Raw genomic sequence first — 55,197 nt, 5'->3', positions numbered from 1 at the left:
CTCAAGTTCCGCCCGCCCGCTCCGCAACCGCCGCCGGCGCCGGTGCTGCGGCCGGTGATCAGCCGGGACACCGAATTCTTCTGGGACGGCCTTCGCGAGGGTGAGCTGCGGATCCAGCGCTGGGGCGAAACGCTGCGGCACCCACCGGGGCCGATGCCGCCCGACGGCTCGCTGGACACCAAGCCGGACTACGTCGTCGCCAGTGGCCGGGGAACCGTGTACTCCTACGTCGTGCACCACCACCCGGCGGTGCCCGGCAAGCAACTGCCGTTCGTGGTGGCCCTGGTGGAACTCGAAGAAGGGGTCCGCGTGATGGCGGAGCTGCTGGATGCGGCGCCGGAGGAGGTCCACATCGGACTACCGGTGGTCGCGGCGTTCGTCAAGGTGGACGACGACCTGACCCTGCCCGCGTGGAAGGTGGCCCGATGACCGTCGCCGAAGGGACCGAGCTGCCGCCGCTGACGATCGAGGCGACGCCGACGTTCGTCGTCAGCACCGCGCTGGCCACCCGCGACTTCCAGGACGTCCACCACGACCGCGACTCGGCCGTCGCCCGCGGTTCGAAGGACATCTTCCTCAACATCCTCACCGACACGGGTCTCGTTCAGCGGTTCGTCTCGGAGTGGGCCGGGCCGCAGGCATTGATCCGGTCGATCAAGATCCGGCTCGGCGTGCCCTGCTACGCCTACGACACGCTGACGTTCACCGGCCGGGTGGTCTCCCGTGACGGGCAGGACGTCGTGGTTTCGGTGTCCGGTGTGGACAGTCTCGGCGAGCACGTCGCCGGGACGGTGGAGGTGACCCTGCCGTGACGCTTTCGGGGACGGCGGCGATCGCCGGGATCGGCGCGACGGAGTTCTCGAAGGACTCCGGGCGCAGCGAACTGCGGCTGGCGGCCGAATGCATCTCCCACGCACTGGCCGACGCCGGTCTGACACCATCCGATGTGGACGGACTGGTGTCGTTCACCATGGACGGCAACGCGGAGATCGCGGTCGCGCGGGAACTCGGGATTCCCGAGCTGAAGTTCTTCAGCCGCATCCACTACGGCGGCGGCGCCGCGGCGGCGACCGTGCAGCAGGCGGCGATGGCGGTGGCGACCGGCGTCGCGGACGTCGTCGTCGCGTACCGGGCGTTCAACGAGCGGTCCGGCCATCGCTTCGGCCAGGTGTCGTCCGAGGCGGCCGGGCAGGTCAACTCCTCGGGCGTGGACAACGCGTTCCACTACCCGATGGGCATCGCCACCCCGGCGGCGACGGTGGCCATGGTCGCGCAGCGGTACCTGCACGACTACGGCGCGACGAGCGAGGACTTCGGGCGCGTGGCCGTCGTCGACCGCAAGCACGCGGCGACGAACCCGAACGCGTGGTTCCACGGGCGGCCCATCACCCTCGAGGAGCACCAGGCGTCACGCTGGGTGGCCGAGCCGCTGCACCTGCTCGACTGCTGCCAGGAGAGCGACGGCGGGGTCGCGCTGGTCGTGACGAGCCTGGCGCGGGCCCGCGATCTCGCGGGCCCGCCGGCGGTGATCGCGGCGGCGGCGCAGGGGAGCGGACCGGACCAGTACGTGATGACCAGCTACTACCGCGACGACCTGGCCGCGCTGCCGGAAATGGGTGTCGTGGGCCGGCAGCTGTGGGGCCAGTCCGGGCTGGCACCGTCCGATGTGGACGTCGCGGTGCTGTACGACCACTTCACGCCGTACGTGCTGATGCAGCTGGAGGAACTGGGTTTCTGCGGCCGCGGCGAGGCGAAGGACTTCATCGCGGACGGCGCGCTGGAGCTCGACGGCGCGTTGCCGCTCAACCCGCACGGCGGCCAGCTGGGCGAGGCGTACATCCACGGCATGAACGGCATCGCGGAGGGCGTCCGGCAGATCCGGGGGACGGCGGCCAACCAGGTCGCGGACGCGGCGCGGGTACTGGTGACGGCGGGCACGGGCGTGCCGACGAGCGGACTCATCCTGACGAGTGACTGAGCGTCACCTCAATGACGGCTGGTGCCCGGCCGTCGTGGGTGTCACGGTGGAAACACCACCCACGACGGAGAGTGAGACCGATGGCGGTCGACTGGGCGCTCACGGCGGTCTTCGCGGGGCTGGTGCTGCCGTGCGTGCTGCGCCTGGTCCGCCTCGACTACGCACGGCTGGGGCACGGCGTCCGCCACGGCGACCTGGCGGAGCTGTTGCTGGTGGTGGCGATGGTGGCGATGTTCTCGCCGGTCGGCGGCCCGATCCCGGCGGCGGGCTGGCAGGCGGTGCTGGTGCTGACGACGGGCTGGTTCGCGCTGGCCTGGTGGCGCGGACGGGCCTGCGCCCACCACGCACTGTCGGCGGCGGCGATGCTGTACATGGTGACGGCGATGCCCCACGGCGGAGGCGACCACGGACCGTGGCTGACGATGTCGGCCATGGACGCCCGGCTGGCGGTCCCGCTGGTCGCGGTGCTGGCGGCGGGCTACTTCGTGGCGGACGCGGCTTGGTCGGGGGTGGCGGTGGTGCGGGGCTCGGCGGTCGTGGGGCAGGCGTCGCGCGCGGCGTGCCGGACCGTGATGGGCGCCGGGATGGGCTATATGCTGCTGGCCTCGGCCCTGTGACTCTCAGCCCGCGACCCGCCGCACCTCACCCAGGGCACTGTCCCCAGGCGAGGGAAGCGAAGCGGCCGGGTGCTCCGACGTCCACTGGGCCGCCGCCGCGATGTCGTTCTTCAGGGCCGTGATCAGGTCTTCCGCCGAGGCGTACTTCTTCTGCTCGCGCAGGTGCGTCCCCAGCCAGACCACCAGCGTTTCGCCGTACAGGTCGCCCGAGAAGTCCAAGACGTGGGCCTCCAACAGGCGGTACCCGTCCGCGCCGTAGTACGTCGGGCGGCGGCCGACCGAGATCGCCGCCGGGAGCCTGGAGCCGTCCGGGCGGCCGATCCAGCCCGCCCACACCCCGTCGCCCAAGGAGCCGTCTTGGTCGCTCAAGGCGATGTTCGCCGTCGGAAAGCCCAGTTCTCGGCCGCGCTGGTCGCCCGGCTCGACCGTTCCGCGCACCACGAAGTAGTCCGAAGTCACCCCTCCACGGTAGCCGCCCCGGGCGCGCCGCTCAGGAAGTGGACACCAGCACCGTGTCCGCCAGCACCGGTGCGTCGTCGCGCTCGGCAGCCGACGTCGTCACCAGCAGGCGGTCGTCCGCGCGCCAGACCCGGATCCGCAGCGTCTCGCCCGGGAACACCACGCCGGCGAACTTCGTCGCGAACGACGCCACCCGGGCCGGGTCGCCGTCCAGGAACTCGTTCACCAGCACCCGCGCCACGATGCCGTACGTGCACAGCCCGTGCAGGATCGGCCGGTCGAACCCCGCCGCCCGGGCGAACGCCGGGTCCGCGTGCAGCGGGTTGCGGTCGCCGCACAGCCGGTACAGCAGCGCCTGCTGCGGCAGCGTCGGGACCTCCAGGACGACGTCCGGCTCCGCCGAAGGCCAGGAAATCCGGTCCGACGGCCCCCGCGAGCCGCCGAACCCGCCCTCACCGCGCGCGAAGATGCTCGACCGGGCCGTCCACAAAGGATCCCCGGACGACGAAGTGACCGAAACCTCCTGGACCACCACCGCCGCCTTGCCCTTGTCGAAGACGTCGGCGATCCGCGACCGCGCCACCGCCTTGCCCGACGTGGGGATCGGCTGGTGCAGCGTGATCTCCTGCTTGCCGTGCAGCACCTTCGCCAGGTCGATCTCCACCCCGGGGAACGACACCGCCGGCGGGTCGAACACGCGCAGGTTGGCCGCCACCGTCGCGAACGTCGGCAGCACCACCAGGTCCTGCTCGTAGGTGAACCGCAGTTCGTCCGGGCCCGCGCCCAGCGCCAGGTGGTACAGCAGCACGTCCGACGACGTCCAGGCGAAGTTCACCTCGCCGATCTCGGCACCGATGGCGATGTCGGGGTTGATGGGCACGGGAACTCCCTATTCGTAGCTGATCGAGACCTCGTCGGTGACCGGCAGCGACTGGCAGGCCAGCACGATGCCGTCCGCCATGTCCTCGGCGTCGAGGACCTCGTTGTGCAGCATCTTCACCTCACCCGAGACGATCCGGCACGCGCACGCGCTGCACTGTCCTTCGCGGCACGAGTAGGGCGCGTCCATGCCGTCTTCCAGGAGCCGGTCCAGCAACTTCCGCTGCCGCGGCCACACCATCGACCGCGTGTCCCCGTCGAGGGTCACCGTCAGCGCCGCCGGTGCTTCATCCGAAGGCTCCTCGACGACCTCGGCGGTCTCTTCGAACGGGTTCCCGGTCAGCGACGTGAACTTCTCGACGTGCACCCGCTCGCGCGGCACCCCGAGCTGCCCGAGCGCCTCGCGCACGGCCGCCATGAACGGCGCCGGCCCGCACAGGAACGCCTCGTGCGTGGTGTACGCCGAAGCCAGCCCGCGCAGCTGCGAGACGTCCGGCAGGCTCTGGACGCTCTCCAGCCAGTGGATGACGACCAGCCGGTCTCCGTACCGCTTCGCCAGCGACGCCAGTTCACCCGCGAAGATCACCGAGCGCTCGTCGCGGTTCGCGTACACCAGCACGACCCGGCCGGAACCGGTCTCCAACGCCGTCTTGAGGATGGCCATCACCGGCGTGATGCCGCTGCCGCCGGCGAACAGCAGGAAGTCCTCGTCGACCGAAGACGGGCAGAACACCCCGGCCGGCGCCAGCACGTCGACCTGCATCCCCGGTTGCAACGACGAGCAGATCCAGCCCGACCCGTACCCGCCGTCGGTCCGCTTGACCGTGACCTGCACCCGGTTCTCGTGCGGCGCGCTGGAGAGCGAATAGCACCGCGCCACCGAACCGGTCCGCTCGCTGGGGATCCGCAGAGTCAAGAACTGCCCCGCCGAGTAGGCAAAAGCGGAAGCGTGCTCGGGCGGGATCTCGAAGACCACCGACCGCGCGTCCGGCGTTTCCACGACGACGTCGGCGACGGTCAGCGTGTAGACCCGCTCAGCCATCGGCCACCACCAGCGTGCCCTCGCGCACGGCGTCGCCGATGCTGTCGGCCAGCTTCGGGCACGTGTCGAGCAGCGCCGACGGCCCGTCCGCGTCCGCGAACACCGGGCAGGTGTCGGCGGGCCGGGACGTCCACTGGATGCTCGTGTGCTGGATGCTGTTCTTCTTCACCAGCACGCACGTCCCGCAGCTGCGGCACTCGTGCGGCCGCAGCCCGCCCGACAGGAACTCGGTCTGCTCGGCGGTGGTCACACTTCCGCCTCGGTCTTCTGCCGCGCCAGGTTCTCCGCGACCTCCGCCGCCCACGCCTCGTTGGCCTTCGTCGTGTCCACTTCGAACTCGAACCGCTGGGTCATGTCCTCGGTGACGTCGGCGACGTCGACGTAGAACTGCTGGTACCACCGGCGGAGCTGGTAGACCGGACCGTCCTCTTCGCACAGCAGCGGGTTGTCGATCTGCGTCTTGTGCTTCCAGATCTCGACGTCCTGCAGGAAGCCGGCGCCGATACCGCGGGCCAGCTTCGCGGCGATCTTGTCCGCGTGCTCGTCGGAGATCCCCGGCAGCTTCTTGACCTTCATGCCGTACTGCAGCACGAACGACGTCGGCGTCACGGGGTAGTGGCAGTTGATCAGCACGCTCTCGATTTCGTAGCCCTGGAACGAGTTCACCAGCTTGTTGATCATGTACGACGGCCCGAAGTACGACGCCTCCGACCGCAGCAGGTTGTCCTCGCCGCCGTAGTTCGACGCCATGCCCATGTCCGGGCGGCCCTTGGTGTTGAGGTACTGCGTGGCGATGTGGCCTTCGAAGACGTTCTTGAAGTACGTCGGGTAGGCGTAGTGGATGTAGAAGAAGTGGGCCATGTCGACGACGTTGTCGATGATCTCGCGGCAGTTGGAGCCGTCGATGAAGATCTCGTCCCAGGTCCAGTTGCTCCACTCGTCGCTGTGGGCCGCTTCGATCCGCGGGATCGCCAGTTCCTCGGGCGGCGGGTTGCCTTCCGGGTCGTGCCAGACGAGCAGCTGCCCGTTGCGCACCTCCGACGTCCACGACCGCGTCCGCGCGCGCAGCGGAACCCGCTTGGCGTAGGGGATCGAGACGCACTTGCCCTTGCCGCTCCAGCGCCAATCGTGGAACGGGCAGGCCACCTCGTCGCCCTTGACCGTGCCCTGGGTGAGGTCGCCGCCCATGTGCCGGCAGTAGCCGTCGAGCACCTGCAGCTCGCCCGCCGAGTCCGCCCACACCACGAGTTTCGTGCCGAACGCGGTGACCGCGTGCGGTTTCCCGTCGCGGAAGTTCTCCGCCAGGCCGAGGCAGTGCCAGCCGCGGGCGAACCGGGTCGGCGGCTCACCGGCGTAGATGGTGCGTACCGAATCCTGCGTCATCGCTGCCCTCCCGTGGTCCCCTGATCTTCGTGCGCCAGCCGCGTCGCCGCAAGGTAGCCGAACACCATGGCGGGGCCGATGGTCGCGCCCGGCCCGGCGTACGTCCGGCCCATCACGGCCGCGCTGGCGTTGCCCGCGGCGAACAGCCCCGGCACGGCCGAGCCGTCCTCGCGCAGCACCTGCGCGTGTTCGTCGGTGCGCAGCCCGCCCTTGGTGCCCAGGTCGCCCGGGACGATCTTCACCGCGTAGAACGGCGCTTTGTCCAAGGGGCCGAGGCTGGGGTTGGGTTTGTTGCGCGGGTCGCCGTAGTAGTGGTCGTACTTGCTGACGCCGCGGTGGAAGTCCTCGTCGACGCCGTTGCGCGCGAAGCCGTTGAAGCGCTCGACGGTCGCCTCCAGGCCGGCCGGGGGGACGTCCATCTTCGCGGCCAGCCCGGCCAAGGTCGACGACTTCACCGCGATCCCCGCCTTGAACCAGCGGCCGGGCAGTGGCTGGCGCGGCCCGACGCCGGTGAACATGTACCGGTCCTTGTAGCGCTGGTCGAACACCAGCCAGGTCGGGATGTGCTGCCCCGGGCCGTCCCCGGGACCGTACATCGCGTGCACGGCCTCGACGTAGGGCGCCGACTCGTTGACGAACCGCTCGCCGTGCGCGTCGACCATGATGCTGCGCGGCCGCGACCGCTCGGCGAGGGCGAACCACGGTCCGCCGGTCAGTGGCAGCGACGGCCCCCACCAGGCGTCGTCCATCAGGTCGAGGGCCGCGCCGAGCTTGAGGCCGGCGGTGATGCCGTCGCCGGTGTTGGCGGCCGCGCCGACGGTCCAGTCGACGCCGATCGGTGCGCGCTGGTACTTCTCGCGCATCTCGAGGTTCCGCTCGAAGCCACCGCTGGCGAGGATCACGCCGCGCCGCGCCGCGATGACGCCGGTCTCGGTGACGACGCCGGTGACGCGGTCGTCGTCGACCTGGAGGTCGACCAGGGGGGTGTTCAGCCGGACCTCGACGCCGGCCCGGGCCAGGCCCACCCGCAGCCCGGCCGCAAGCGCTTGCCCCATGCTCAGCAGCTGCTGCCCGCGGAGTTTGCCGACGAGCCACTGCCGGCCCAGCGACAGCATCCGGAGGGCGCCGCGCGGGTGCCGGGCGAGCAGGCTCAGCCAGCGGTAGTCGGCCTGGGTGATCGGGACGCCGAGCGGGGGAGCGCTGTAGGGCGGTTCGAGGTGGGCCAGCTCGGCGCCCAGAAGCTTGCCGTCGAGGGCGACCGGCTCCACCGACCGCCCGCCGGGGCGTCCGCCGGGAGCTTCCGGGTGGTAGTCGCTGTAGTCGCGGACCCAGCGGAACTTCAGCGGGGTGTGGTCGCAGACGAACTTCAGCACCGCGGGGCCGTGGGCGAGGAACGTGTCGCGCCGGACGGCCGGGACGGCGTCCCCGACGATGGCGGCCAGGTACTCGCGCGCCTGCTCGGGTGGTTCTTCGATCCCCGCGGCGCGCAGAGCGTGGTTGCCGGGCAGCCAGACCCCGCCGCCGGAGCGTGCGGTCGAGCCGCCGAAGCAGCCGGCTTTCTCCAGGACCACTACGCTCAGGCCCTGGTGGGCCGCAGCCAGCGCGGCGGTCATCCCGGCGGCACCACTGCCGACGACGACGACGTCGAACTGCTCCGTCATGCCACCTCACCTATAACGTGTTCCACGTGATGAGTATCCAGTTGAGAGCCCCTTTCGGCCACCATAGACGAGAACGTGTTTCAGTTCTAGGGTAGCCACCATGGACGCACTCGTCGCGGACGTGGTCATCGTGGGGTTCGGGGCGGCCGGCGCCTGTGCCGCCCTCGAAGCGGCCGACGCGGGCGCCGACGTCGTCATCGTCGAGCGCTTCGCCGGCGGAGGAGCCAGCGCGGTCAGCGGTGGCGTCGTCTACGCCGGTGGCGGCACCGGTCAGCAGCTCGACGCGGGGGTCGACGACTCGGTCGACGACATGTACGCCTACCTACGCATGGAGACCGGGGACGTCGTCTCCGAGGGGACGCTGCGGCGGTTCTGCGAGGGCAGCCGCGAGATGATCACCTGGCTGGAGGGCAACGGCGTGCCGTTCGAAGGCAGCCTCTGCCCGTACAAGACGTCGTACCCGAGCGACGACCACTACCTCTACTACTCCGGCAGCGAGGCGGCCGGCGGGTTCCGCGACGCGGCGAAGCCGGCTCCGCGCGGGCACCGCGTCAAGGGGCCCGGGACGTCGGGGAAGATGCTGATGGCGCGGCTCAAGGCGGCCGTGCGCGCCCGCGGCATCCGGGTGCTGACCCAGACGACCGTCCGGAAGCTGCTCCGCGACGGCGCGGGCCGCGTCACCGGGGTCGTCGCCGAGACCCTGGGCGAGGCGCCCGCGTCGGTGCGGGCGCGCCACCAGCGTTTCGCGCAATACGCGGCCAAGCCCGGGATCTACGTCCCGTCGCTGCGCAAGTCACTGCACCGCCGGGTCGAACGCTTCGAACGAGCGCACGGCCGTGAGCTGCGGATTTCGGCCCGGCGCGGGGTCGTGCTCGCCGCCGGTGGCTTCATCGCCGACCGCGAGATGGTGCGCGAGCACGCGCCGGCCTACCGCGGCGGGCTGCCGCTGGGCACGTCCGCCGACGACGGCTCGGGCATCCGGCTCGGCGTCGAGGCCGGGGCCGCGACCGGCGAGCTCGGCCGGATCTCCGCCTGGCGGTTCATCACGCCGCCGAGCGCGTTCCTCGGCGGGATCATCGTCGACGCCGCGGGCCGGCGGGTGATCGACGAGTCCCGCTACGGCGCCGCGGTCGGCGAGAAGCTCATCGAGGACCACGGGAGCAAGGGCTGGCTGCTCGTCGACGCGCCGATCGTCGCCGAGGCGCGGCGGGACACGAAGGCGCAGAGCCAGTGGTTCCAGGCGCTGCAGCTGCGGTACCTGCTGCGGCGCGGCCGGGTCACCGGGACGACGGTCGAGGAGGTGGCGCGCCGGGCCGGCGTCGACCCGCAGGGGCTGCGCGCGAGCGTCGAGGGCTACCACGGCGACCGCGATCCGGTGGGCAAGCCGACCGAGTTCGTGCGGCGCCTGGACAACCCGCCGTACTCGCTGATCGACATCTCGGTGCGGCCCAACCTCGGGTACCCGACGCCGATGCTCACCCTCGGCGGGCTCGTCGTCGACGAGGACACCGGCGCGGTGCGGAACACGGCGGGGGCGCCGATCCCCGGCCTGTACGCCGCCGGGCGCACCGCCGTGGGAATCTGTTCCAGGTCCTACGTGAGCGGCCTGTCCCTGGCCGACTGCGTGTTTTCCGGCCGTAGAGCGGGGATCAACAGTGCCCTGGCGCAGGGTGTTCTCGACAAAAACGAGAACGTGTTCTAGTCTTGGGACAGTGAAGACCAGAGAGGAACTGCGCATGAGCGAGCAGGTGATCGCCGGGGTCCGGGACCTCCTGCCGGTCCTGCGGGAACGGGCCCAGGACGCCGAGGACGCGCGCTGCGTCCCCGAGGAGTCCGTCAAGGCCCTGCAGGAGACCGGGTTCTTCAAGCTGCTGCAGCCGAAGCTCCACGGGGGCTTCGAAGCCGACCCGGTGAGCTTCTACACCGCGGTCAAGCTGATCGCGAGCGCGTGCGGGTCCACCGGCTGGGTCGCCTCCATCCTCGGCGTCCACCCGTGGCACGTGGCGCTGTTCGACGCCCAGGCGCAGCAGGAGGTCTGGGGCGAGGACCAGGACGTGCGGATCTCCTCGTCGTACGCGCCGATGGGCAAGGCCGAGGTCGTCGAGGGCGGCTACCGGCTCACGGGCCGGTGGAGCTTCTCCTCCGGGTCCGACCACTGCACGTGGGTGCTGCTCGGGGGACCCGCGTTCAAGGATGGCAAGCCGGTCGACTTCTGCACCTACCTGCTGCCCATCGCCGACTACTCCATTGTGGACGTCTGGGACACGATCGGCCTGCGCGGCACCGGCTCGAACGACATCGTCGTCGAGGACGTCTTCGTCCCGCAGCACCGGGCGCTGAGCTTCATCGCGACGTCGAAGTGCAAAGTGCCGGGCCAGGCCGTCAACCCCGGCCCGCTCTACCGGCTCCCGTACGGTTCGGTGCACCCGACCACGATCACCGCACCGATCATCGGCATGGCCCAGGGTGCCTACGACGCGCACGTCGAGCACCAGCGCAAGCGCGTCCGGGCCGCCTACGCCGGCGAGCAGTCCAAAGAGGACCCGTTCGCCAAGGTGCGGATCGCCGAAGCGGCCAGCGAGATCGACGCCGCCTGGCTGCAACTGACCCGCAACATCGAAGAGCTGTACGAACTCGCCAAGCGCGAGGAGCGGATGCCCGTGGACCTGCGGCTGCGCGTCCGGCGCGACCAGGTCCGCGGCACCGAACGCGCGATCGCCGCGATCGACCGGCTCTTCGAGAACTCCGGCGGCCGCGCGATCCAGCGGGGAACGCCGATCCAGCGCTTCTGGCGCGACGCGCACGCCGGCCGCGTCCACGCGGCGAACGACGCCGAGCGCGCGTACGTCATGTACGGCACCGGCGCCTTCGGGCTCCCCGTCGAGAACGCGATGTACTGATGGCCGCACCCGAAGGCAAGTACGTCCAGGCCGGCTCGCTCAAGCTGCACTACCACGAAGCCGGCGCCGAGCACGCCGAGACGGTGATCCTGCTGCACGGCGGCGGCCCCGGCGCGTCGGCGTGGAGCAACTTCGGGCGCAACCTGCCGGAGTTCGCCAAGCACTACCGGACGATCGCAGTCGACCAGCCCGGCTTCGGACGCTCGGACAAGCCGACCGAGCACCCGCAGTACTTCCGGCACAGCGCGAACGCCGTCCTCGGCCTGATGGACGCGCTCGGCATCGAACGCGCCCACTTCGTCGGCAACTCCCTCGGCGGGGGAGCGGCGGTCCGCTTCGCGCTGAACCACGGCAAGCGCGCCGGGCGGCTGGTGCTGATGGGGCCCGGCGGGCTGAGCGTCAACCTGTTCGCGCCCGACCCGACGGAGGGGGTCAAGAACCTCGGGCGGTTCGCGGCCAAGCCGTCGCGCGAACGCATGGAAGCCTTCCTGCGCATCATGGTCCACGACCAGGCGCTCGTCACCGACGAGCTGATCGACGAACGCTTCGCCGCCGCGAACACCCCGGAATCCCTGGCCGCGATGCGCGCGATGGGGATGTCGTTCGCGCAACCCGACACCTACGAAGAGGGCCTGCTCTGGCGCGAAGCCCACCGCCTGCGCCAGCGCGTCCTCCTGATCTGGGGACGCGAGGACCGCGTCAACCCGCTCGACGGCGCCTTGGTCGCGTTGAAAACCATCCCGCGCGCGCAGCTGCACGTGTTCGGCGGCTGCGGGCACTGGGCCCAGCTGGAGAAGTTCGACGAGTTCAACCGGCTGGCCCTCGACTTCCTCGGGAGTTCCTGATGGGCATCCGGTCACTGGGCTACCTCCGCATCGAGGCCACCGACATGGCGGCCTGGCGCGAGTACGGCCTCAAGGTGCTCGGCATGGTCGAAGGCAGCGGCACGAATCCGGACGCGCTCTACCTGCGCATGGACGACTTCCCCGCGCGGCTGGTGATTTCGCCGGGTTCCGCCGATCGCCTGGCCGTCACCGGCTGGGAGGTCGCGCACGCGGGAGAGCTCGACGAGCTCCGGTCGCGGTTGGACAGTGCGTCGGTGCCGTACAAGGAGGGCGCGCCCGACGAGCTGGCCGACCGCCGCGTCGACGAGCTGATCAGCTTCGACGACCCGTCCGGCAACACCCAGGAGGTGTTCCACGGCGTCGCGCTGCAGCACCGGCGCGTGGTGAGCCCGTACGGCCACAAGTTCGTCACCGGCGAGCAGGGCCTCGGGCACGTCGTTCTGTCCACAAAGGACGACGAGGCGTCGCTGCGGTTCTACCGGGACGTCCTCGGCTTCCGGCTGCGCGACTCGATGCGCCTGCCGCCGCAGCTGGTCGGCCGGCCCGCCGACGGGCCGCCCGCGTGGCTGCGGTTCTTCGGCTGCAACCCGCGTCACCACAGCCTGGCGTTCCTGCCGATGCCGACGCCGAGCGGGATCGTGCACCTGATGGTCGAGGTGGAGAACACCGACGACGTCGGCCTGTGCCTCGACCGCGCGATCCGGCGCAAGGTGCCGATGTCGGCCACCCTCGGCCGGCACGTCAACGACCTGATGCTGTCGTTCTACATGAAGACGCCGGGCGGTTTCGACGTCGAGTTCGGCTGCGAAGGCCGTCAGGTCGACGACGACAACTGGATCGCCCGCGAGAGCACCGCGGTGTCGCTGTGGGGCCACGACTTCTCGGTCGGCGCGCGGCCCCCGGGCGCATGACGTCCGTGGCGGTCGACCAGACCGAGTTCCGGAGCGTGCTCGGGCACTTCTGCACGGGCGTCACGGTCGTCACCGGCCGTGACGGCGACACCCTGGCCGGGTTCGCCTGCCAGTCGTTCGCGGCGCTGTCGCTGGACCCGCCGCTGGTGCTGTTCTGCCCGGCCCGGACGTCGCGGACGTGGCCGGTGCTCGCGGCGGCGGGCCGGTTCGCGGTCAACGTGCTGGCCGAGGACCAGCAGGAGATCAGCGCGGTGTTCGGCGCCCGCGGCGAGGACAAGTTCGCCCGGTTCCCGTGGACACCGGCGCCGTCGGGGGCCCCGCTGCTCGACGGCGCGCTGACCTGGATCGACTGCGCCCTGGAGGCCGTGCACGAGGCCGGTGACCACTACGTCGTGATCGGCCGGGTGACGGCACTGGGCGCGGCGTCGGAGGCCCGCCCGCTGCTGTTCCACCGCGGCCGGTACGCGGTCACCGAACCGGCCCGGGACGCGCTCGCGGCCATGCTGCCCTGGCCCCGCCCCGACGACTGGCTGTGACCGGCGGGCGCGACCGGGTGGTTGTGCACGGTTTCACAGGTGGGCCGCATCCCATTCGCAAGAGAAAGCCGAGCCTCGGCGCGCACACTGTTACCGAGAAGACACCTTCCCGGGAGGAGTGAGTCGCGCATGCGTGGGCCCAGCGGACGGATCGCCCGGTTCGGGCGCCGGGTACGCCCCGGTCGCAACCCCCTGGCCCGGGCGGGCGACCGCGTCGAAGCCCTCCTGCTGCTCCTGGCCGTGGCCGGCGCGCTGCTCGCGATCCCGATCGCGGCGGCGTTCGGGTCCGAGACGTACGCGGCGCAGAACGCGCGCGCCGCGGAGGAACGCACCACGCGCCACCCCGCAACGGCGGTCTCCCTCGCGGCGGCGTCCAACCAGCCGTACAGCACCGACGGCGCCGGCGCCCCGGCCGCGCAGACGTCGGTCCCGGCGGCCTGGTTCGACGCCCGCGGCACCCGCCACACCGGCGACGTCCTGGCCGACCCGGGCAGCCCGGCGGGCACCCGCGTCGCGATCTGGCTGGACCAGCGCGGCGAGCTGGCGGCCGAACCCCTGTCGGCGTCCACCTCGGCGGCCGCCGGCGTGTTCGCGGCGATCCTGCTGTGGACGGCGATCACCGGAGCCCTGGTGGGTTTGTACGCGACCGCCCGGTTCGTCCTGATCCGCTTCCACGCGGCGGCGTGGGACCGGGCATGGTCGCAAGCCCGCCACGACAGCCGGTTCTGACTCACTTCCAGCGGAAGTGCACGAACACCCTGCCGAAGTTGTCCTTGTCCTTCTCGACCCGGTGGTAGAGCGCCTTGACGTCCTTGCGCTCGAGGAACCGCAGGACGTGCTTCTTCAGCTGCCCCGAGCCCTTCCCGGGGATGATCTCGACGAGCGGCGCCTTCTTGGCCACGGCCTCGTCGATGATCGCCTTGAGCGCCCGGTCGATCTCACCGCCGCGGTTGTAGATGTCGTGCAGATCCAGCTTGAGCTTCACACGCCCTCCCGGCCCCACCGACGTGCGCCAACGGCCGGCACACGTGATCCCCGCGCCGGCACGCGTGATTGACGGGTCGACACGGCAGGTCCGGGCCGTGTCGACCCTCTGATCACGCGTGTCGGCTGCCGGGTCACAGCGCTTGCCACCAGCCGTCGACCGCCGGGGGTGCCGCCGTGTCGATGCGCTCGCCCGGGCGGGGGATGGCCAGCGGGAGCTCGGCCTCCTTGGCCTCGCTCCACACGCGGTCGGCCGGCTCGCCCCACGGGTGCATCGCCAGCTGGAACGTCGCCCAGTGCACCGGGACCAGCAGCTTCGCCCGGACGTCGAGGCCCGCCGCCACGCCTTCCTCCGGGGTCATGTGGATGTCCGGCCACTGCGGGGCGTACGCGCCGATCTGGATCAGGGCCGCGTCGAACGGGCCGTGCTCGGCGCCGATCGCCGCGAACCCGTCGAAGTAGCCCGTGTCGCCGCTGTAGAACACCCGGTGCGCCGGGCCGAGCAGCGCCCACGACGTCCACAGCGTGTCGTCGTTCGTGATGCCGCGGCCGGAGAAGTGCTGGGCCGGCGTGGCGATGAAGCGGACACCCGCCACCGTCGCCTCTTCGTTCCAGTCGAGCTCGATGATGCGGGCAGCCGGCACGTGCCAGCGCTCGAGGTGCGCGCCCACGCCGAGCGGGACGAGGAACGGCGCTTCGGACGACGTCACCAGTGCGCGGACCGTCGCCAGGTCGAGGTGGTCGTAGTGGTCGTGCGAGATCACGACGGCGTCGATCCGGCCGAGCCCGGACAGCGGGACCGGCGGCTCGTGCAGCCGCCGCGGGCCGGCGAACGCGGCGGGGGAGACGCGGTCGCTCCACACCGGGTCGAGCAGCACGCGGGCGCCGTCGAGCTCGACCAGCGTCGAGGCGTGGCCGTACCAGGTCAGGTGCAGCCCGCTCGCCGACTCCACCGGCCCGGCCGTCACCAGCGGGACCGCGCCGGCCGGTTTGCGCAGCTCACGGTGCTCGCCGAAGAACATCTCGCGGAAGATGGTCCGCATCGACGCCGCGGTCATCGGGTGCCGCGGCGCCGCGTTGCGGAACACCTTGCCGTCGAACTGCGGCGAGGAGCGGACCCGCTCGGCCCGCGCACCGGTGGCCTTCGCGCCGAACGCCGCGGGTAAGTCGCGCAGCGCAGCGATCGTCTTCCTCATGCGGTCGAGTCTACGAACGGTTCCTGAGAGGGGCCCCAGCTTCATACAGGTGGGTGAGGGCCTGCCGGTAGGACTCGGCCAGGCTCGTCTGCAGGTAGGGAACGCCCAGCTCGGCGCAGTAGGCCTGGACGATCGGCTGCGCCCGCCGCAGGTGCGGCGACGGCATGCTCGGGAACAGGTGGTGCTCGATCTGGTAGTTGAGCCCGCCGAGGGCGACGTCGGTGACGAGCCCGCCGCGGACGTTGCGCGAGGTCAGCACCTGCTTGCGGAGGAAGTCCAGCTCGGTGCGCCCGGTCAGCGTCGGCATGCCCTTGTGGTTCGGCGCGAAGATCGATCCCATGTAGACACCCCACAGTCCCTGGTGGACGGCGAAGAACAGCAGCGCCATGCCGGGGCTGAGCACGGTGAACAGCGCGCTGAAGTAGAGGACGAAGTGCGCGGCGAGCAAGACGGCTTCGACCTTGCGGTGGCGCAGTCCCGGCTTGCGGACCGCGCGGATGCCGGACCAGTGCAGGTTGAGGCATTCGAGGGTGAGCAGCGGGAAGAACAGGAACGCCTGGTACCGCCCGATGAACCGGGGGACACCGCGGCTGGCGCGCGCCTGGTCCTTCGACCACACGAGGATGTCCGGATCGACGTCGGGGTCGAGCTCCTCGTGGTTCGGGTTGGCGTGGTGGCGGGTGTGCTTGTCCATCCACCAGCCGTAGCTCATCCCGATCCCGAGGTTCCCGGCGAGCATCCCGGCGACTTCGGTGGGCCGCCGCCGCCGGAAGACCTGCTTGTGCGCGAGATCGTGCGAGAGCAGGGCTACCTGCCCGAACATGACGGCCAGGAAGGCCGCGACGCCGAGCTGCCACCAGGAGTTCCCGAGCAGCGCGAAGGCCACCCACCCGCCGGCGAACAACCCGGCGACGAGCGCGATCCGGGCGGTGTAGTAGCCAGGCCGCCGGGCCATCAGCCCGGCGGCGGAGATGCGGTGGCTCAGCCGGGCGAAGTCGCTGCCGACGCTGTTCTCGGTGGTGGTCACCCACCCGAGTCTTCGCGTCCGCGGGCGGTGCCGGAATGCGGTGCGCTCGAAGGACTTTCCGGGGGCCAGCCCTACCGCCCACGCTGGTATACAAGCGCCCCAATGTGGCGTTGGTTGCGTCAGATGCGCCCAATGTGGCGTTCGGTGCGTCTGACGCACCGAACGCCACATTGGGGCGCTTGGGTCAGGACCCGACGTACTCCGCGAGGTGCTTCCCCGTCAGCGTCTTCTTCCGCGCCTTCACCAGCTGCGCCGGCGTTCCCTCGAACACGACCTTCCCGCCGTCGTGACCCGCTCCGGGGCCGAGGTCGATCAGCCAGTCCGCGTGGGCCATCACCGCCTGGTGGTGCTCGATGACGATCACCGACTTGCCCGCGTCCACCAGCCGGTCCAGCAGGCCCAGCAGCTGCTCGACGTCCGCCAGGTGCAGGCCCGCCGTCGGCTCGTCGAGGATGTACACCCCGCCCTGCTCCGCCATGTGCGTCGCCAGCTTGATGCGCTGGCGCTCGCCGCCGGACAGCGTCGTCAGGGGCTGGCCCAACGTCAGATAGCCGAGGCCGACGTCGGACAGGTGCGTCAGGATCTTGTGCGCCGCCGGCAGGGCGGCGTCGCCGGACGCGAAGAACTCGTGAGCCGACGCCACCGACATGCCGAGGACCTCGCTGATGTCGCGGCCGCCGAAGGTGTACTCCAGCACATCGCCGTTGAACCGCTTGCCCTCGCACACCTCGCAGGGCGTCGCCGTGCTCGCCATGATCCCCAGGTCCGTGTAGACCACGCCCGCGCCGTTGCAGTTCGGGCACGCGCCTTCGGAATTCGCGCTGAACAACGCCGGCTTGACGCCGTTGGCCTTGGCGAACGCCTTGCGGATCGGCTCCAGCAGGCCCGTGTACGTCGCCGGGTTGCTCCGGCGCGAGCCGCGGATGCCCGTCTGGTCGACCGTCACCACGCCCTCGCCGCCGGACACCGAGCCGTGGATCAGCGAGCTCTTGCCCGAGCCCGCCACCCCGGTCACCACCACCAGCACGCCGAGCGGGATGTCGACGTCGACGTCCTGAAGGTTGTGCGTCGACGCCCCGCGCACCTCCAGGACACCCGACGGCGAACGCACCGACGACTTCAGCGACGCGCGGTCGTCCAGGTGCCGCCCGGTCAGCGTGCCGCTCTTGCGCAGACCGTCCACAGTGCCTTCGAAGACGATCTCGCCGCCGTCGGTGCCGGCGCGCGGGCCGAGGTCGACGACGTGGTCGGCGATGGCGATCGCCTCCGGCTTGTGCTCGACGACCAGCACCGTGTTGCCCTTGTCGCGCAGCTGCAGCAGCAGGTCGTTCATGCGCCGGATGTCGTGCGGGTGCAGGCCGATCGTCGGCTCGTCGAAGACGTAGGTGACGTCGGTCAGCGACGACCCGAGGTGGCGGATCATCTTGGTGCGCTGGGCTTCCCCGCCCGACAGCGTCCCGGATGGACGGTCCAGCGAGAGGTAGCCGAGGCCGATCTCGACGAACGAGTCGAGCGTGTGCTTCAGCGCGTCCAGCAGCGGCGCCACCGACGGCTCGGACAGCTTCGCGACCCACGCGGCGAGATCGCTGATCTGCATCGCGCACACGTCGGCGATGCTGAGCCCGTCGATCTTCGACGAGCGCGCCTCGGCCGAAAGCCGGGTGCCGTCGCAGTCCGGGCAGGTCTGGAACGTCACGGCTCGCTCGACGAACGCGCGGATGTGCGGCTGCATCGCGTCGACGTCCTTGGACAGGAAGGACTTCTGGATCGCCGGCACCAGCCCCGAGTAGGTCAGGTTGATGCCCTCGACCTTGATCTTCGTCGGTTCCTTGTACACCAGGTCGTTGAACTGCTTCTTGGTGTACTTCTTGATCGGCTTGTCCGGGTCGAAGAAGCCGGAGCCGCGGAAGATGCGGCCGTACCAGCCTTCCATGCTGTAGCCCGGGATGGTGATCGCGCCCTCGTTGAGCGACTTGTTCTCGTCGAACAGCGCGGTCAGGTCGATGTCGTTGACCTTGCCGCGGCCCTCGCAGCGCGGGCACATGCCGCCGGTGATGCTGAAGCTGCGCCGCTCCTTGATCTGCCGGCCGCCCTTTTCGATGGTGACCGCGCCGGCGCCGCTGATCGAAGCGACGTTGAACGAAAACGCCTGCGGCGAACCGATGTGCGGCGTCCCGAGCCGGCTGAAGAGGATGCGCAGCATCGCGTTCGCGTCGGTGGCGGTGCCGACGGTGGAGTGCGGGTTGGCGCCCATCCGCTCCTGGTCGACGATGATCGCGGTGGTGATCCCGTCGAGCACGTCGACGTCGGGTCTGGCCAGCGTCGGCATGAACCCCTGCACGAAGGTGCTGTAGGTCTCGTTGATCAGCCGCTGCGACTCGGCGGCGATCGTGCTGAACACCAGGGAGCTCTTGCCGGAGCCGGAGACCCCGGTGAACACCGTCAGCCGCCGCTTGGGCAGCTCGACGCTGACGTCCTTGAGGTTGTTCACGCGCGCGCCGTGGACGCGGATCAGGTCGTGGCTGTCGGCCACGTGCGGTGCGTTCCTCGTGGGCTTGCTCATCGGGCTCTCCAGCGTTCGGGTCGGTCAGCGTGCTTGTTGGATGCGGACGAGGTTTCCGGCGGGGTCGCGGAAGGAGCAGTCGCGGATGCCCCAGGGCTGGTCGGTCGGCTCCTGGACGACCTCGGCGTCACCGGCCTGCACCCGCTCGAAGGTGCCGTCCAGGTCGTCGGTGGCCAGGTTGACCGCGGCGAAGCTGCCCTTGGCCATCAGGTCCGTGATGGTCCGGCGTTCGTCGTCGGTCAGGTCCGCGTAGGCGGCGCCCGCCGGCTGCAGCACGAGCGAGGTGTCGGGCTGACCGGGCGGGCCGATCGTGAGCCAGTGCTGGCCGCCGTAGCCGACGTCGTTGCGCACTTCGAACCCGAGGGTGTCGCGGTAAAAGGCCAGCGAAGCTTCGTGGTCGTGGTGGGGGAGGAAGGTCTGGTGAATGGTGAGGTTCATGGGAATCACGCTACTTTCGGGCGTGCTGCCCGGGCTTCTCGATTCCTGATCGCTTCGGCGGCCCGCCGGTAATCGTGCGGGGAAAGGCCGTAGGCGTCCTGGAAACGGCGGACGAACAATGCCACGGGCAGGCCCGCGATGTGCGCGAGGGCATCGAGGTCGAGTGGCCGCGCGAATTCGGTGTCGATGCGGTCGCGGACGCGGCGCAACAGCGTCAGTTCACGCAGGTGGTTTTCGGCGGCGGCTTTCAGGCCGAGGCACATGTCGGGTTCCCTTCGTGGACGCGCCCGAGCACCGCCCGGGCCGCGATCGGGAGCAGCAGGAGGGTCAGCACGCCGGAGAGCACGAGCCCGCCCGTGCTGCCGGTCAGTTCGATCAGGGGCCCGCCCAGGGCGAGCCCGAGCGGGGCGGCCACCGTCGCGCCGGTCGTCCAGAGCGTGACGACCTGCTGCTGTTCTGCGGGGGCGAGCCCGGACTGCAGGAAGCTGTAGGCGACCGGCGTGAACGGCGCGTACACCAGGCCGCCGAGGGCGAAGATCAGCAGGGCCACGGTGAGGTCACCGGTGCCGGCGAGCGCGATCGGGCACAGCGCCCACAGCCCGATGATCGCGACCAGCAGCGGCCGCTGCGGCAGGTTCCGCAGCCGGCTGACGAGCGCGGCGCCGGCGAACGCGCCGGCCCCGAGCGCACCCCACAGCGTCCCCAGACCGGACGCGCCGGCGTGCAGCGTCCCGCTCACGTACAGCGGGAGCGCCACTTCGACCGGCATGTACAGGAAGTTGAAGAAGAACTCGACCACCAGCAGCCGCGCGGCGACCGGGCGGCGGCGCAGGATCCGCCAGCCCGACTCGTGGGTGCCTTCGTCGCGCAGCGCGTCCCGGTCCCCGGCCTCGCGGGGGACGCAGGCCAGCAGGATCAACGCACCGGCGGCGTCGACGAAGAGCGCGTATCCGGCACCGGTGGTGGCCACGAGGACCCCGCCGAGCACCGGCCCGGCGATGTAGAGCGCGAACGTCGTGTTCAGGCCGAGCAGGCCGTTAACCGAGAACCGGCCGGCCTCGCCCGCGGCCGACGTCGCCAGCAGGCGGCGGCTGCTCGACCCGGCCAGCCGGAAGGTGGCGCCGAAGAGCAGGCCGGCGGCCAGCACCGGCAGGGTGAGCCGGCCGGTGACGGCCAGCACGCCGAGGACGGCGAAGGTGGCCGACCGCAGCACGCAGTCGGCGACGAGCAGCGTGCGCGGCCGGAGGCGGACCCGGCCGAGGCCGATGGCCAGGGCCAGCACGGTGGACAGGACGAACGGCGCGGCCTCCACGACCCCGATGGCGATCGCTTTCGGGACGTCGCCGTGCAGCGAGAGCGTCTGCACGGGCATGGCCACCAGAAGCATGCCGGTGCCGATGTTGGCGAGCAGGTCGCCCAGCAGGAGCCCGGCGATCCGCCAGTCGCGCAGTACCTCGCGGTAGCCGGGCGCCGTCGTGGTCAGCGCAGTTCCTGGATGCGCAGGAGGTTGCCGGCCGGGTCGCGGAAGGAGCAGTCGCGGATGCCGTAGGGCTGGTCGACCGGCTCCTGGACGACCTCGGCGCCGCCGGCCTCGAGCTTGGCGAACAGCGCGTCGAGGTCCTTGGTGGCGAGGTTGGCACCGGCGTAGGTGCCCTTGGCCATCATCTCGTTGATCATGCGGCGTTCGTCGTCGGTCAGGCCGGGCGTCGCGGCCACCGGCGTCAGGACGATCGCGGTGTCGGGCTGGTTCGGCGGGCCGACGGTGATCCACTGCTGGTCGCCGTACTTGACGTTCTGGCGGACCTCGAAGCCGAGGAGGTCGCGGTAGAAGGCGAGCGAGGCTTCCGGGTCGGTGTGCGGGAGGAAGCTCGAGTGAATGGTGACGTCCATGGTCGTCACCCTAGGTGGCCGCCGACGGCCGCGCTTCTCGATTCCTGATCGGTCTGGTGACCTGTTTGGCGACGCACGGCGGCATCCCGACGGTGGCCTCGGCCTGCTCCTCGCGGTAGACGCTCGGAGGCATCCCGACCAGCTCGGCGAACCGGGTGCTGAAGGTCCCGAGCGACGAGAAGCCGACGGTGAAGCACACCTCCGTGACGCTCAGCTCGCCCTTCCGCAGCAGGGCCATCGCCCGTTCGATGCGGCGCGTCATGAGGTACGAATACGGTGACTCACCGTAGGCGCGCCGGAACTGCCGGCTGAGGTGCCCGGCCGACATGTTCACGCCCCGCGCCAGCGCCTCGACGTCGAGCGGCTGCGCGTACTCCCGGTCGATCCGGTCCCGGACGCGCCGCAGCAGCGCAAGGTCCCGCAGGTACTGGGCCGAGGAGCTGGTCACCCTTGGATCCTGCCATATGAGACGAGCCGGGCGGACCGGTTTCAGGTCGTCCATCCAAGTACGCGTGTGGTCCGTTCGCGCGCGGCATCCGGCGTGCTCGAAGGCGGAACTTGCGTGATTGGAGGCGGATCTCGCGTGATTGGAGGCGGAACTTGCGTGATTGGAGGCGGATCTCGCGTGATTGGGCGCGGATCTCGCGTGATCGAGGGGACGACATGCGTATCCCGATGGACGACCGGGTGGAGCCGTCCCGGGGGTTCCCGTGCCCCCGGGACGGCCGTGCACCGGTGCTGCACGACCGTGGCGTTGGTTCCGGCGGCATACCCGTCCGCCGGACCGGATCGTCACGGCCCGTGCGCCCCGGCGGAGTGACCCGCCGCGGCGCTCGACCCCGGGCCCCGCCCGGTGCGCCGGAAGAAGGCCACCCCGGGGGCGTCGGGTTCCCTCGGGATGGCCCTCTCCTGGCCCGCCGGGCGCTCGTGTCCTTCACCAACGCGAGGCGGGCAGGGGGACGTCTGGGGCCGGCCACCACACCACCCAGCCGCGGAGGGAGTGTGGTGGCCGGCAAGGGACGGTGGCCGCCGCGCGCAGCCCCGCCCCGGCTTCTCTACCTCCCCATCGGGATGGCCATGGTCGGCAACGCGGCGCCGGGCTGGGCGGCGAACGCCGTGGTCGGCGGGGCCGGCAGGGCCTGCGCGGGGAACGCCGTCGTCGGGATGTCGTTGGCGAACTCGCTCTCGAACTCGCGCTCGAAGGCCTGGTGGTCGAAGCCGCTGTCGAACTCCGGCGGCACGTCGGCGGCCAGCGCGGCGAGCGCCGGCTCGACCGTCGGGACCTCCGCCACCGGAGCAGCGGGCGCGGGCTCCGGCTCGGGCACGTAGTCGGGCGCGGGCAGCCGGCGGTCGAGCTCGGCCATCCAATCCAGCATCGCCCGCGGCTTGTCCCAGCAGGAGATGCCGACGAGCTGCCCGTCGCGGACGAAGCCGGTGATGCCGTCCGCCAGCGACACCGTGTCCTCGGCCAGCGACGGCATCCCGCACATCTGCAGCCGCGTGTCGTACAGCGTCGACCAGGCGCGGGGGAGCGGGGTGAACGGGATGGCGCTGGAGTGGCCCATCAGCAGGTTGTCCGCCGCGTGCCGGGCCGACTCGACGGCGTTGATCCAGTGCTCGACCCGCCGCGGGGTCTCGTCGAAGCGCAGGTTCGGCCAGCGCGCGATGTCCCCGGCGATGACGACGTCGGACGCGCCCTCGGCGAACAGCTTCGAGTCGCAGAGGACGCCGTCGCTGATGTCCAGGCCCGAGCCGCGCATCCAGTCCACCGACGGGACGCTGCCGATGGCCAGCACGACGACGCTGGCGACCAGCAGCTGGTTGTTCGTCAGGTGCAGCCCGACGGTGTCCTTCGTGCTGATCCAGTGCCGGACCTCGCTGCGCATCGCCAGGTTCGCGCGGTGTTCGTGGTGCGCCTCGACGATGCCGCTGGAGACGCGGTCGCCGAAGCGGTGCAGCGGCGCCTTCGCGTGCCCGATCAGGGTGACGTCCCGGCCGATGTGCCGCATGCTCGCGGCGAACTCGTTGCCGATCAGGCCGGCGCCGATCACGACGGCCGGCTTCTTGCTGGCGTTGAGGCAGCGCCGCACCGCCATCGAATCCTCGACCGTGCGCAGGATCCGCACCCGCGGGTCGTGCCGCGGCGCTCCGGGCAGGTGCCGCGGGTAGACGCCGGTCGCGGCGATCAGGCCGTCGTACCAGAGGGATTCGCCGCCGGGCAGGTGCACGACCCGCTCGGTGGTGTCCAGGTGCGTGACCCGCGCGCCGAGGCGCCAGTGGACGTCGAGGTCCGGCAGGTAGTGCGAAAGGCCCACGTCGCTGGGCCGTTCGGTCCCCATCACCAGCGCCTTGGACACCATCGGGCGGTGGTAGGGCCGCCGGGCCTCGTCGCCGATCAGGACGATCTCGCCGTCGAACTTCTGTTCCCGCAGGCGTTCCGCGGCACGCAGCCCGGCGACGCCCGCACCGACGATGACGATCCGGTCGCCGTCAGCCATCGAGGTCCCCTCTCATCACGACCGCCTGCATCGGGCAGCAGCGGGCGGCCATCTTCGCCTGTTCCATGGTGGTTTCGTCCAGCAGCCGCGTGTGGAAGCGCAGGCGGCCGTCCTGGCCGAGGTCGAACACGTCCGGCGCCTCCATGGCGCAGATGCCGTAGAGCTCGCACCGGTCGTTGTCGACGCTGATCCGGGGCCCGTTGCCGGGCAGACGGAAGGGCATGTCAGGCCACCTGCTCTTCCACGAGGCCGATCCGCTCGAGCGTCCGGGCCGGCATGAACCGCAGCATCGACACCGTCACGGCCGGCACGAGCAGCGTGATGCCGCCCAGCCAGGTCACCGAGAGGTGGCCGTTGGCGATGGCGCCGAACCAGGAGTGGATCGCGATGAGCCCGACCGCCGGGTAGGCGCAGCGGTGCAGCCACAGCCAGCGCCGGTAGGACGTGAAGCGCTGCAGGCCCGCCGTCAGGAAGATGGCGAACATGACCTCGAAGCCGACGATGCCCGCGATGTGGCGTGCTTCCTGGCCGGAACCGAACGGGATGAACATGTAGCCGAAGCTGTACGGCTGGACCGTCAGGTAGGTGAAGCCCAGTGCGTGCACCGCGCCGAAGATGATCGTCGCGGTGGCCAGCACCATGTGCGTGCTGCGCAGGCCCTTCCGGCCGGTGACCGAGCGGATCCAGCCCGTCGCGGTGAGCACGCCCCAGGTCAGCGTCAGCATCGCGGCCCCGTAGGACGTCCGGGCGGCGAACGCGGCCAGGCCGCGGGCGGCCGGGTCGGTCTTCGGCTGGAACTGCTGGGTGAGGAAGATCGTCGCGTCGTGCCAGGTCTCAACCATGGCTACCCCCGGTTCTCGCGGTGGCGGGCCGGGACGACGCCCGGCCGCGGCCACGGTTGCTCTTGACCTGCCGCAGCACGTAGAACAGGCCACCGCCGAGCAGCAGGAACAGGGCTCCCACCACGGCGATCTGAGACGGGTCGAGGCCGAGCTGGATGCCGGTGGGCGCCGCCGTGGTGGAGACCGAGGGGGCGGGCAGCGCGGTGTAGTCGACCATCCCGGTGCTCTCGAGCATCGTCATGTGCCGCATCACGGCCTGGTTGCCGACGGTCGCGAAGGCCCGCACGTCGTCGTTGCGGGTACCGGCCCGCAGCTGCGCCAGGACGTTGAACACCGCGCCGTGCGCCGCGCGCAGCCGGTTGGCGAAGACGCGGTCGAACTCCGGGCCGGGGGAGGCGGCCATCTCTTCGGCGAGCCAGCCGCGCTGTTCGTCCGAAGGCTGGTCGGGGACCGGCGAGTTCAGCTTCTGCGAGAGGGCGCGGGTCGCCACGTCGAGGCGGCCGTGGTCCATCATGATCGCGAAGCCGACCTTCTGGACGATCGGGCTGCCCTTCTCCATCGCCATCATGCCCGACGGCATCTCCCACAGACCGGCCTGGCGGACCTTGGTCAGCAGCACCGCGTCGGTGTCGGAGATCGCGGTGCTCTGGGCGAGGGAGGTCGAGCCCGGGGCCAGCAGCGCCAGCACCAGGGCCACGACGAAGAGGATCCGGACCAGCGGCCGGGAGCGCTCGAAGACCGACGAGGGTTCGTGGTCGAACCCGGCGAGCTCAGACGCCGAACGCATTTTGCCTCCACTCGTCCTGGGTGAGGGTGATCTTCTTGCCGTCCGGCGCGATTGGGTACCACGCCTGGTCGGCGCCCTGGCCGGAGGTGTCGGCCGGCTCCTGGTCGCCGGTGAAGTGGTACAGCGGCCAGCCGGCGAGGGTGAGCTGCTGGCTGCCGTCGTCGCGGGTGATCTGCCCGATCAGCGACTGGTCGACGTCGATGGGCGGCAGGTTGCCACCGGCCTTGACCGGGATCCACTTGGCCGCGCACGCGTCGGTGCAGTTCGACCGCGAGGGGTTGGGGGTGTCCCGGTCGTACCGGTAGATGGTGTACCCGGTCCCGTCGACGAGCAGGAGCCCGAGGTCGAACGTCTTCGCCGCCCTGATCTGGCTCTTCGCGGGGTTGTTCGGGTCGGCGGTGATGCCCTGCGGCATCGGCAGGACGACCTGCCCCTGCTGCATGCCGGGCATCTGCATCCCGGCGGCGCCGCCGGCCGCGTAACCGCCACCCGAGGTGGTGGCCGCGCCGGCGGTACAGGCGGTGAGCAAGGCGAGTGCGGTGAGGCACACGGCGGCGGGGACCACCGGGCGGGGAATGCGGATCACTGCTCCTCCGTGGGGCATGACTACGCGCTGTTGCCGGTAGTGCAACGGAAAAGGGCGCGAAAGATCCACAGTGGACATTCGGTCCGGAGTGGATGCGGAGCGTTGCGGGGGACAACGCCTGGTCGGGGTCTTCGGTAGGGGATACGGACACGGTCCGGAAACGGTTCAAAAAAGTTTTGCCCCCGGTTTGCGGGCCCGAAGTACTGGACGTAGGCCGTCCGGCCCACCAGGATGTCCCGCGTGGGACGGCACACCCGAGCGCTCAGATCCATCGGAGATCAGGAGGCCGTCGTCGAGTCCGGCGACGGTTCCGACGATCTGGCGAAGGCGCTCTACCAGGAGTTCGGCGGGTCCCTCATGGCGTTCGCACTGCGGCTGACCGGCCACGACCGGCAGTGGGCCGAGGACGTCGTGCAGGAGACCCTGATCAAGGCGTGGCGGAACGCCGACAAGCTCGACCGCCAGCCCGAGATGCTGCGTGCCTGGTTGTTCACGGTGGCCCGGCGGATCGTCATCGACGGCTGGCGCAGCCGCAGTGTCCGGCCCCAGGAGCTCGAGGAGATCGAATCCGACGCGATCGCGGTCTCCGACGAATCGGACCGGACGCTCGCCGCGATGATCGTCTACGAGGCGCTGCAGGGTCTTTCGCCCGAGCAGCGGGAGGCCATCCAGCAGACCTACCTGCGCGATCGGACCGTGAACGAGGTCGCGGCCACCCTCGGCGTGCCCCCGGGCACCGTGAAGTCCCGCATCCACCACGCCGTCCGCGCGCTGCGCCGGGCCTTGCGCGAGCGGGGGTGAACTGAGCGTGGCCGGATCACCGCACACCGACGTCGCCGCCTACGTGCTCGGCGTCCTCAGCGAGGCCGAGAACACCCAGTTCGAAGCCCACCTGATGAACTGCCCGCACTGCCAGCTCGACCTGATCGAGCTCTACCAGCTGCCGGACGTCCTCGACCTGGTGAAGCGCAGCTGGCCGGAGCCCCCGATGCCCGCGCCGAGCCCACGCACCCTGTCGCCGGGCCCCCGCGTGCTGCGCGGCCTGATGGAAGAGGCCGCCGTCAAGCGCCGCCGCCGTCGCCGGATCGGCATCCTGGCCGGTGCCGCGGCCGCGGCCGCCGTGATCGCCGGTCCGCTGGTGACCCTCGCGGTCCGGCCGGCCGACGCCGTCCCGCCCGCTTCCCTCGCCGCTCCGAGCAACAAGCAGCCCCCGCCGGCGACGAGCGTCCCGGCGACGTCCACCGCCCCGCCCGGGGGCGCCGAGGGCCAGCCCGGCGGCGGCCAGACCTACGGCCGCGGCAGCGGCGGGTCCGCGGTCAGCGCCCTGGTCACCGTTTCGCCGGTGGAGTGGGGCAGTCGCGTCGAGCTCGAGCTGCGCGGCATCGTCGGGCCGGTGAAGTGCCAGCTGGTCGCCGTCCCGGCCACCGGGACCGAGCGCGTCGTCTCGAGCTGGTCGGTGCCGCCCAAGGGGTTCGGCATCCCCGGCTCGCCCGAACCGCTGCGGTTGCAGGGTTCGGTCTCCCTGGCGATGGACCAGATCAGCCGGTTCGAGGTGCGCGGCGAAGACGGCACCGTCCTCGTCGTCGTCCAGCGCTGAATCTCTTTCTTTTCGGTGAAACCCCATGACCTGGGTGAATGCTGCCCGGTTGCGTTCTCGTAGATAACGAACAGATAACGGACCGGTCGCTTTTGAACCTCGCGGCGCCGAGGTCCGTATCCCCCAATGCATCCCCCGATGCATCCCGACAGCCGGAACCGCAAGCATCCCCACCCGGGTTCCGTGCGATCTCGAGCTCAATCAACGGTAGTTCTTGCCCGGGCTGCCGCGCTCACCGGCGCGCGCCCGGAAAAACGAACGAGGTGAACTAGTCTATGGCCCGGAATTCTCGGTCCCCCGTGACGGGCAAGCACCGCGTTGCCCGCCGAACCAAGATCGCGATGGGTGCGATCGGCTTGGCGATCGCCGTCGGCGCACTCGCCGTCGCGGTCAGCACGGGCCGCACGGGCGAAGCCAGCGCGGACCCGGCGGACCCGTCGTTCTTCATCGACATCAACAAGGTTCCCGCCGGCAGCAACGTGAACGCGGCCTTGAAGCAGAAGGGTGCCAAGGGTTCCTTCACCGTCGACTGTGGAACGAACGCGGACGGGTCGCACCACAACCCGGACAACTTCATCGCGCAGCCCGGGATCAAGAACGGCGCCCAGCACCTGCACGACTACGTCGGCAATGTGACGACGGACGCCGATTCGAGCCTCAAGAGCCTGCTCGCCGGCGACACCACCTGCAAGAACGGTGACCAGTCGGCGTACTTCTGGCCGGTCATCCGCGTCGACCGCGAAGACGAGGCGACCAACAAGGGCAAGAACGAGAAGGCCAAGCAACAGCAGCAGGGCAAGACGGGCGACGTCCAGCAGGACAAGAGCGGGCAGGACGCCAAGGACGCGCAGGACCAGAACCAGCGCGAGCGCCGCGGTCAGGGCGGCGGGCGGACCGGGCTGAGCGCCCAGCAGCAGGGTGACCAGAACGACGGTCAGCAGCAGGACCGGCAGCAGCGTCGTCAGCAGAACGACCAGCAGCAGAACGACCAGCAGCAGGACCAGAACAACGACCAGCAGGACCGGAACGGCCAGCAGCAGAACAAGAACCAGCAGAACCAGAACCAGAACCAGAACCAGAACCAGCAGGACCAGAACAAGGACCAGGGGCAGCAGCAGGAGGAGCTCGGCGGTCCGCAGGGCGCGAACGAAGAGGTCGGCGACAACGACGGCGAGATCATCGAGCCGGAGTCCGCGACGCTGAAGTTCATCGGCGGGGGCGCGCAGAACGTCGTCGCGATGCCGCTCGGCCTGAAGATCCTCTACGGTGACGCCAAGCAGAGCACCAACGGCCCGAAGAACGCCCGGCCCAGCTGGACGTGCACCGGGTTCGAGGACCGGCTGACCGACAAGTACCCGATCTGCCCGCAGGGCAGCAAGGTCGAGCGGATCCACGCCTTCCCGAACTGCTGGGACGGCAAGAACACCGACAGCGCGGACCACCGCAGCCACATCGTGTTCGCCGACCAGCAGGGCAAGTGCCCGCAGGGCTTCAAGAACGTGCCCCAGCTGCAGGTGACCCTGGTGTACGACGTGCCGCAGGACGTCCAGCAGAACAAGCAGTACAAAGTGGACGCTTTCGCGCAGGAAGAGCACAACCCGCGGTCCGACCACGACGACTTCTCGAACGTGATGAGCAAGCAGATCATGGGCCGCCTGGTCAACTGCATCAACTCCGGCAAGGTCTGCGCCGAATAACACCCTTCTGGAGAGGGAAGGAGAACTTCCGATGAACCGTGCTCGCCCGGCTGTTGCCGCACCGATCGCCGTCGCCGGACTCGCGCTGGTCGCGGCCTGCGGGACCAACCCGTACGCCACGTCCGGAGCCGTCCAGCCGGTGGTGCTCGGGGCCCAGCAGCAGCCGGCGAGCGCGGTCCCGGCCGGCGCCGCGGCCCAGCTGATATCGTCCACTGTGGATGGTCTGGGCACGGTGCTGGCCGACGCCGAAGGGCACACGCTCTACCGGTACGCGAAGGACTCGGCCGGCCCGTCCCGGGCGACCTGCGCGGGGCAGTGCGCGACGACGTGGCCGCCGCTGATCTCCGAAACCCCGGCGGTGGCCGCCGGGCTCGACGCCAAGCTGGTCGGTCAGGTCACCCGGCCGGACGGCCGCAAGCAGGTGACGGTCGACGGCTGGCCGGTCTACCGGTTCGCGAAGGACACCGGCCCGGGCATCGCGCTCGGCCGTCAGGTCAGCGCGGACTGGGCCCCGATCACCCCGGCGGGCCGCAAGGCCGACCCGGCGACCCTCGAGACGGGTGAGGTCGACGGCCTCGGCCGGGTCCTCACGGACGCGGACGGCCGGACGTTGTACCTGTTCACCAATGACGGTAAGGATTCCGGAAAGTCCACTTGCGACGCGGCCTGCGTCGCGAAGTGGCCGCCGGTCGTGGTGGACGGCCCCATCACGGTCGCGGGCGGCATCGACTCCGGCCTGGTCGGCCGAATCCGCCGAGAGGACGGCACCACACAGCTGACGGTAGGAGGCTGGCCGGCGTACACCCACGCATCGGACGACGGGCCGGGAGCAGCAACCGGCCACGGCGCGGGCGGCACGTGGTACGCATTGGAGCCCAACGGCTGCCGCGCCGACCCGGCCCGGAGGCCGGCGGTGCAGCAGGCGGTCGCAACCTCACCCAGCGGGTACTGACCCGCTCCCCGATCCCCGGCCCGGTGGACACTTCCCTCCACCTCACCCCCCCCGGTTCGCCGGGCCGGTTGTTCCACCCCGAAAACCGCGGGAGGTCCCTCCCGCACCCGAGCCCCGGCCCGGTGGACACTTCCCTCCACCTCACCCCCCAATGTCCGCCGGGCCGGTTGTTCCACCCCGAGAAACCGCGGGAGGTCCCTCCCGCACCCGAGCCCCGGCCCGGTGGACGCTTCCCTCCACCTCACCCCCCAATGTCCGCCGGGCCGGGATACCTCACCACCGATCCGGTCAGCCGGATCAGCGAAGGAGGAAAAGGCGGGAGTCGCTCCCGCCCGCGAGTTCCGGCCCGGTGGACGCTTCCCTCCACCTCACCCCCCGTCCACCGCGCCGGAACCCTTCACGCCACCCCGACCACGCGAGATCCCCCTCCAGTCACGCGAGATCCGCCTCTAATCACGCGAGACCCGGCTTCGATCACGCCAGACTCGTCCCTGAACACGCGACTCCCGTGGCCGAGCACGCGGCTTCCGTCGCAAGCCACGCGAAACCCGCCCCGAAGCTCCGGCCGGTGGCCGCCCCTCGGTCACCGAGCCGGCCCAGCCAGGCCGCCGGGGGCCGACCGGCCCGCGGAGCCTTGGCCCAACTCGTGGAGTTCGACCCAGCCCGGCCAGGCTGGCCCCGGCCGCGAACCGCGGCCCCACGAACCGCGGCCCCATGAACCGCGGGCCCCGCGAACCCCGGCCCCACGAACCGCGGCCCCACGAACCGCGGCCCCACGAACCGCGGCCCCACGAATCGCGGCCCCACGAACCCCGGCCCCGGGGGATGCTTCCCTCCACCTCACCCCCCTCATCCCCCGGACCGGTTAACGCTGCGGTCCCCGTGCTCCGGCACGGGGACCGCGGCCCAGAAGTCCAGCGGCACCCGCCCCACCCCGCGCCCCGCCGGGTCGAGCAAGCGCCCCATCAGTTTCACGCTTCGCAGCGTCACCGCCCGGTCCGCGATCTCCAGCCACGGCAGCTTCGCCGCCAGGCGAGCCTCAACCGCTACGACGTCGTGTGACGATGGCAGCCACAGCACCAGCATCAGGTTCGCCGCCCCCGTCAACGCCGCGCACATGCGGACCTCCGGCACCATCGCCAGCGAACGGGCCGTCGTCTCCAGCTTGTCCGGCGGCACCCTCAGCCACAGCGTCACCGTGACCGGCGCCGGTGACACCGAGCGCGCGATCTCGCACCTCACCCGGATCGCGCCGCGGCCGAGCAAACCGTCCAGACGTCGGCGCACCGTCGTCGCCCCGACGCCCAGCACGCCCGCCAGCGCCGCCGCCGAGGCTCGGGGGTCCGCTCCCAGCGCCAAGATCAGCGCCCGGTCCGCCGCGTCGAAACGCAGCGGGGCGCGCTGGCGAGCCGGCTTCGGCGACAGCGCCTCGCGCTGACCCGGCGAGATCGCCCGGACGCGCCAGCGGCTGCCCTCGGTGAACATGCGCGGGGACAACGTCGTCCGCAGCCGCGTCACGCCGGGGACTGCCAACGTCGCCACGTGCGCCCCCAGCTCCCGCAACGACGGCGTCACCACGTGGACGAGCAGGTCGCACGGCCCCGCCACGTGTTCCACCGTGGCCACGTGGACGTCCGAGGCCAGTGCTTCGGCGACGTCCAGCGCCGCTCCGGGCTCGCAGTCGATCGCCACGAAAGCCAGCACCAGCTGCGAAATCAGCTCCCCGCCGGCGTACGCGGTGAGCCAGGCGTCGCCGCGCTCCACCAGCGCGTCCCAGCGGCGGGCCACGGTCACCGCGCCGAGTCCCAGCGCGTCGCCGAGGGTCGACCACGACGCCCGCGGCGCCGCCTGGAGCGCGTCGGCCAGTTTGAGGTCCTGCTCGGCCAGCATGGCGGATTCTTCGCTCATCAGCCCTCGGAACGGTGGTTTCGGCCATTTTCCCCGGCCATTGTGCTCGACTCTCGCATGATCGGCGGATGACCCTGCGCTCCGATGCCGCCGCCATGCTCGACGACCTGCAGGTCCTGCGCCGCGAGCTGCACCGCGTCCCCGAGATCGGCCTCCACCTCCCGCGCACCCAGGAACGGGTCCTCGCTGCCCTCGACGGCCTGCCGCTCGAAATCACGCTCGGCAAGAACCTGTCGTCGATCACCGCGGTCCTGCGCGGCGGCAGCCCGGGCGGCACCGTCCTCCTGCGCGGCGACATGGACGCGCTCCCGGTCACCGAAGCCAGCGGCGAGGAGTTCAGCTCGACCCTCGACGGCGCCATGCACGCCTGCGGCCACGACCTCCACACCGCCGGCCTGGTCGGCGCGGCCCGCCTGCTCGCCGCCCGCAAGGACGACCTCCCCGGCGACGTCGTCTTCATGTTCCAGCCCGGCGAAGAGGGCTGGGACGGCGCCGGTCACATGATCGACGAAGGCGTCCTGACGGCGTCCGGCAAGCACGTCGACGCCGCGTACGGCCTGCACGTCTCGGCCGCAAGCTACGCCAAGGGCCACTTCGTCGCCCGCCCCGGCACGCTGATGGCGGCGTCGGGCGCGCTCGAAGTCCGGGTGAAGGGCGACGGCGGCCACGGCTCGTCGCCGCACGACGCCCGCGACCCGATCCCGGCCGCCTGCGAGATGGTGACCGCCCTGCAGACGATGGTCACCCGCACCTTCGACGTCTTCGACCCGGTCGTCATCACCGTCGGCTCGTTCCACGCCGGCACCCGGCGCAACATCATCCCGGACGACGCCGTGTTCGAAGCGACACTCCGGTCGTTCTCCCCGGTGGTCGCCGCGAAGGTGGGGGAGCGCGCGGTGCAGGTCTGCCGCGGCATCGCCCAGGCGCACGGCCTCGACATCGACGTCACCTACGAACCGGAGTACCCCGCGACGGTCAACGACGCCGCCGCCTACGCCTTCGTCGCCGACACGATCCGCGACGTCTTCGGCGAGGAGCGCTTCACCGAGATGGCCGATCCGATCACCGGTTCGGAGGACTTCTCCCGGGTCCTGGAACGGGTTCCGGGCGCGTACCTCTTCCTCGGCGCCTGCCCCACGGACCCCGCGACCGCCCCGGACAACCATTCGCCGCGCGCCCGGTTCGACGATCAGGTGCTCGGCGACGGCGCCGCGCTGCTGGCCGAACTCGCCGTCCGTCGCCTCGGGCTCCTGGCGGGGTGACGCGCGTGCGCAGCTGCCATCGGCCCCGCGCGGGTGTCCACAGTGGAGCGAAAGACCGCGGCCGCCGTCAGTTCCGGGGCAACCACGGCACGGTTGTGGTCGCGAGTACTCTTGCCCTCGTGGAGGCGGCGTGACGCGGACGGTGTTCACCGGCGGCTCGGTCTTCGACGGCACCGGCGCGGATCCGGCTCCGGCCGACGTCGTCGTCGAGCACGGCCGGATCGTCGACGTCGGGACCGACCTCGACGGCGACGAGGGCGTCGACTGCACCGGTACGGTGCTGCTGCCGGGGCTCTTCGACTGCCACGTGCACGTCACGATCTCCGACATCGGGCTGCTGTCGCGGGTGCAGAAGCCGTTCTCCTACCAGTTCTACGAAGCCGCGCGGAACCTGTGGGCCACGCTGGGCCTGGGCATCACGACGGTCCGCGACGCGGCGGGCGCGGACCTCGGCATCAAGCAGGCGGTGGACGACGGCCTGATCCCGGGCCCGCGGCTGCAGATCTCCATCGGCCTGATCAGCCCGACCGGCGGCCACGGCGACGCGTGGCACCCGTCGGGGCTGTGCGTCCCGCTGATGGTCCCGCACCCGGGCCGCCCGGACACGACGGTCGACGGGCCCGACGAGATGCGCCGGGTGGCCCGGACGCTGCTGCGCGCGGGCGCCGACGTGCTCAAGGTGTGCACGACCGGCGGCGTGCTGTCCCCGCGCGACGACCCGCGGCACGCCCAGTTCACCCCGGAGGAACTGGACGTCCTGGTCACGGAGGCGGCGATGCAGGGCCGTCCGGTGATGGCCCACGCCCAGGGCGCGGCGGGTATCAAGAACGCGGTCCGCGCGGGCGCGCGCTCGATCGAGCACGGCATCTACCTGGACGACGAAGCGATCGAGCTGATGCTGGGCCACGGAACCTGGCTGGTCCCGACGCTGATCGCCCCGGTCAACGTGGTCCGCGCGGCCGACGCGGGCGTCGACCTCCCGCCGGCGGTGGTGGCGAAGGCGCGCGAAGTGGTGGAGGCACACCGGGATTCGGTCCGCCGCGCGTATGCGGCGGGCGTCCGGATCGCGATGGGCACGGACAGCGGAGTCGGCCCGCACGGGACGAACCTCGAGGAACTGGCCCTGATGGCGGCGTGCGGCATGACGCCGGGGGACGTCCTGGAGGCAACGACGTCCTCGGCGGCGCGGCTGATGGGCCTGGACGGGGAACTGGGCCGGCTGGAGCCGGGCCTGCGGGCGGACGTCGTGGTGGTGGGGGAAAACCCGTACGACTTCCCGGCGCTGGCGTCGAACATCCGGGAGGTCTGGAAGGACGGCATCCGAGTCGTCTGACGCCGTGTCGTCCGTCCGGGTACGCGTGCCGCCCGTCAGGACTCCGGGTTCAGCAGGTCCTTCAACGCGGCCGCGAACTTCACCGGGTTTCGCTGCGGGGCCAGGTGGGAGCCCGGGGTCTCGACGAACGGCAACCCGAGCTCCAGAGCCAGGATCTTCGCCGGCTGGTAGTGGTACCGGCCCCGGCTGCCCTCTCCTGCCACCGGGAAGATCTCCGTGGTCGCCTTCCGCAGGGCCCTCAGGTCCGGCAGGTAGTCGAAGAACTCCGTCAGTTCGCGGTCGAACAACCGGATCCAGTCGGCTTCGTGCGGCAGGCGGAGGTTCGGCAGGTTGGGCAGCGCCGCGCCCGCGATGGCGTCCGCGAACCGGGTCACCGCCGCCATCAGTTCGCCCGAGCGGGCCAGGCGGACCTGCTCGGCCGCCGCTTCGAGCCAGCCGCCGGCGTCCGGCATCAGGTGGACCGCCGGGGGTTCGTGCGCCACCAGCGTTGTCACGCGGTCCGGGTGGCGGGCGACCAGGTCGAGGCCGATCAGGGCGCCCGCGCTCGAACCGAACACCTGGGCCGGGCCGTCGGCCGCGTGGTCGAGGACCGCCAAGGCGTCGTCCGCCTGCAGGGAAACCGGGACCGGGCCCGTGGTCGTGTCCGTGCTGCCGAAGTGGCCTCGGCGGTCGTAGGTGATCACGGTGTAGTCCGCGTACAGCTGCTTCGCCAGCGCGCGGTAGGCGTCGCCCGATCCGGTGCCGCCCGCGATCAGCAGCAGTGCCGGGCCCTCGCCGCCGCGGCGGACGAGGAGCTCGCCGTCCTCCACCGGGCAACGGCTTTCCGAGATCATGCCTCGAAGTGAAGCACAAGCCGTTCACCCGACGGCGTGGTGGTCGGGGCCCTAGAGCCGTTCGATGATCGACGCCGTCGCCAGTGCGCCGCCCGCGCACATCGTCACCAGCGCCGTCGCGGCGTCCCGGCGCTCCAGCTCGTGCAACGCCGTCGTCAGCAGCCGGGCGCCCGTACTGCCCACGGGGTGGCCCAAGGCGATCGCGCCGCCGTTGACGTTGACCCGGGACGGGTCCGGCGAAACCACCTGCTGCCACGACAACGCGACCGACGCGAACGCTTCGTTGACCTCGAACAGGTCCACGTCACCCACCGTCATCCCGGCCCGGGCGAGCACGCGTTCCGTCGCGCGGATCGGGCCGTCCAGGTGGTAGTACGGCTCGGCGCCGACCAACGCCTGCGCGACGATCCGGGCCCGCGGACGCAGGCCCAGTGCCGCCGCGCGGTCCGCGTCCAGCAGGAGCAGGGCCGCCGCGCCGTCGGAGATCTGGGAGGACGTTCCCGCCGTGTGGACGCCGTCCTCGACCACCGGCTTGAGCCGGGCCAGGCCTTCGACCGTCGTCTCGCGCAGGCCCTGGTCTCGCGTGACGAGGTGGGTCTCGCCGGTCGGTGCGCCGTCGGCCGAGAGGACCGGGGCCTTCACCGGCACCACCTCGCGGTCGAAGTGGCCCGCCGCCCACGCGGCCGCCGCCTTCTGCTGGGACGCCGCCCCGAACCGGTCGACGTCCTCGCGCGTCAGCCCGCGGCGGACCGCGATCCGCTCGGCCGCGCCGTACTGGTTGGGCAGGTCGATCGACCACGACGACGGCCGTGGTGAGGCGCCGGCGCGGTTCGTGCCCAGCGGCACGCGGCTCATCGCCTCGACCCCGCACGCGACACCGGCGTCGATGGCGTCCGCGGCGATCAGGCCCGCGATCAGATGGGTCGCCTGCTGCGCCGAGCCGCACTGGGCGTCGATCGTCGTCGCGCCCGCCGTCTCGGGCAGGCCCGCGTGCAGCCACGCGGTGCGCGTGACGTTGTTCGACTGCTCACCGGCCTGCGTGACGCAGCCGCCGATGAGCTGCTCGACGAGTGCCGGGTCGATCCCGGCGCGGTCCAGCAGGGCGAGCTGCGCGGCACCCAGCAGCTCGGCCGCGTGCAGGCCGGCCAGCAGCCCGTTCCGCTTGCCGATCGGGGTCCGCACGGCTTCGACGATGACCGGCACGCCCATGTCGTCCCTTTCGTCGGGAAACACTGTTCACTGACCCAAAAACTAGAACAAGTTATCGTTTTCTGCAAGTCTGCGCAGGCGCGGCCGCTTCTTGATCTTGCCGGAGTGAGCGCACGCTCACCTGGCATCCCCGGTTGAGTAAACGGGTTTCACTTGCGGTCTTCCGTTGGTTAACGCCGTATGCTTCAATCCAACCTAGAACGTGTTCCAAGCCGAACCGTGGGAGGCAACGTGGCCGCTCCGCTCATCCCCGCCGGGTTCGACTTCACCGATCCGGATCTCTTGGCGGAGCGACTCCCCGTCGCCGAGTTCGCCGAGCTCCGGCGCACCGCCCCGGTGTGGTGGAACCCCCAGAAGCACAACACCGCCGGCTACCGCGACGACGGCTACTGGGTCGTCTCGCGCCACGCGGACGTCAAGGAGGTCTCGCGCGACAGCACGCTGTACTCGTCGCGGGAGAAAACCGCCATCATCCGCTTCGACGAGAACATGACCGAGGACAACCTCGAGGCGAACCGCCTGGTGCTGCTCAACCAGGACGCCCCGCAGCACACGAAGCTGCGGCGGATCGTCTCGAAGGGCTTCACCCCGCGATCCATCTCGAAGCTCGAGGACACCTTGCGCGAGCGCGCCGAGCGAATCGTGCACGAGGCGCGGAAGAAGGGGTCGGGCGACTTCGTCACCGACGTCGCGTGCGAGCTGCCGCTGCAGGCGATCGCCGAGCTGATCGGCATCCCGCAGGAAGACCGGCTCAAGATCTTCGACTGGTCGAACCAGATGGTCGCCTACGACGACCCCGAGTACGAGGTCGCGCCGCTGGAGGCGTCCGCCCAGCTCGTCGGGTACGCCTGGAACATGGCCGAGGAGCGGCGCAAGTGCCCGATGGACGACATCGCCACCAAGCTCATCCAGGCCGACGTCGACGGTGAATCGCTCGGCTCCGACGAGTTCGGGTTCTTCGTCATCCTGCTCGCCGTCGCCGGCAACGAGACGACGCGCAACGCCATCACCCACGGCATGAAGGCGTTCCTGGACCACCGGGACCAGTGGGAGCTGTTCAAGGAAGAGCGGCCCAAGACCGCGCCCGACGAGATCGTCCGCTGGGCCACCCCGATCGTCGCCTTCCAGCGCACCGCCACCCGCGACACCGAGCTCGGCGGTGCGCAGATCCGCAAGGGCGACCGGGTCGGGATGTTCTACAGCTCGGCCAACTTCGACCACGAGGTCTTCGACGACCCGGAGAAGTTCGACATCCTCCGCGAGGACAACCCGCACGTCGGCTTCGGCGGCACGGGATCGCACTACTGCATCGGCGCGAACCTGGCCCGGCTGGAGATCGACCTGATCTTCAACGCCATCGCCGACGTGATGCCGGAGATCGCCGAGGCGGCACCCCCGGTGCGGCTGCGGTCGAGCTGGATCAACGGCATCAAGCACTACCCGGTGAAGTACGCCTGAGGAACCCGTCGACGCGGTCCCAGGTGAGCTCCGCCGCGGCCGCGTCGTACTCGGGGCCGCCGGCGTCGGTGTAGAAGTGGCCGATGCCCGGGTAGGTGTACACCCGGGCATCGGCACCCGACCGGGCCGCGGCTTCGCGCCAGGCGGCGACCTGCGCCGGCGGCGCGATCGGGTCGGGGTCGGCGACGTGGACCTGCACCGGCAGGCCCACGCGCACCCCGCCCGGCAGCGCACCCAACGCGTGCAGCAGCAGGACCGCTGCCGCACCGGGCCGGTGCGGCAGCACGGTCTGGACCACGCCCGCTCCCATCGACACGCCCACGAGCACGGTCTCCGGCGGCAGTTCCCGCACGGCATCGCGGGCACGCCCGGCGATCGTCTCCCAGCCGACCTCGTCCTTCACCGCGAAGCCCTCTTCGAGGGTCGAGGCCGTCCGCCCGGCGTAGAGGTCGGGAGTGGTGACCTGGTGGCCCGCCGCCCGCAACCGGTCGGCGAAGCCGAGCTCGACCGGCCGCAGTCCCAACACTGAGTGGAACACCACGATGTCGCTCACCCGGCGATTCTGCCAGGGGATGCCATGATGGGCGGATGGCCCCGCGAGCGACTGTGGACGTCGAGTTCGCCATCCGCGTCACCGAACCCGGGCCCGCGGCGATCTCGGTCTCCGCGGCGCACGCCGACACCGAAGAGCTCACCGTGTCCTGGCACGGGGAGAGCCGGCCCGTCGAGTTCGAGCACGGCGCCCGGGCCGAGGTCTTCGACCTGCCCGCCGGCGAGCACCGCATCACCTACCACGCCGAACGCGTGCTGAGCGACCCCGAACCCGAGCCCGTCACGCTCGCCGACGTCGCCGTGTTCACCCGGCCGAGCCGGTACTGCCCGTCCGACCGCGTCGCCGGGCTCGTGCCGCCGGAACTCGGCAAGCTCGAGAACCCGCGCCGGCAGGTCGAAGCCGTCGTCCGGCACGTCCACGACCGACTGTCCTATGTGGTCGGTGCCAGCCGGCCCACCGACGACGCCGTCGACACCCTGCTGGCCGGCGAGGGTGTCTGCCGCGACTTCGCGCACGTCTGCATCACCCTGTGCCGGTTCCTCGACATCCCCGCGCGGTACGTCGGCGTCTACGCGCCCGGGCTCGCGCCGATGGACTTCCACGCCGTCTTCGAAGCCGCCGTCGACGGGCACTGGTACGTCTTCGACGCCACCCGGCTCGCGCCGCGGCAGACCATGCTGCGGATCTCCACCGGCCGCGACGCCGCCGACACGGCGTTCCTCGCCACGCTCGGCGGCGAACTCGACTTCCTCGGCAGCACGGTCTTCGCCACGACCGACGCCGCGCTGCCGGTCGACGACGGGTCCGGGCTGGTCGTTCTCGGCTGACCCGCGTGTTGCCTGCGCAAAGACGGCCCCGGCTGGGTAGACAGTCTTCGTGAAGAGTTCCCCGAAGGCGCCGAGCCCCTGGGCCCGGGCGCGCGTCCGGTACCGGTGGCTGGACCACATCGCCCGCGCGACCAACCGCTACATCGACGCCGGCGGCTACCACTACGTCGCCTCGATCACCTACTTCAGCCTGCTGTCGCTGGTGCCGCTGCTGATGGTCGCCTCGTCGGTCGCCGGGTTCGTGCTGGCCACCCAGCCGCACCTGCTCGACACGCTGGTGCACGCGATCGTGTCCACGCTGCCCGGCGGGCTCGGCGACAAGGCCACCGAACTGCTCACCGGCTTCGTCGAGCAGCGGACCAGCGTCGGCGTGGTCGGTCTCGCCATCGGCCTCTACTCCGGCTGGAACTGGATGAACGCGCTGCGGGACTCGCTGACGGCGCTGTGGGGGCAGAACCGGTCGGACCAGTCGCTGCTGCGGCTGATCCTCGTCGACCTGCTCGCGCTGCTCGGCCTGAGCGCGGCGCTGCTCGTGTCGTTCCTGCTGACCATCTCCGGCACCGCGCTCGGCAGCTACCTGCTCCGGCTGGCCGGCCTCGACGACACGAGCTGGGGGCACCAGCTCGTCTCGGCGTCCTCGGTGCCGCTGTCGCTGGCCGCCGACTGGCTGGTGTTCCTCTGGGTGCTCACCCGGCTGCCGCGGCAGAAGGTCGGCGTGCGCAGCGCGGTCCGCGGCGCGGTCGCGCTGGCCCTCGGGTTCGAGGCGCTGAAGCTGGCCGGCGGGTTCTACCTCCGGCTCATCGGCGACTCGCCGACCGGCATCGCGTTCGGCTCGATCATCGGTCTGATCTTCTTCATCTCGCTGGTGGCCCGCCTGCTGGTGTACGTCACGGCGTGGACGGCGACCGGCTCGGACGCGCCCCCGAAGCCGGTCCAGCCGCCGGCGCCGGTGGTGCTGAAGCCGGTGGTCGTGGTGGACCCGCCGATGGCCGTGCCCGCCACGATCGGCGTGGTGACCGGCGTCCTCGGCACCCTGCTCGCCCTCCGCCTCCGCCGCTCCCGCCGCTAGCGCCCCAATGTGGCGTTCGGTGCGTTGGACGCACCCAATGTGGCGTTCGGTGCGTTGAGCGCAACCAACGCCACATTGGGGCGCTGTCAGGCGGGCTTTTCGGAACCGACCAGCCACATCGAGAAGTACTGGGAGCCGCCGCCGTAGGCGTGGCCGAGCGCGCGGCGGGCGCCGTCCACCTGGTAGTCCCCGGCCCGGCCCATGACCTGCTTCGCCGCTTCGGAGAACCGGAGCATGCCGGACGCGCCGATCGGGTTGGACGACAGCACGCCGCCCGACGGGTTGCACGGCAGGCGGCCGCCGATCGCCGTTTCGCCCTTCTCGGTGACCTTCCAGCCCTCGCCTTCGGGCGCGAAACCCAGGTTCTCCAGCCACATCGGCTCGAACCACGAGAACGGTACGTAGATCTCGGCGACGTCCACTTCGGACATCGGGTCGGTGATCCCCGCCTCGGCCCACAGCGCGGCCGCGGCCTCGCGCCCGGCCCGGGGGTTCACCTGGTCGCGGCCGGCGAACGTGGTCGGCTCGGTGCGCATCGCCGTCGCGTGCACCCAGGCGGCACCGCCGGGAACGGCGTCCCCGGCGGCCTCGTCGCCGAGCACCATCGCGCACGCGCCGTCGGACGAGGGGCACGTCTCGTCGTAGCGGATCGGGTCCCACAGCATCTGCGACGCCCGCACCGACTCGACGGTGATGTCCGGCTGCCGCAGGTGCGCGTACGGGTTGAGGGCGCCGTTGCGCCGGTCCTTCGCCGCGACGATCGCCCCGACGTGCTCGGGAGCCCCCGACCGGCGGATGTAGGACCGCACGTGCGGCGCGAAGTAGCCGCCCGCCCCGGCCCCGACCGGCATCTGGAACGGCGGCAGGATCGACAGGCCCCACATCGCGTTCGACTCGGACTGCTTCTCGTACGCCACTGTGAGCACGCGCCGGTGCACGCCCGACTGGATGAGCGACGCGGCCACCAGCGCCGTCGAGCCGCCCACCGACCCGGCGGTGTGCACGCGCAGCAACGGCTTCCCGGTCGCGCCCAGGGAATCGGCGAGGAACAGCTCGGGCATCATGACGCCCTCGAACAGGTCCGGCGCCTTGCCGAGCACGACGGCGTCGATGTCGGCCCACTCCACCTGGGCGTCGGTCATCGCGCGGTCGATCGCCTCGCGCAGCAGGCCCGGCATCGAGACGTCCTGCCGCTTGGCGCGGTGGTGCGTCTGGCCGGTGCCGAGCACGGCGGTGAGCTGCTTGGTCATCGGGCCTCCAGCACGGTCACCAGGTTCTGTTGCAGGGCCGGCCCGCTCGTCGCGTGCGCCACGGCCTTGCGGGATTCGCCGCGGTGGATCCGGACCGCCGCTTCGCCGATCCGGGCGAGCCCGGCGGAGAACATCGGGTTCGCGGCCAGCGCCCCGCCGGAGGGGTTGAGCTTCACGCCGTCGCCGAGCCCGAGCGCGGACCGCAGGATGAGCTCCTGGTGCGTGAAGGGCGCGTGCAGCTCGGCGAGGTCGACGCCGTCGAGGTCCAGCGCCCGCGCCGCCGCCTCGGTGGACGGTGAACGCGTCAGGTCGCGGGCACCGAGCACGGGGGAGTCGACGCGGTGCTCGATGCCGGCGATCACGGCCGGACGTTCGACGATGTCCCGGGCCCGTTCCACAGTGGACAGCACGATCACGGCGGCGCCGTCGGTGATCGGGGCGATGTCGTGCCTGCGCAACGGATCGGCGTAGTACGGCGTGTCGAGCAGTTCCGCCACGTCCTTGCCGGTCCCGCGCGCGGCGACCTCGGCCAGGTCCTTTTCGGACCAGAGCCCGGCCTCCAAGCCCAGCCGCGCCTGGATCCCGGCGATCGACACCGAATCCGGCCACAGCGGCGTGACGACGTACGGGTCGAGCTGCAGGGCGAGCACCCGGCGCAGCTGCCCGGCGCTGGACTTGCCGAAGCCGTAGACGAGCGCGGTCTCGACCTCGCCCATCTTGATCTTCAGCCAGGCCTCGTACAGCGCCCAGGCGGCGTCCATTTCGACGTGCGACTCGTGGATCGGCGGGAACGCGCCGATCGCGTCGACGGCGGCGATGAACGAGAACGCGCGGCCGGCCAGGTAGTCCGACGAGCCGGAGCACCAGAACCCGATGTCCTGTTTGGACAGACCGGTCTGCGCGAAGACCTCGGCGAAGATCGGGACGAGCATCTCGACACCGTTGGTGGTACCGGGCGTTTCGCGGACGTTCGGGGCCTTCGCGAAGCCCGCGATCGCGACGTCTGGCATCAGGACCTCACAGGTGGTGGGCGAAGGTTTCGTAAGCCGCGTCCGGCTCACCGGTCGGCTCGAAGTGGCTGATGTTCTCCAGCGACGTCCACCACTCGTCGCGCGGCTTCCACGCCGCGCGCACGCGCATGCCCATGCGGACGTCTTCGGCGGCGCAGCCGAGCACGAGGTGCAGGAAGGCGATGTCGGCCCCGTCGAGCAAGATGTACGCGGCGACGTACGGCGGCTTGAGCCGCTGGCCGAGGAACGGGACGTTGACGATGCAGAACGTGGTGACGATGCCGGTGTCGGGGAGTTCGACCTCTTCGGTGGTCGGCACGCCGTCGGTCGGGCAGGCCCCGCGCGGCGGGATGTAGACCTTGCCGCAGGCGGGGCAGCGCTGGCCGATCATCTTCCCCTCGGCGAGCCCGCGCAGGTAGGTGCTCTCCTCGGGGGAGGCCGAGTGCATGTACTTGAGGTGCACCGGCGTGATGACGACGCTGATCGGCGCGCCTTCTTCGCGCTCGGCCACCGGGGGAGCGGGCTCGGTGGGCGTGGTGTCCTCGGCGTCGGCCGGCAGGAAGTAGGCGATGTCCCGGATGTGCCCGACGGTCTCCTCGGCCCAGCGCACGCGCACCCGCTGTCCACTGTGGATCTTGTCGGGCGAACCGGCGTCGACGGCGTGCAGCATCGGGGTGTCGGCGCCGTCGAGCTTGACGAGCGCCCAGGCGAACGGCCGGCTCAGCGGCTGCCCGTCGAGCGGCTCGGGGCACCACGACCAGGAGACGACGGTGGCCTCTTCGCCGACGGGGACGAACTCGCCGAGCTGTTCGGCGGTCACGGGGTCGTACTCGAGGGGCGGGACGTGCACCCGCCCGTCACTGCCCCGGATGCCTTCGATGCGGCGGTCGCGCAGCGCGGTGACGAACCGGCCGAGCACGGGCCCGGTGGAGCGCGTGTAGTCGAAGCCGACGTTCAGCGGTGCCGCAAGCGGTGTCTCGGTCACGTCCTTGAGTGAAACACGTTCTCGTTCTGCCGACAAGGTTCCTCCGCGGGCCGGTTCAATACAAGTGGAACGCGTTCTATGTCAGCGGCCGGTGAAGTCCGGCTTCCGCTTCTCCGAGAACGCCCGCGGCCCCTCCTTGGCGTCCTCGGAAGCGAACACCTCGATGCCGTACTGCGAGTCCAGCTTGAAGGCCTCTTCCTCGTGCAGCCCCTCGGTGTCGCGGATCGTCCGGAGGATGGCCCGCACGGCCAGCGGCCCGTTGGCGTTGACCAGCGCCGCCAGCTCCAGGGCCTTGGTCAGCGCGGAGCCGTCCGCCACCACGTGACCGATCAAGCCGATCGCCAGCGCCTCGGAAGCGGACAGATGACGTCCGGTCAGCAGGATGTCCGCCGCCACCGTGTACGGGATCTGCCGCGGCAGCCGCACCGCCGACCCGCCCATCGGGAACAGCCCCCAGCGTGCCTCCGACACCCCGAAGCGCGCCGACTCGCCCGCCACGCGGATGTCGGTGCCCTGGAGGATCTCGGTCCCGCCCGCGATTGCCGGCCCCTCGACCGCCGCGATCAGGGGTTTCGTCAGCCGCCGCCCCTTCAGGAGCCCGGGGATGCGCGCAGGGTCGAACTTGCCCGAAGCGAACGACTCCGACGGCGAGTTGCGGGACATCGACTTCAGGTCCGCGCCCGCGCAGAACGCGCCGCCCGCGCCGGTGAGGATGCAGCTGCGGATCGAGTCGTCCGCATCGACCCGGTCCCAGGCCTCGACCATGATCGCCATCATTTCGCCGGTGATCGCGTTGCGCGCTTCGGGCCGGTTCATCGTGACGACGAGGGTCTGGCCCTCCTGCGACACCAGCGCGTGCGGTTCACCCACGGAAGACCTCCTGAAGGAGCAGTGCCATTGCCCGGAACGATAACATGTTCTACTTTGAGGGCGTGGCACTCAACATCGCGGATCTTCTGGAGCACGCCGTCGACGCCGTGCCGGAGCGCGTCGCGGTCGTGTGCGGCGACCGGCAAGTCACCTTCGCCGAACTGGAGGCGCGGGCCAACCGGCTCGCCCACCACCTCGCTGCGCACGGCGTGGGACACGGGTCCCACATCGGGGTCTATTCCCGCAACTCGATCGAGGCCTTGGAGGCGATGATCGCGGCGTACAAGCTGCGCGCGATCGCCGTCAACGTCAACTACCGCTACGTGCACGGCGAACTCGTCTACCTCTTCAACGACGCCGAGATCGTGGCCCTGGTGCACGAACGCAGCTACGCCGACAAGGTCGCCGCGGTGCTGCCGGAGGCGCCGAAACTGAAACACGTTGTCGTGATCGACGACGGCAGCGGCGGCGACTACGAGAGCTACGGCGGTGTCGACTACGAAGCCGCCCTCGCCGCGCAGAGCCCCGAACGCGACTTCGGCGAGCGCAGCAACGACGACCTCTACATCCTCTACACCGGCGGCACCACGGGCTACCCGAAGGGCGTCCTCTGGCGGCAGGAGGACGTCTGGCGCGCGCTCGGCGGCGGGATCAACTTCGTCACCGGCGAGTACATCCCCGACGAGTGGACGCTCGCCGAGCAGGGCAAGGCCGGGAGCCTGACCCGGCTGCCCGCCGCGCCGCTGATCCACGGCGCCGCGCAGTGGGCCGCGTTCGGCGCGCTGTTCACCGGCAGCCCGGTGGTCTTCGTGCCGCGCTTCGACGCCCACGAGATCTGGACGGCCGTGCAGGAGCACAAGGTCCAGGTCCTCACGATCGTCGGCGACGCGATGGCGCGCCCGCTCATCGAGGCCTTCCGCGAGGGCGACTACGACGCTTCCTCGATCGTCGCCGTGTCGAGCCACGCCGCGCTGTTCTCGCAGTCGGTGAAGCAGGAGTTCGTCGAACTGGTGCCGAACGCCGTGATCACCGACGCCATCGGCTCGTCGGAGAGCGGCTTCACCGGGATCGGCATGGTGGCCAAGGGGTCCGACCACAGCGCCGGCCCGCGGGTGACCTTCGGCCAGGACGCCATCCTGCTCGACGACGACGGCCACGTCGTCGAGAAGAAGCCCGGCGCGGTCGGGCTGATCGGCCGCCGCGGGCACGTCCCGCTCGGCTACTACGGCGACCCCGAGAAGAGCAAGAAGATCTTCGTCGAGGTCGACGGCGTCCGGTACGTCGTCCCGGGCGACTACGCCCGCTACGAGGAGGACGGCACCGTCACGCTGCTCGGCCGCGGCTCCCAGTGCGTCAACACCGGCGGCGAAAAGGTCTACCCCGAAGAGGTCGAAGGGGCGCTCAAGTCCCACCCGGACGTCTTCGACGCGCTCGTCATCGGCGTCCCGGACGAGCGGCTCGGCCAGCGCGTCGCCGCCGTCATCCAGCTCCGGGACGGCGCCGAAGGCGACCTCGCCGCGATCGAAGAGCACGCCCGCGGGCAGATCGCCGGCTACAAGGTGCCGCGCACGGTGTGGCTCACCGACGAGATCGGCCGCTCGCCCAGCGGCAAGCCGGACTACCCGTGGGCCCAGCGCTACGCCGCCGAGCACGAACCGGCCGCGGCCCAGCCCGTCTGAGGAGGACACCAGAAGTGCGGACACCCCTGTGCGACCGGCTCGGCATCGACCTGCCGATCATCGGGTTCACCCCGTCGGAGCACGTCGCCGCGGCGCTCAGCCGCGCCGGCGGGCTCGGCGTGCTCGGCTGCGTGCGGTTCAACGACGCCGCCGAGCTCGACCGGGTGCTCACCTGGATGGACGAGAACACCGGCGGGAAACCGTACGGCGTCGACATCGTCATGCCGGCGAAGGTGCCCGCCGAGGGCACGCAGGTCGATCTGGCGAAGCTCATCCCGGACGGCCACCGCGCGTTCGTCGACCGCGTCCTGAAGGAGCTTTCGGTGCCGCCCCTGCCGGACGACACCGACGAGCGCGCCGGGGTGCTCGGCTGGCTGCACTCGGTCGCCCGGTCGCACGTCGAGGTCGCGCTGAACCACCCGATCAAGCTGATCGCCAACGCGCTCGGCTCGCCGCCGGTGGACGTGATCGCCCAGTGCCACGACAAGGGCGTCCCGGTCGCGGCGCTCGCCGGGAAGGCCGAGCACGCGGTGCGGCACGTCGAAAACGGCGTCGACTTCGTGGTGGCGCAGGGTTACGAAGCCGGCGGGCACACCGGCGAAATCGCGTCCATGGTGCTGGTGCCGGAGATCGTCGACGCGGTCGACGTGCCGGTGCTCGCCGCGGGCGGGATCGGTTCCGGCCGCCAGATGGCCGCGGCGCTCGCGCTCGGCGCCTCCGGCGTCTGGATGGGCTCGATGTGGCTGGCCACCGAGGAGTACCTGCAGACGATGGCCGAGTCGGTGGCGATGCAGCAGGCGCTCGTCGCGGCGACGTCGTCGGACACCGTGCGGACGCGGATCTACACGGGCAAGCCGGCCCGGCTGCTCAAGACCCGCTGGACCGAGGCGTGGGCGGCGCCGGACGCGCCCGAGCCGTTGCCGATGCCGCTGCAGAACCTGCTGGTTTCCCCGGCCCACAACCGGATCCACGCGGCGAACGACCCGAGCGTGGTGTCCATGCCGGTCGGGCAGATCGTCGGCCGGATGAACCGGGTGCGGCCGGTCGCCGACGTCGTCGCGGAGCTGGTGAACGGTTACGAGGAAGCGTTGTCCCGCTTGGACAAGACGCGCTGAACCACGAAGGAAGGGCCTCCGCCGCGGCAGGGGCCCTTCCTTTCGTGCGGAAGCGGTTACAGCGTGGCGGCGGCCGCGGCGATCTTCGACGCGAACGTGCTCACCTCGGTGTAGACGCCGGGGGCGTGCGCCCGGGCGCAGCCGTCACCCCAGGAGACGATGCCGACCTGGATCCAGGCGCCGGCGTTGTCGCGGCGGAACATCGGGCCGCCGGAGTCGCCCTGGCAGGTGTCGACACCGCCGGAGGCGAGGTTGCCCGCGCAGATCTCGGCGCTCGGGATGAGGTCGGGGTAGCTGCCGCCCTGGGCGCGGCAGGTGGCGTCGTCGACGAACGGGACGGTCGCCTTGAGCAGGTACCGCTGCTGCGCGCCGCCTTCGCGGGCCGCGCCCCAGCCGGCCACGGTGAACGTGCCGGTGTTGTACGCAGTGGTGGTCGCGATCGGCATGGTGGACAGGCCGCTCACCGGGCTGGCCAGCTTGATCAGTGCCCAGTCACCGCCGGTCGAGGTGCCGTAGGTGGGGGACTGGTAGACGTAGGTCGAGCGGATCTTCTGCGCGCTGGTGCTCTGCAGGTCCACGACGCCGACGGTCGCCGTGATCGAGGTGTTGGCGCCGGTCCGGCTGACGCAGTGCGCCGCGGTCAGGACGATCTGCTTGGTGTAGAGCGCTCCGCCGCAGCCCATGGAAAGGCGGACCATGAACGGGAATTCGCCCTGGGTGGCCCGCGTCCCGCCGACGACGTTCGTGGACGGCGGCTGGGCGGCGGTGGCGATCGCCGGGGTGGCGAACGACGCGGCGGCGGCGACCGCGGCGAGGGCGGTGGTGGCGTTTCTGAGCAGGGTGAACCAGCGCTTGGGGGCCAAGGGGATCAGTCCTTCCAGTGTCCACAGTGGAAGCCATTGCCGAAAGCGGCCTCCCGACTACACCAGGTGCGCGCAGATCGGGACAACCGACTTTCTTCGGATCTTTCGGGCGGTTGGGTGATTTCTCACCGGCGGATCCGACGAACGCCGTAGGCCAGACCGCCCAGCAACAACGCGGCGCACCCGGCCAGCACCGACGGCAGGGGGAGGCTGAAGGCGAGCACCACGCACCCGGCCAGCCCGAGGACGGCTCGCGCCTTGCCCGGCAGCGTGAGCGCGGCCGCGTTGGCGATCGCGTAGTACGTCAGCACGGCGAAGGACGAGAAGCCGATCGCGGCGCGCAGGTCGATCGACGCGGCGAGGACGGCGACGACGAGCCCGACGGCGAGCTCCGCGCGGTGCGGCACCCGGTAGCGCGGGTGGACGGCGGCGAGGAACCGGGGGAGGTGGCCGTCGCGGCTCATCGCCAGCGTCGTGCGCGAGACGCCGAGGATGAGCGCGAGCAGCGAACCGAGGGCCGCGACGGCCGCGCCGGCCCGGACGACCGGGGCGAGCCACCCCGGGACGGCCGCGGCGACCGGGTCCGGGCTCGCGGCGAGCGCGGCCGGGCCGAGCCGGACGAGCAGCAGCACCGCCAGCGCGGCGTAGACGACGAGGGTGATGCCGAGGGCGAGCGGGATGGCCCGGGGGATGGTGCGGGCCGGGTCGCGGACCTCCTCGCCGAGCGTGGCGAGGCGCGCGTACCCGGCGAAGGCGAAGAAGAGCAGCCCGGCCGCTTCGAGCACGCCCCCGCCACCCGGCCAGGCGACGAGCGGGCCGCCGCTCGACGGCCCGGCGGCCATCGCCACGGCCGCGGCGGTGAGCACGAGCAGGGTGCACGAGACGATCACCCGGGTGGCGAGGGCCGACCGGTGCACGCCGAAGTAGTTCACGGCGGTGAGCGCGGCGACCACCGCGACGGCCAGGAGGCTCCGCCACGGCTGCCCGAGCCCCGGTGCGGCGTAGGCGACGACGGTCAGCGTCATCGCGGCACAGCTGGCCGTCTTCCCGGTGACGAATCCCCAGCCGGCCAGGTAGCCCCAGAATTCACCGAGCCTTTCCCGGCCGTAAACGTAGGTGCCGCCGGATTCCGGGTGAATCGCGGCCAATCGCGCCGAAGACGTCGCATTGCAGTAAGCGACGACGGCCGCGAGGACCAATGCGATGAGCAATCCGGCCCCGGCCGCGCGCGCAGCCGGGGCGAACGCGGCGAACACGCCGGCCCCGATCATCGAGCCCAGGCCCAGGAAAACGGCGTCGGCCAGGCCGAGCCGCCGGTCGAGCGAAGTCGGGGGCATCCGGGTGATCCTCCAGCGGTCGGCCGTGTTGCGTGCCACAGCGAACCACGGCGCACCGGAAACCGAATAGGGTCGATTCCGTGCCCGCCCCTTCGCGCCATTCCCGCCTGTCCGCCGACGGCCCCGTCCTCGACGGGATTCCCGAACACGGCCGTGTCCCGCGCTACTACGCGGTGAAGGTCGAACTGCTGGCGGTGATCGCGGAACTCGGCGAAGGCGCGGTGCTGCCCACGGAACGGGAATTGTGCGAACGGTTCGAAGTGTCGAGGGCGACCGTACGGCAAGCGGTCGCGGAGCTGGTGCTCGAGGGCAGGCTCAGCCGCCGCCAGGGCAGCGGCACCTACATCGCCGGCCCGAAGCTCGTCCAGCCGCTGGCCCTGGTGAGCTACACGGAGGGGCTGCGGCGCCAGGGCATCCGGCCGGGCCGCACGGTGATCACCCTGGAGCGGCGCCCGGCGGGCAGCGCGCTGGCCGCCGACCTGCAGGTGACATCGGACGCCGAAGTGTTCCACCTCGAGCGCGTCCTGCTGGCCGACGAGGAGCGCGTCGGGCTGGAGTCGACATATCTCCTCGCGGCGCGGTTCCCGGACCTGCTCGACGTGTTCGACCCGGAGCAGTCGCTGTACGCGTGCCTGACCGGCAAGCTCGGCGTCGTGTTCGACGGTGCGGAGGAGCGGGTCGAGACGGTGCTGGCCACCCCGCGCGAGGCGTTGCTGATCGGGACGAACCCGGCGCTGCCGATGCTGCTGACCCACCGTGTCTCGTGGGGCCCGGACGGCGTCCCGTTCGAGCGGGTCCGGTCCCTCTACCGCGGCGACCGGCTGAGCTTCACCACCCGGCTGGGCCGGGCGGCTCATCGGTGAGCCGATGCAACCTCGCGGGGGTCCGCTCCGTCTGGCGGGTATGCGTACCACGGTGAAACTGCTGGGTGCGGGCCTGCTGCTGCTCACGGCGACGGCCTGTGCCGCGAATTCCGGCGCCGGCGCCCCGGCGGGCACCGGCGCGGCGCCCGAGACGCCCTCGACGTCGGTGAGCGTGCCCGGGACGGTGACACCCACGCTCGGCCCGCCGCCGTCCCAGACGGTCGGGCGGCCGACGCAGGGCATCGCCCCGGGTGACGACGTCGTCGGCGAGACGCAGGTCGACGCCCGCTCGCTGCCCGAGGGCTACCCGCGCAGCCTCACCCGCAGCCTCGACGGCCGGACCCTGATCCTGCAGGCCGAGGAGGGCGGCTGCCGCCGCATCTCGGCGCGCGTCGGCGAGCAGACCGCGCAGCAGGTGGTCGTGCTGGTCGCCGTGACGTCGGCGCCCAAGGGCCAGCTGTGCCCGGACTACATCAAGGAGATCAAGGTCCCCCTCGCCCTCGCGGAGCCGCTGGGGACGCGCACGGTCGTCCTCCGCCAGGGCTGACCACCACGAACGCTGGGAGGGCCGCCCCGGGATGCCCGGGAGGCCCTCCCAGACCATTTCCGGTGCAACCCCGCGGCACCCCCGTTCCGTCTTGGGGGCATGAGGTACTCAGCGAAGGTGGCCGGGACAGGCGCGCTCCTGCTGATGGTGACGGCCTGCGCCGGCCAGAACATCCCCGCCAGCCCGCCCGCGGCACCCACCGGCAGCGTGTCGACGCCGGCGTCGCCGTCTGCGTCGCCGAGTGAATCGGCGCTGCCGGCCCCGCCCGAGCCCAACCCGCCCGGCAAGCCCCGGCTGACCGTGCCCGAGGGCAGCACCCCGGTGCCGGCCGGTCAGATCGACGCGACCGCGCTGCCGGCCGGGTTCCCGCGCGAGGTGTGGACGGCCAACGGCGGCACCGTGCTCAACATCCGCGCCCAGGAGGGCGGCTGCGGGCACGCGCTCGGCGAGGCGGGCGAACAGGCGGGCGACCACGTCGTCGTCACCCTGAGCGAGACGAAGGCGCAGACCAATCAGATGTGCACGATGGACATCCGGTACCCGGTCATTTCGGTCACCCTGGCCGCGCCGCTGGACCAGCGCAAGGTCGTGCTGAAGAGCACGTCGCCGAAGTAGCGGCTCCCACCCCGGCCCCCGGAGACCGTCTCCGGGGGCCGCGTGCTGTCCGCAGTGGACGATCGCCGCCCGGTGGTCCGGACCACGACCTGCGCGTGGTCCGCTCACCGTCGAAGTTGTCGAAAATTGTCGGGGCTTCCGCTGAACCGCCGCCGGGACCGGGCCGTGTCCGGATTGAGGTGGCGATCAGAGAGGAGGGGCCCATGCCCCGGTTGAGCAGTGGCCGGCACCGCAAGAAGGCGACCATCGGATTGGCCGCTTTGCTGGGTGTTTCCGGTATCACCGCGACCGCCATCGCGCTGAGCAGTCCCGCGGGCAACGCGGCCGAAGCGCCCAAGGAGAACTGCGGGGGACTCGACACCGCCCTGCAGAACAACCTGAACTTCATCGCGGGCCAGCAGGCGAACCCGGACGCGCAGTCGGCCGCGCGGATCGCCAACCGCCAGGCGGTGGTGGACCTGATCCAGCAGCGGCGGCAAGTTGCGGGCTGCACGGCGAACGTGGCGGCGAACAACGGCCAGGCCGGAGCGGGCAACGGCCAGGCGGCGCCGGGCAACTCCGGCAACGCGCCGGGCAAGGCCCAGGCGCCCGGGCAGCGGCAGAAGCCGGCGCAACCGGCCGCGGGCGACGGTGGCGCGGTCGGCCAGGTCGTGTGCCCCGGTTCGACCGTGACGCTCTCGGGCGAGGGCGGCGCACCGGCCGCGTCGAGCAACCAGTTCCCGGCCGGGACGAAGCTCAAGGTGACCAATTTGGACAATTCGAAGTCCACGACGGTCGAGGTGACGTCGGTGTCGGGCAGCTGCACGCTGCTCAACAACGCGGCCTTCGAAGAAGTCCGGGAACCGGGGAAGTTCCTCATCCGGCGCGCGCGGATCGAGCGCGTCGGCTGAGCGCACGGAAAAGGGGACACCGGCGGCGGGCCGGTGTCCCCTTTCCCGCGTCCTAGCGGAAGCTGATCTGCAGCACCGGATCGCCGGTGCTGGCGAAGAAGTCGTTGCCCTTGTCGTCGATGACGATGAAGGCGGGGAAGTCCTCGACCTCGATCTTCCACACGGCTTCCATGCCGAGCTCGGCGTACTCGAGGACGTCGACCTTCTTGATGCAGTCCTGCGCGAGCCGCGCGGCCGGGCCGCCGATGGAGCCGAGGTAGAACCCGCCGTGCGTCCGGCAGGCGTTCGTCACCTGCTTCGAGCGGTTGCCCTTGGCCAGCATGACGAGCGAGCCGCCGGCGGCCTGGAACTGCTCGACGTAGGAGTCCATCCGCCCGGCCGTGGTGGGCCCGAACGACCCGGAGGCGTACCCCTCGGGCGTCTTCGCCGGGCCGGCGTAGTAGACGGGGTGGTTCTTGAGGTAGTCCGGCATCTCCTCGCCGGCGTCGAGGCGCTCGGCGATCTTGGCGTGCGCGATGTCCCGCGCGACGACCAGCGGCCCGGTGAGCGAAAGCCGCGTCTTGACCGGCAGCTGCGAGAGCTGCGCCCGGATCTCGGCCATCGGCCGGTTCAGGTCGACGGCCACGACGTCGTCGGAGAGGTCTTCCTCGGTGATGTCGGGCAGGAACTGTGCCGGGTCGCGCTCGAGCTGCTCGATGAACACGCCGTCGGCGGTGATCTTGGCCTTGGCCTGCCGGTCGGCGGAGCAGGAGACGGCGATGCCGACCGGGCAGCTCGCGCCGTGCCGGGGCAGCCGGATGACGCGGACGTCGTGGCAGAAGTACTTCCCGCCGAACTGCGCACCGATGCCGAACTGCCGGGTCATTTCGAGGACCTGCTGCTCGAGGCCGGTGTCGCGGAAGGCGTGCCCGAGTTCGGAGCCTTCCTGCGGCAGGTTGTCGAGGTAGCGCGCGGAGGCGAGCTTCGCGACCTTGAGGTTGAACTCGGCCGACATCCCGCCGACGACGATGGCGAGGTGGTAGGGCGGGCAGGCGGCGGTGCCGAGGCTGCGCAGCTTCTCGTCGAGGAAGCGCGCGAGCCGCTTCGGGTTCAGGACGGCCTTGGTTTCCTGGTAGAGGAACGTCTTGTTGGCGCTGCCGCCGCCCTTGGCCATGAAGAGGAACTCGTAGGTCGGGTCCCCGTCCTTGTGGTAGAGCTCGATCTGCGCGGGCAGGTTGGTGCCGGTGTTGCGCTCGTCCCAGAAGCTGACCGGGGCCATCTGCGAGTACCGCAGGTTCAGCTGCTGGTAGGCGTCGAAGATGCCCTGCGAGAGGGCCCGCTCGTCGTCCCCGCCGGTGAGGACGCCCTCGCCGCGCTTGCCGATGACGATGGCGGTCCCGGTGTCCTGGCACATGGGGAGCACGCCCCCGGCCGAGATGGCGGCGTTGCGCAGCAGGTCCATGGCGACGAACCGGTCGTTGCCGCTCGCTTCGGGGTCGTCGACGATGGCCCGCAGCTGCTGCAGGTGTGACGTGCGCAACAGGTGCTGGATGTCGGTGATGGCGGTGCGCGCGAGCGTGGTGAGCGCTTCCGGGGCGATCTTCAGGAAAGTGCGCCCGGCGGCTTCGACGGTCTCGACGCCCTCGTCGGTGACCAACCGGTATTCGGTGGTGGTGTCCTTGCCCAGCGGGAGGACTTCGGTGTGCTGAAACGTGGTGGACGGCACTGCCAGGCTCCTTTGCCAGCTCCGGGATCGGTCCACCCTACGGGGGCTCTTCTTCTACCGGACAGAAGCACCCGGTCACTGTGGGCCACCCCACGCGTCCGTTGGTCTGGTACAGAGGCCCACCACCCCGACGCCCGATTGTGACTACGGCCGGCGGTACCGCGTCAAGGCGGGAAAGATGCCTTGACCCGGCGCCGCCGGCCGTGTTCTGGCTTCGGATCGGGGTTGCGGGGAGGGCTGGGTGGTGCCCGTGGGGCTTTGGCGTGCCCGTCCCGTCAGGTGCGCGCGTGTCGTCCGGCCAGGTACGTGTGTCGTCCGTCGGGGGTGCGCGTGTCGTCCCGCTGGGTGCGCGTGTGTCCGGCTGGGGAAGTGGTCGGGAGGCCGGGTCCACCCCGACGGACCCGACCTCCCGGGGAAAGCTCCCGGGTGCGTGCACACCCAGTTGCGAGGCCTGCGCGAGCACTTCGAGGCTGTCGTGACGCAGGTCATAAGTCAACGCCGCCGAACGGGTGCTGGCGGAGGGTTGCTACCCCGGCCGATCACGGGTGAAACCCGGTTTTCGTGGAAAATTCTCCACTCGCGCCGAATGCCTGGTCAGCGGGTTGCGGAAACGAAAGAGGGGCGGGCGCCCAAGGCGCCCCCCCCCCCGGGGGGCGGAGAACGGGGGGGGGGGGCGGGGCGGGGGGGGGGGGGGCGGGGGGGGGCGGGGGGGGGCCCCCCCCCCCGGCCCGCAGCGCGGTGTTGTTCG

56 protein-coding genes (1 of these 56 only partly in view) are annotated in these 55,197 nt (G+C 71.1%); 25 read left to right on the top strand and 31 right to left on the bottom strand.

What is annotated here, in order from left to right:
* The 4 genes from ACWEF6_RS13210 to ACWEF6_RS13195 form a co-directional block, all read left to right on the top strand.
* Positions 1–429, top strand: partial view of a bifunctional MaoC family dehydratase N-terminal/OB-fold nucleic acid binding domain-containing protein gene (locus ACWEF6_RS13210; RefSeq protein WP_449683133.1) — the 3' portion only. 480 nt of this gene lie to the left of the window's left edge; only the last 429 of its 909 coding nucleotides appear in the window; its start codon lies off the left edge, out of view; its stop codon occupies positions 427–429.
* A complete protein-coding gene (locus ACWEF6_RS13205) occupies positions 426–812 on the top strand; it encodes a MaoC family dehydratase (RefSeq protein ID WP_449683132.1) in 387 nt (128 codons plus the stop codon). The genes ACWEF6_RS13210 and ACWEF6_RS13205 overlap by 4 nt, the downstream gene beginning before the upstream one ends.
* Positions 809–1,978: a lipid-transfer protein gene (locus tag ACWEF6_RS13200; protein WP_449683131.1), complete on the top strand. Its 1,170-nt coding sequence runs from the start codon at positions 809–811 to the stop codon at positions 1,976–1,978. Before ACWEF6_RS13205 ends, ACWEF6_RS13200 begins: the two co-directional genes overlap by 4 nt.
* 80 nt (positions 1,979–2,058) lie before the next feature.
* The gene (locus tag ACWEF6_RS13195; RefSeq protein WP_449683130.1) at positions 2,059–2,595 is read left to right on the top strand and encodes a DUF5134 domain-containing protein; all 537 of its coding nucleotides are present in this window, start codon (positions 2,059–2,061) and stop codon (positions 2,593–2,595) included.
* Between the two features lie 3 nt (positions 2,596–2,598).
* On the opposite strand, the gene ACWEF6_RS13190 is transcribed toward ACWEF6_RS13195, so the two are convergent.
* From ACWEF6_RS13190 to kstD, 6 genes are read right to left on the bottom strand one after another with little or no spacing between them, the layout of a single operon-like run.
* Positions 2,599–3,054: a riboflavin kinase gene (locus ACWEF6_RS13190; RefSeq protein ID WP_449683129.1), complete on the bottom strand. Its 456-nt coding sequence runs from the start codon at positions 3,052–3,054 to the stop codon at positions 2,599–2,601.
* 31 nt (positions 3,055–3,085) lie between these two features.
* Positions 3,086–3,934: a MaoC/PaaZ C-terminal domain-containing protein gene (locus tag ACWEF6_RS13185; RefSeq protein ID WP_449683128.1), complete on the bottom strand. Its 849-nt coding sequence runs from the start codon at positions 3,932–3,934 to the stop codon at positions 3,086–3,088.
* Between the two features lie 9 nt (positions 3,935–3,943).
* Positions 3,944–4,975, bottom strand: coding sequence for a 2Fe-2S iron-sulfur cluster-binding protein (locus ACWEF6_RS13180; RefSeq protein WP_449683127.1), 1,032 nt, complete (start codon positions 4,973–4,975; stop codon positions 3,944–3,946).
* Positions 4,968–5,225, bottom strand: a complete 258-nt coding sequence (locus ACWEF6_RS13175) for a hypothetical protein (protein WP_449683126.1) — start codon at positions 5,223–5,225, stop codon at positions 4,968–4,970. Before ACWEF6_RS13175 ends, ACWEF6_RS13180 begins: the two co-directional genes overlap by 8 nt.
* A complete protein-coding gene (locus ACWEF6_RS13170) occupies positions 5,222–6,358 on the bottom strand; it encodes a Rieske 2Fe-2S domain-containing protein (protein ID WP_449683125.1) in 1,137 nt (378 codons plus the stop codon). The genes ACWEF6_RS13175 and ACWEF6_RS13170 overlap by 4 nt, the downstream gene beginning before the upstream one ends.
* Entirely contained in the window at positions 6,355–8,019 is a 1,665-nt protein-coding gene (gene kstD / locus ACWEF6_RS13165) for a 3-oxosteroid 1-dehydrogenase (RefSeq protein WP_449683124.1), read from the bottom strand. Before kstD ends, ACWEF6_RS13170 begins: the two co-directional genes overlap by 4 nt.
* Positions 8,020–8,119: 100 nt before the next feature.
* Between kstD and ACWEF6_RS13160 the strand changes: the two genes are divergently transcribed.
* From ACWEF6_RS13160 to ACWEF6_RS13135, 6 genes are all read left to right on the top strand, one after another.
* Entirely contained in the window at positions 8,120–9,721 is a 1,602-nt protein-coding gene (locus tag ACWEF6_RS13160) for an FAD-binding protein (protein ID WP_449683123.1), read from the top strand.
* Positions 9,722–9,755: 34 nt separating this feature from the next.
* Positions 9,756–10,919 (top strand): 3-hydroxy-9,10-secoandrosta-1,3,5(10)-triene-9,17-dione monooxygenase oxygenase subunit, encoded by a 1,164-nt coding sequence (gene hsaA, locus ACWEF6_RS13155; protein WP_449683186.1) that lies wholly within the window; start codon positions 9,756–9,758, stop codon positions 10,917–10,919.
* A complete protein-coding gene (hsaD, locus tag ACWEF6_RS13150; RefSeq protein ID WP_449683122.1) occupies positions 10,919–11,764 on the top strand; it encodes a 4,5:9,10-diseco-3-hydroxy-5,9,17-trioxoandrosta-1(10),2-diene-4-oate hydrolase in 846 nt (281 codons plus the stop codon). The genes hsaA and hsaD overlap by 1 nt, the downstream gene beginning before the upstream one ends.
* On the top strand, positions 11,764–12,675 hold the full coding sequence (hsaC, locus tag ACWEF6_RS13145; protein ID WP_449683121.1) for an iron-dependent extradiol dioxygenase HsaC: 912 nt from the start codon (positions 11,764–11,766) through the stop codon (positions 12,673–12,675). Before hsaD ends, hsaC begins: the two co-directional genes overlap by 1 nt.
* Entirely contained in the window at positions 12,672–13,211 is a 540-nt protein-coding gene (gene hsaB / locus ACWEF6_RS13140) for a 3-hydroxy-9,10-secoandrosta-1,3,5(10)-triene-9,17-dione monooxygenase reductase subunit (RefSeq protein WP_449683120.1), read from the top strand. The genes hsaC and hsaB overlap by 4 nt, the downstream gene beginning before the upstream one ends.
* A gap of 129 nt (positions 13,212–13,340) precedes the next feature.
* Positions 13,341–13,940, top strand: coding sequence for an Rv1733c family protein (locus ACWEF6_RS13135; RefSeq protein ID WP_449683119.1), 600 nt, complete (start codon positions 13,341–13,343; stop codon positions 13,938–13,940).
* Between the two features lies 1 nt (position 13,941).
* Here the strand turns inward: ACWEF6_RS13135 and ACWEF6_RS13130 are convergent, their stop codons facing one another.
* The 14 genes from ACWEF6_RS13130 to ACWEF6_RS13065 form a co-directional block, all read right to left on the bottom strand.
* Positions 13,942–14,196, bottom strand: coding sequence for a Smr/MutS family protein (locus ACWEF6_RS13130; protein ID WP_086675002.1), 255 nt, complete (start codon positions 14,194–14,196; stop codon positions 13,942–13,944).
* A gap of 133 nt (positions 14,197–14,329) precedes the next feature.
* On the bottom strand, positions 14,330–15,391 hold the full coding sequence (locus tag ACWEF6_RS13125) for an MBL fold metallo-hydrolase (protein ID WP_449683118.1): 1,062 nt from the start codon (positions 15,389–15,391) through the stop codon (positions 14,330–14,332).
* A gap of 10 nt (positions 15,392–15,401) precedes the next feature.
* Positions 15,402–16,418, bottom strand: coding sequence for a fatty acid desaturase family protein (locus ACWEF6_RS13120; RefSeq protein ID WP_449683117.1), 1,017 nt, complete (start codon positions 16,416–16,418; stop codon positions 15,402–15,404).
* Between the two features lie 184 nt (positions 16,419–16,602).
* Positions 16,603–18,981, bottom strand: coding sequence for an ATP-binding cassette domain-containing protein (locus ACWEF6_RS13115; RefSeq protein ID WP_449683116.1), 2,379 nt, complete (start codon positions 18,979–18,981; stop codon positions 16,603–16,605).
* Between the two features lie 24 nt (positions 18,982–19,005).
* On the bottom strand, positions 19,006–19,419 hold the full coding sequence (locus tag ACWEF6_RS13110; protein ID WP_449683115.1) for a VOC family protein: 414 nt from the start codon (positions 19,417–19,419) through the stop codon (positions 19,006–19,008).
* A 5-nt stretch (positions 19,420–19,424) separates the two neighbouring features.
* Positions 19,425–19,682 (bottom strand): AraC family transcriptional regulator, encoded by a 258-nt coding sequence (locus ACWEF6_RS13105; protein ID WP_449683114.1) that lies wholly within the window; start codon positions 19,680–19,682, stop codon positions 19,425–19,427.
* Positions 19,667–20,830, bottom strand: coding sequence for an MFS transporter (locus ACWEF6_RS13100; protein WP_449683185.1), 1,164 nt, complete (start codon positions 20,828–20,830; stop codon positions 19,667–19,669). Before ACWEF6_RS13100 ends, ACWEF6_RS13105 begins: the two co-directional genes overlap by 16 nt.
* A gap of 68 nt (positions 20,831–20,898) precedes the next feature.
* A complete protein-coding gene (locus ACWEF6_RS13095) occupies positions 20,899–21,309 on the bottom strand; it encodes a VOC family protein (protein WP_449683113.1) in 411 nt (136 codons plus the stop codon).
* A 10-nt stretch (positions 21,310–21,319) separates the two neighbouring features.
* On the bottom strand, positions 21,320–21,811 hold the full coding sequence (locus ACWEF6_RS13090; RefSeq protein WP_449683112.1) for a helix-turn-helix transcriptional regulator: 492 nt from the start codon (positions 21,809–21,811) through the stop codon (positions 21,320–21,322).
* 553 nt (positions 21,812–22,364) lie between these two features.
* Positions 22,365–23,807 carry an NAD(P)/FAD-dependent oxidoreductase gene (locus ACWEF6_RS13085; protein WP_449683111.1) on the bottom strand — a complete coding sequence of 481 codons (1,443 nt, stop codon included), beginning with the start codon at positions 23,805–23,807 and terminating at the stop codon, positions 22,365–22,367.
* Positions 23,800–24,030, bottom strand: a complete 231-nt coding sequence (locus tag ACWEF6_RS13080) for a ferredoxin (RefSeq protein ID WP_310974825.1) — start codon at positions 24,028–24,030, stop codon at positions 23,800–23,802. The genes ACWEF6_RS13085 and ACWEF6_RS13080 overlap by 8 nt, the downstream gene beginning before the upstream one ends.
* A gap of 1 nt (position 24,031) precedes the next feature.
* Positions 24,032–24,649 (bottom strand): ferric reductase-like transmembrane domain-containing protein, encoded by a 618-nt coding sequence (locus ACWEF6_RS13075; protein ID WP_449683110.1) that lies wholly within the window; start codon positions 24,647–24,649, stop codon positions 24,032–24,034.
* Positions 24,642–25,436, bottom strand: coding sequence for a DUF4142 domain-containing protein (locus ACWEF6_RS13070; protein WP_449683109.1), 795 nt, complete (start codon positions 25,434–25,436; stop codon positions 24,642–24,644). The genes ACWEF6_RS13075 and ACWEF6_RS13070 overlap by 8 nt, the downstream gene beginning before the upstream one ends.
* Entirely contained in the window at positions 25,420–26,022 is a 603-nt protein-coding gene (locus ACWEF6_RS13065) for a COG4315 family predicted lipoprotein (RefSeq protein WP_449683108.1), read from the bottom strand. The genes ACWEF6_RS13070 and ACWEF6_RS13065 overlap by 17 nt, the downstream gene beginning before the upstream one ends.
* A gap of 240 nt (positions 26,023–26,262) precedes the next feature.
* Here ACWEF6_RS13065 and ACWEF6_RS13060 point away from each other — a divergent pair, with 240 nt between their 5' ends.
* From ACWEF6_RS13060 to ACWEF6_RS13045, 4 genes are all read left to right on the top strand, one after another.
* Complete coding sequence (locus ACWEF6_RS13060; RefSeq protein ID WP_086849750.1) at positions 26,263–26,823, top strand: sigma-70 family RNA polymerase sigma factor; 561 nt, start codon at positions 26,263–26,265, stop codon at positions 26,821–26,823.
* A gap of 7 nt (positions 26,824–26,830) precedes the next feature.
* Entirely contained in the window at positions 26,831–27,619 is a 789-nt protein-coding gene (locus tag ACWEF6_RS13055) for a zf-HC2 domain-containing protein (RefSeq protein WP_310974829.1), read from the top strand.
* 275 nt (positions 27,620–27,894) lie between these two features.
* Positions 27,895–29,316, top strand: coding sequence for a DUF1996 domain-containing protein (locus ACWEF6_RS13050; RefSeq protein WP_449683107.1), 1,422 nt, complete (start codon positions 27,895–27,897; stop codon positions 29,314–29,316).
* Positions 29,317–29,347: 31 nt separating this feature from the next.
* The gene (locus ACWEF6_RS13045) at positions 29,348–30,268 is read left to right on the top strand and encodes a hypothetical protein (protein ID WP_449683106.1); all 921 of its coding nucleotides are present in this window, start codon (positions 29,348–29,350) and stop codon (positions 30,266–30,268) included.
* 849 nt (positions 30,269–31,117) lie between these two features.
* On the opposite strand, the gene ACWEF6_RS13040 is transcribed toward ACWEF6_RS13045, so the two are convergent.
* The gene (locus ACWEF6_RS13040; protein WP_449683105.1) at positions 31,118–32,176 is read right to left on the bottom strand and encodes an Lrp/AsnC family transcriptional regulator; all 1,059 of its coding nucleotides are present in this window, start codon (positions 32,174–32,176) and stop codon (positions 31,118–31,120) included.
* A 68-nt stretch (positions 32,177–32,244) separates the two neighbouring features.
* On the opposite strand from ACWEF6_RS13040, the gene ACWEF6_RS13035 reads away from it, so the two are divergent.
* Both ACWEF6_RS13035 and ACWEF6_RS13030 read left to right on the top strand, forming a co-directional pair.
* The gene (locus ACWEF6_RS13035) at positions 32,245–33,438 is read left to right on the top strand and encodes a M20 metallopeptidase family protein (RefSeq protein WP_449683104.1); all 1,194 of its coding nucleotides are present in this window, start codon (positions 32,245–32,247) and stop codon (positions 33,436–33,438) included.
* A gap of 130 nt (positions 33,439–33,568) precedes the next feature.
* Positions 33,569–34,771 carry an amidohydrolase family protein gene (locus ACWEF6_RS13030; protein ID WP_449683103.1) on the top strand — a complete coding sequence of 401 codons (1,203 nt, stop codon included), beginning with the start codon at positions 33,569–33,571 and terminating at the stop codon, positions 34,769–34,771.
* 35 nt (positions 34,772–34,806) lie between these two features.
* Here the strand turns inward: ACWEF6_RS13030 and ACWEF6_RS13025 are convergent, their stop codons facing one another.
* Both ACWEF6_RS13025 and ACWEF6_RS13020 read right to left on the bottom strand, forming a co-directional pair.
* The gene (locus ACWEF6_RS13025) at positions 34,807–35,604 is read right to left on the bottom strand and encodes an alpha/beta fold hydrolase (protein WP_449683102.1); all 798 of its coding nucleotides are present in this window, start codon (positions 35,602–35,604) and stop codon (positions 34,807–34,809) included.
* A gap of 51 nt (positions 35,605–35,655) precedes the next feature.
* Positions 35,656–36,813: a steroid 3-ketoacyl-CoA thiolase gene (locus ACWEF6_RS13020; RefSeq protein ID WP_449683101.1), complete on the bottom strand. Its 1,158-nt coding sequence runs from the start codon at positions 36,811–36,813 to the stop codon at positions 35,656–35,658.
* Between the two features lie 231 nt (positions 36,814–37,044).
* Between ACWEF6_RS13020 and ACWEF6_RS13015 the strand changes: the two genes are divergently transcribed.
* On the top strand, positions 37,045–38,271 hold the full coding sequence (locus ACWEF6_RS13015; RefSeq protein ID WP_449683100.1) for a cytochrome P450: 1,227 nt from the start codon (positions 37,045–37,047) through the stop codon (positions 38,269–38,271).
* Here ACWEF6_RS13015 and ACWEF6_RS13010 read toward each other — a convergent pair.
* Positions 38,243–38,824, bottom strand: a complete 582-nt coding sequence (locus tag ACWEF6_RS13010; RefSeq protein WP_449683099.1) for a dienelactone hydrolase family protein — start codon at positions 38,822–38,824, stop codon at positions 38,243–38,245. The genes ACWEF6_RS13015 and ACWEF6_RS13010 overlap by 29 nt on opposite strands.
* 35 nt (positions 38,825–38,859) lie before the next feature.
* On the opposite strand from ACWEF6_RS13010, the gene ACWEF6_RS13005 reads away from it, so the two are divergent.
* On the top strand, positions 38,860–39,651 hold the full coding sequence (locus tag ACWEF6_RS13005) for a transglutaminase-like domain-containing protein (RefSeq protein ID WP_449683098.1): 792 nt from the start codon (positions 38,860–38,862) through the stop codon (positions 39,649–39,651).
* 49 nt (positions 39,652–39,700) lie between these two features.
* Positions 39,701–40,720, top strand: coding sequence for a YhjD/YihY/BrkB family envelope integrity protein (locus tag ACWEF6_RS13000; RefSeq protein ID WP_449683097.1), 1,020 nt, complete (start codon positions 39,701–39,703; stop codon positions 40,718–40,720).
* An 86-nt stretch (positions 40,721–40,806) separates the two neighbouring features.
* On the opposite strand, the gene ACWEF6_RS12995 is transcribed toward ACWEF6_RS13000, so the two are convergent.
* The 4 genes from ACWEF6_RS12995 to ACWEF6_RS12980 form a co-directional block, all read right to left on the bottom strand.
* On the bottom strand, positions 40,807–41,970 hold the full coding sequence (locus ACWEF6_RS12995; RefSeq protein WP_449683096.1) for a thiolase domain-containing protein: 1,164 nt from the start codon (positions 41,968–41,970) through the stop codon (positions 40,807–40,809).
* Positions 41,967–42,980 (bottom strand): thiolase domain-containing protein, encoded by a 1,014-nt coding sequence (locus tag ACWEF6_RS12990; protein WP_449683095.1) that lies wholly within the window; start codon positions 42,978–42,980, stop codon positions 41,967–41,969. Before ACWEF6_RS12990 ends, ACWEF6_RS12995 begins: the two co-directional genes overlap by 4 nt.
* A gap of 7 nt (positions 42,981–42,987) precedes the next feature.
* Entirely contained in the window at positions 42,988–43,965 is a 978-nt protein-coding gene (locus ACWEF6_RS12985) for a Zn-ribbon domain-containing OB-fold protein (protein WP_449683094.1), read from the bottom strand.
* An 81-nt stretch (positions 43,966–44,046) separates the two neighbouring features.
* Positions 44,047–44,835 (bottom strand): crotonase/enoyl-CoA hydratase family protein, encoded by a 789-nt coding sequence (locus ACWEF6_RS12980; RefSeq protein WP_449683093.1) that lies wholly within the window; start codon positions 44,833–44,835, stop codon positions 44,047–44,049.
* A 62-nt stretch (positions 44,836–44,897) separates the two neighbouring features.
* Here ACWEF6_RS12980 and ACWEF6_RS12975 point away from each other — a divergent pair, with 62 nt between their 5' ends.
* Together ACWEF6_RS12975 and ACWEF6_RS12970 are read left to right on the top strand one after the other, a co-directional pair.
* Positions 44,898–46,514, top strand: a complete 1,617-nt coding sequence (locus tag ACWEF6_RS12975) for an acyl-CoA synthetase (protein WP_449683092.1) — start codon at positions 44,898–44,900, stop codon at positions 46,512–46,514.
* Between the two features lie 14 nt (positions 46,515–46,528).
* On the top strand, positions 46,529–47,629 hold the full coding sequence (locus ACWEF6_RS12970; RefSeq protein ID WP_449683091.1) for an NAD(P)H-dependent flavin oxidoreductase: 1,101 nt from the start codon (positions 46,529–46,531) through the stop codon (positions 47,627–47,629).
* A 56-nt stretch (positions 47,630–47,685) separates the two neighbouring features.
* Here ACWEF6_RS12970 and ACWEF6_RS12965 read toward each other — a convergent pair whose 3' ends face one another.
* Complete coding sequence (locus tag ACWEF6_RS12965; protein ID WP_449683090.1) at positions 47,686–48,492, bottom strand: S1 family peptidase; 807 nt, start codon at positions 48,490–48,492, stop codon at positions 47,686–47,688.
* A gap of 125 nt (positions 48,493–48,617) precedes the next feature.
* Positions 48,618–49,829 carry an APC family permease gene (locus tag ACWEF6_RS12960; protein ID WP_449683089.1) on the bottom strand — a complete coding sequence of 404 codons (1,212 nt, stop codon included), beginning with the start codon at positions 49,827–49,829 and terminating at the stop codon, positions 48,618–48,620.
* Positions 49,830–49,909: 80 nt separating this feature from the next.
* Here ACWEF6_RS12960 and ACWEF6_RS12955 point away from each other — a divergent pair, with 80 nt between their 5' ends.
* The 4 genes from ACWEF6_RS12955 to ACWEF6_RS12940 all read left to right on the top strand — a co-directional run bounded on the left by ACWEF6_RS12955 (position 49,910) and on the right by ACWEF6_RS12940 (position 52,744).
* Positions 49,910–50,692, top strand: coding sequence for a GntR family transcriptional regulator (locus ACWEF6_RS12955; RefSeq protein WP_310974850.1), 783 nt, complete (start codon positions 49,910–49,912; stop codon positions 50,690–50,692).
* A gap of 40 nt (positions 50,693–50,732) precedes the next feature.
* Positions 50,733–51,239 carry a hypothetical protein gene (locus ACWEF6_RS12950; protein WP_449683088.1) on the top strand — a complete coding sequence of 169 codons (507 nt, stop codon included), beginning with the start codon at positions 50,733–50,735 and terminating at the stop codon, positions 51,237–51,239.
* Between the two features lie 99 nt (positions 51,240–51,338).
* Positions 51,339–51,854, top strand: coding sequence for a hypothetical protein (locus tag ACWEF6_RS12945; protein ID WP_449683087.1), 516 nt, complete (start codon positions 51,339–51,341; stop codon positions 51,852–51,854).
* Between the two features lie 203 nt (positions 51,855–52,057).
* Entirely contained in the window at positions 52,058–52,744 is a 687-nt protein-coding gene (locus tag ACWEF6_RS12940) for a hypothetical protein (protein ID WP_449683086.1), read from the top strand.
* Between the two features lie 52 nt (positions 52,745–52,796).
* On the opposite strand, the gene ACWEF6_RS12935 is transcribed toward ACWEF6_RS12940, so the two are convergent.
* On the bottom strand, positions 52,797–54,449 hold the full coding sequence (locus ACWEF6_RS12935; protein ID WP_449683085.1) for a fumarate hydratase: 1,653 nt from the start codon (positions 54,447–54,449) through the stop codon (positions 52,797–52,799).
* Positions 54,450–55,197 lie beyond the last annotated feature (748 nt).

Source organism: Amycolatopsis sp. NPDC004772 (assembly GCF_053601215.1).
Note: the sequence above shows the minus strand (reverse complement) of the source record. Positions and strands in the feature narration are given on the sequence as shown.

Bases quoted from the DNA above. Each gene is read 5' to 3' on its own strand.
- ACWEF6_RS13205 (WP_449683132.1), top strand. From the start codon at position 426: ATGACCGTCGCCGAAGGGACCGAGCTGCCGCCGCTGACGATCGAGGCG.
- ACWEF6_RS13195 (WP_449683130.1), top strand. From the start codon at position 2,059: ATGGCGGTCGACTGGGCGCTCACGGCGGTCTTCGCGGGGCTGGTGCTG.
- ACWEF6_RS13180 (WP_449683127.1), bottom strand. From the start codon at position 4,975: ATGGCTGAGCGGGTCTACACGCTGACCGTCGCCGACGTCGTCGTGGAA.
- ACWEF6_RS13170 (WP_449683125.1), bottom strand. From the start codon at position 6,358: ATGACGCAGGATTCGGTACGCACCATCTACGCCGGTGAGCCGCCGACC.
- kstD (WP_449683124.1), bottom strand. From the start codon at position 8,019: ATGACGGAGCAGTTCGACGTCGTCGTCGTCGGCAGTGGTGCCGCCGGG.
- ACWEF6_RS13160 (WP_449683123.1), top strand. From the start codon at position 8,120: ATGGACGCACTCGTCGCGGACGTGGTCATCGTGGGGTTCGGGGCGGCC.
- hsaA (WP_449683186.1), top strand. From the start codon at position 9,756: ATGAGCGAGCAGGTGATCGCCGGGGTCCGGGACCTCCTGCCGGTCCTG.
- hsaD (WP_449683122.1), top strand. From the start codon at position 10,919: ATGGCCGCACCCGAAGGCAAGTACGTCCAGGCCGGCTCGCTCAAGCTG.
- hsaC (WP_449683121.1), top strand. From the start codon at position 11,764: ATGGGCATCCGGTCACTGGGCTACCTCCGCATCGAGGCCACCGACATG.
- hsaB (WP_449683120.1), top strand. From the start codon at position 12,672: ATGACGTCCGTGGCGGTCGACCAGACCGAGTTCCGGAGCGTGCTCGGG.
- ACWEF6_RS13135 (WP_449683119.1), top strand. From the start codon at position 13,341: ATGCGTGGGCCCAGCGGACGGATCGCCCGGTTCGGGCGCCGGGTACGC.
- ACWEF6_RS13125 (WP_449683118.1), bottom strand. From the start codon at position 15,391: ATGAGGAAGACGATCGCTGCGCTGCGCGACTTACCCGCGGCGTTCGGC.
- ACWEF6_RS13115 (WP_449683116.1), bottom strand. From the start codon at position 18,981: ATGAGCAAGCCCACGAGGAACGCACCGCACGTGGCCGACAGCCACGAC.
- ACWEF6_RS13110 (WP_449683115.1), bottom strand. From the start codon at position 19,419: ATGAACCTCACCATTCACCAGACCTTCCTCCCCCACCACGACCACGAA.
- ACWEF6_RS13105 (WP_449683114.1), bottom strand. From the start codon at position 19,682: ATGTGCCTCGGCCTGAAAGCCGCCGCCGAAAACCACCTGCGTGAACTG.
- ACWEF6_RS13095 (WP_449683113.1), bottom strand. From the start codon at position 21,309: ATGGACGTCACCATTCACTCGAGCTTCCTCCCGCACACCGACCCGGAA.
- ACWEF6_RS13090 (WP_449683112.1), bottom strand. From the start codon at position 21,811: ATGGACGACCTGAAACCGGTCCGCCCGGCTCGTCTCATATGGCAGGAT.
- ACWEF6_RS13085 (WP_449683111.1), bottom strand. From the start codon at position 23,807: ATGGCTGACGGCGACCGGATCGTCATCGTCGGTGCGGGCGTCGCCGGG.
- ACWEF6_RS13080 (WP_310974825.1), bottom strand. From the start codon at position 24,030: ATGCCCTTCCGTCTGCCCGGCAACGGGCCCCGGATCAGCGTCGACAAC.
- ACWEF6_RS13075 (WP_449683110.1), bottom strand. From the start codon at position 24,649: ATGGTTGAGACCTGGCACGACGCGACGATCTTCCTCACCCAGCAGTTC.
- ACWEF6_RS13070 (WP_449683109.1), bottom strand. From the start codon at position 25,436: ATGCGTTCGGCGTCTGAGCTCGCCGGGTTCGACCACGAACCCTCGTCG.
- ACWEF6_RS13050 (WP_449683107.1), top strand. From the start codon at position 27,895: ATGGCCCGGAATTCTCGGTCCCCCGTGACGGGCAAGCACCGCGTTGCC.
- ACWEF6_RS13045 (WP_449683106.1), top strand. From the start codon at position 29,348: ATGAACCGTGCTCGCCCGGCTGTTGCCGCACCGATCGCCGTCGCCGGA.
- ACWEF6_RS13040 (WP_449683105.1), bottom strand. From the start codon at position 32,176: ATGAGCGAAGAATCCGCCATGCTGGCCGAGCAGGACCTCAAACTGGCC.
- ACWEF6_RS13035 (WP_449683104.1), top strand. From the start codon at position 32,245: ATGACCCTGCGCTCCGATGCCGCCGCCATGCTCGACGACCTGCAGGTC.
- ACWEF6_RS13025 (WP_449683102.1), bottom strand. From the start codon at position 35,604: ATGATCTCGGAAAGCCGTTGCCCGGTGGAGGACGGCGAGCTCCTCGTC.
- ACWEF6_RS13020 (WP_449683101.1), bottom strand. From the start codon at position 36,813: ATGGGCGTGCCGGTCATCGTCGAAGCCGTGCGGACCCCGATCGGCAAG.
- ACWEF6_RS13005 (WP_449683098.1), top strand. From the start codon at position 38,860: ATGGCCCCGCGAGCGACTGTGGACGTCGAGTTCGCCATCCGCGTCACC.
- ACWEF6_RS12995 (WP_449683096.1), bottom strand. From the start codon at position 41,970: ATGACCAAGCAGCTCACCGCCGTGCTCGGCACCGGCCAGACGCACCAC.
- ACWEF6_RS12990 (WP_449683095.1), bottom strand. From the start codon at position 42,980: ATGCCAGACGTCGCGATCGCGGGCTTCGCGAAGGCCCCGAACGTCCGC.
- ACWEF6_RS12960 (WP_449683089.1), bottom strand. From the start codon at position 49,829: ATGCCCCCGACTTCGCTCGACCGGCGGCTCGGCCTGGCCGACGCCGTT.
- ACWEF6_RS12950 (WP_449683088.1), top strand. From the start codon at position 50,733: ATGCGTACCACGGTGAAACTGCTGGGTGCGGGCCTGCTGCTGCTCACG.
- ACWEF6_RS12945 (WP_449683087.1), top strand. From the start codon at position 51,339: ATGAGGTACTCAGCGAAGGTGGCCGGGACAGGCGCGCTCCTGCTGATG.
- ACWEF6_RS12940 (WP_449683086.1), top strand. From the start codon at position 52,058: ATGCCCCGGTTGAGCAGTGGCCGGCACCGCAAGAAGGCGACCATCGGA.